Below are 57,671 nucleotides of genomic sequence, written 5' to 3' on the forward strand. Positions count from 1 at the left end.
AGGAGATATCAATGAAATTACGCAGCGCGTTTACCAAGCTGTCATGCGCTTCGGCCTTTGCTTTAGGCACGATGCTGACACTTTCGCCAGCAGCGAATGCAATGAAATTAAAACAACAAAATTTGCAACAGATGACGGTGGAATCACAAAGCATCATTTCAGGACGCGTAGTTAGTGTTACTGACGGTTTTGATAATAACCGCCCTTACACTGAAGTGACCATTGAAGTTTCGTCTGATGCAAAAGGCAAAGTAAAAGAAGACTCAACTTATACATTTCGCCAGTTTGGTTTGATTAAGCCTCGTTCAATGGGTAATGGCAAAGTTTACTTAGGGGCTACACCTGAGGGATTTTCAAAATGGCGCGAAGGCGAGCAAGTGATTGCTTTTATGTATAAACCAGCATCTATTACAGGCTTTCAAACTACGGTAGGTCTGGCACAAGGTAAGTTTGTTGTACGTAACGGTAAGGTAGAAAATATTTTTGCTAATCAAGGCGTTTTTGAAGGGTTAGACACCAGTAAGTTGTCAGCTGAACAACAGAACCTTTTAACCACACCAGGTGCGGTTGATGTAGGTGTTTTTATGGATTTAGTGGGTAAACTATCTGGAGTGCAACAATAATGAAATTTTCAAGAATCGCAGCAGCATTAGCGCTAGCAACAGTATCAACCGGTGCATTAGCTGGCGGCCCTTTGTATATTCATGAACAAACTATGCAGCCTTACAAATGGGATACTTCAAATGGCAGTATTCCTGTTTGGACCGATGGTGGTCAGCTGATCAAAGACAAAGATGGTAATGATGTTGAAACATTTAGTGTGCTTGAAAAAGGTACCGTATTTAACATTGATGTTACCTTACCTGATGGCACTGTGATCCCAGCGAATACAGAGCTAGACCGTGACTATACTTTTTTAACAGTTGAGCAAGCAAATGCAGTGACAGCGAACGCTGTAAAAGAGTGGTCTGATGTTGAAACATCAACATTTGAGATGTCTATTCAAGGCACAATCTTTGAAAAAACCGGCATTGCTGATGTAACAGCTGAAAATGTAGACCAAATTTATGGCGTTGAAAACGGCTATGGTTTTTGGGTTAACTACGACACCGACGGTGGAATTTTAGAAAACTATTTTGGTGTGCCTCGCAATTCAGTGCTTGGTATTGCATTCCCAGAATGGGCTGATGAAGAAACAGGTGAAATATTAGAAGCCACTGCGTTGATGAATGGCTGGTATGTTGATATTAACGATACTGACGGCACGCAAGTAGGTGGGGTATTTACCCATGAGTTCGGTCATGCGATTAATATGTCTCACTCTCAAGCAAATGGTCATTTAGTGTATATGTCGGCAAGCTATAGTCCGCAATACGATGGTGTGCCTGGTTGTGCTGGTGTAACTAAGTTTACCAGCTCAAGTATGCTAGATTTTTCAGCGATTGAAACAATGTTCCCGTTTATTAATGTTCGCTCAAGCGCAGGTTCTAATCAGCATACCATTAATGTAAAAGACGATATTGTAAACATCTCTGATCTTTACCCAACAGCCGAGTACAAATCACAGTTTGGTAGCATTCAAGGCAAGCTTTTTACAAAAGAAGGCGTTGAGTACTCAGGTATTAACTTGATAGCTCGAAATCTTGATAATCCTTATGAAGATGTGATCAGTCAGCAGTCAGGTAATATGACTCAAGGTCGTATTGGACCTGATGGATCATTTACTATTAATGGTTTAACTCCGGGTGCGCGTTATGCACTTTATACCCAAGAGATTAATGCTGGCGGCTACCCAACTCAGCAAACAAATATTCTGTCAGAAGCAGAGTATTGGAATGAAAATGAAAGTGCGGACCCAAGTACTGATAATGCATGTGCTTTAACTGAAATTGTTGTTTCAGCAGGCGAGACAAAGCAAGTTGAGATGATCTTTAACGGTTATCAAGACGGTATCCAATATACACCACTTATTTCAGCATTTGTTATGGACCACGCGAAAAATGGTAAGAAGGCGCTAGGAACAACGTCATCAGGTATCCCATTTTTATATGACAGCGCGACTAAGTCATTTGACACATTAGTTAGCCCTGATGGATACGCATTACTGAGCTCTACAAATACTGCGATGAATAAAACTGCAACTAAAGCAGCAATCACCGCACATTTTAATGACAACGGAATTAAGCAAGGCGGTATCTGGGATATTAACTCAGGCCACGTATCAATGCTTGAAGACTTGACGGGTAATAGCTGTGCGTTATCTAGCCAGCAAGGTTTTAGCTCGCAAAGCGTTTGGGATATGGATGATGCGGGTAAACTTGTCGTAGGTAATACACGCTTCCCTTATGACGGAACTAACCGCTGTGCAGAAGGTGAAGGCGCTCGTTCTGTCGGTATGCCAACAGTATGGGATGTTAAAACAGGTAAGGCAACACTGTTACCAGGTACTAAGATGGTTGACCGTTCGTATGGTTCAGGTAAAGAAATCGCTCTAGTGGATGGTGATACCGAGATCCGTCGTACAGCATGGGCTCGAGCTGACCGTATATCAGGCAATGGTAAGACTATTACAGGTTCTACAAATGGCTTTACCCAAATTGCTTGGGTAAATGGCGAACTTGTTGATACTCATACCGAGTTTGGTGCGATTGATAACTCAGTTATTTCTGTTGATGGTCGCTATGTTGCGTTTGGTGCAATTGAAAATCGTCGCGCTGTTGGTGTTAAAGTTTGGGACACAGTATCAAATACCACAGAGCAAATTGGTAGCCTGCGTTGGTGTGACAACATTCCAGCGGTAAGCTTTTGGACTAATTACTGTGACCTAGGCTACAGCCATGAAGAGTTAGTTGAATTAGGTTTTGGCTTACCTTCAGTCATGGTACTTGATGCAAACGACGACTTGTCAGTAATTACGGGTCGTGCTGGTAGCCCATTAGCGGGCGGTTTTGTTGGCGCTATTTACCTTAAAGGTATTGGTTGGATGTCAACAGAAGAGTTCTTTGGTAAACAAGGCGTAACCGAAGCAAAAGGTATCTTAACCGATAACATGTTTGGTTTAAGTGCGAATGGCTCTGAGATTATGGCTGGTGTGGCTGGACTAACACTGTCAATCGAAATTGATGCCAATAAAGCATTTGTATGTGATAACGGCCGCGACCGTGAGCTTAGCTTCCCTAAGCAAGTGGTTGAGGCAGTTAAACTAGGTGCTGAATTTGGTCGCTGCGCGCACTTAGATGACTAATCGTTTATTTTGTTAAGCGCATAAGACCCACTGAAAAGTGGGTCTTTATTTTAATTTTTACAGTATCAAAGAGTTTTCAATGTTTAAAAGAATCCCACTCTATGCTGCCGCCTTGTTGTTAAGCTTTACTTCTTTTAATGGATGGGCACAATCAAACCCAACATCAGATAACTATCAAGATAAAAGTGAATTTCCCAGCGAATTAATGACTGTATGGGAATTAGATGCGCCGGCATCGATAGAATATGCGAAAAAGTCAGCAAATTGGAATGACAGCTTCGCCAAACTTATGACTAAGTTAATAGCGACAAATAAAAATGTTAGGTATCAATTTGAGAATAATAGCCTAATAAGCTTTTATAATGACTCTCGGCAACAGCTCGCTATTCACTTAAATAAACAAACTACGCGCTTTTATCTATTTGAGTTTCAGCAAGCAGGCAAGCCCGCTGAGTTGAAAATTGAAAAAGCCGCAGGGGGGCGTATTAATATGCAAGCTGACGGTTTACTTGGCTATCAGTTTTTACTTTGGAAAAAGCGCAGAGAGCGTTTATCAGGAGTTTAAGGCGATAACTTTAATGAGAATAGCTCGTCAGTCGACTTTGCTATAAAGGTGACCATCTTACGGTCACTTTTTGCTTTAGACATCATTTATACATATGCATGCTATGTGATACCAATTCGCAATAATACTTAAATATTTTGAAGCATCAAACCTGTCGCTAACAAGGTTTTATTGCTTCAAAAGAGATCACTTAATTAAGCGTATTGGTATAACCGTACTGTTGAGTTTTATTGAATCATGATCTAGATCAATAAAATTACTGGGCAGATTATTATACTCCCGCGCTTCATTATCGTATTAATTCATGCAACCGACTTGTACTCGGTTCGATGTATGGAGCTTTCATGTCGTCACCTATTTTGACCACTCGTCCTTTTACGCCTGAGTTGTTATCACCAGCAGGTAGTTTAAAGAATATGCGTTATGCCTTTGCCTATGGTGCAGATGCTGTTTACGCTGGGCAACCTCGTTATAGTCTTCGTGTTCGAAACAATGAGTTTGACCTAGATAACCTGCAAATCGGTATTAACGAAGCGCACGCGCAAAATAAAAAATTGTATGTGGTGTCGAACATTGCTCCTCACAATGCCAAAGTTAAATCGTACCTACGAGATATTGAGCCAGTCATTGCGATGCAGCCAGATGCACTGATCATGTCTGATCCTGGGCTTATCATGTTGGTGCGTGAAAAGTGGCCAGACATGCCGATTCACTTATCTGTGCAAGCGAATGCAGTCAACTATGCCACGGTGAACTTTTGGGCTCAGCAGGGTATTGAGCGAGTTATTTTATCGCGTGAATTATCGCTTGAAGAAATCGCTGAAATTCGTGAACTATGCCCAAATACAGAACTTGAAGTGTTTGTTCACGGTGCACTATGTATGGCGTACTCTGGCCGTTGTTTGTTATCAGGTTATATTAATAAACGCGATCCAAACCAAGGCACTTGCACTAATGCATGTCGTTGGAATTACGATGTGAAACCCGGCACCGAAAATGAAACTGGCGAAATGGTGCATAAAATCGACCCTAAAGCGGTGATCCCAACACTTGGGGATGGTGCACCAAGTAACGAAGTGTTTATGCTTGAAGAGCAAGGCCGTCCTGGCGAGTACATGCCTGCTTTTGAAGACGAGCATGGTACTTACATTATGAACTCAAAAGACCTACGTGCAGTTCAATATGTTGATCAGCTTACAAAAATGGGCGTGCATAGTTTAAAAATTGAAGGCCGAACTAAGTCTTTCTACTATGTTGCTCGTACTGCGCAAGTATATCGTAAAGCCATAGATGATGCGGTTGCTGGTCGCCCATTTGATGCAAACTTATTTAAAACTCTCGAAAACTTAGCACACCGTGGTTATACCGAAGGGTTTTTAAAGCGCCATGCACATCAAGACTATCAAAACTATGAGTACGGTCATTCGGTATCAGATAAACAGCAGTTTGTGGGTGAGGTATTAGGCCGCAACGATAATGGCTTAGTTGAAATTGATGTAAAAAATAAATTCTGTACTGGTCACTCACTCGAGCTTATGACGCCAAAAGGGAATATCAACTTCAAGCTAGATTTTATGGAAAACAAAAAAGGCGAAGCCATTAGCGATGCAAAAGGCTCAGGCCATATTGTTAAAATTCCTCTGCCAGAAGATATCGATTTAGATCACGCAATTTTGATGCGCAATCTTGATGCTAACCAAGATACGCGTAATCCTTTTAAAACAGCCTAAAGTAAACATGCGCTAAGTGAGTTTAAACTGACTTAGCGCATACATTTAATCTATATTATCAATACATTGTCCTTTTGGGTTTCCCCTCTAATTATTTTAATTCAGGGTATAAGTAAACGTTTCGAGTAGCGCACTAATATTCGTTTAAAATTGACCGTTTGAATTATCAAGCTAATGCTCACTAAGCCAATTCCAAGCCAGCCAATTTGCTGAAATTGCTCATTTAAAATCACAATAGCCAGTATGGTGGCGATGATAGGCTCAAGTAAAGTAATGAGCACGGCTTGGCTGGCCGCGATGGTTTTTAAGCCAATACTAAATAGCCAATAACCTAAAAACATCGGTACTATGGCCATGTAAAGCGCCACGCAGGTGTTGGTAACTGAGGCAAAAAGCGCATCTCCAGTGATCAATAACGAAGGCAAAAGCACACACGCAGCGCCGCCAAATAGGCTTGCCATAGTCGCTCTTGAATGAACGCCGTTGCTAATTAAACGTTTGGCAACCCATGAATAACCTGCATAGGTAAGCCCTGCAATTAAGCCAAGTAAAATGCCGATGTTTTGGCTAAACAGCCCCTTAGCAGCAAGGTTATGCTCTTTACCTAACGCGATAAAGCCAATACCAATAGCACCAAAGCAAAAGCTGACTAGCCAGCGAGTTGCAATGGGCTTTTTCTCAATTAAGTATTCTAATAAGACGGTAAATAAAGGCGCACTGGCAATCGAAACAACAGTACCAATTGCCACACCAGCACTATTCATAGAGGTATAAAATGCCAGCGGATAAATAGCAACACAGGCTGAACCTAGTAGGGTTAGGCTGTAGTGCTTACGTAACGTACTCGCATTGTTTATTAGCTGTTTTAGTGAGGTTAAACAAAGTAATACGCCGCCAACCCCCATCGCAAACGCACCTATTGCAAAAGGGCTAATGTCTGGTGCAAAGCTTGCGGCCGTGCCTGTTGTGCCCCAAAACACACTGGCAACTAAAACGGCAATGGTCGCGATGGTATGGTTCATTGATAATTCGCTTTAAATTTAAGATATCAAAAGCATAATCAAAATTGATGCACAATTTTTGACAAAAAGGACGGTTTTGTTGGCGTTAAAAACTAAAGTTACTTTTTGAATTTACTTGGTGATAAACCAAAGTACTTTGAAAAACTGCGGCTAAAAGATGAAAGCTCATTGTAACCAACTAACTCACTAATACGTTGTAACGGATAGTCGGTATGACTGAGTAAGGCTTGGGCTTTTTCCATTCGCTGTTTAGTTACATAGTGCATGACAGTCAATCCGGTTTGTTGCTTAAACAGCAGTTTAAATTGTGTTGGGCTCAAACAGGCAATGCTGGCAAGGTGTTTGATATGAAGAGGAGTGCTTAGATGACTGTCAATATAAAGCAGTGCCTCACTAATTCGGCTGTCGACCTTAGGCTGCATAATTTGCTCAGTTAGCAGCAAATTGAAGGTGTTAAACATGGCAAGTTCTAATTCACGATTAACCGCTTGCTCAAGTTGCTTTGCCACAAACTGCAAAAATGCCCAAAGTGATTGATTAATTGCGAACACGCAGCGCTCAGCAGTGGCTAGGTTATCTGGTAGCTTTGGCATATCGGCCACCACAAATCGCGCCTCTGGCATTGCGTTAAACAGGTGTGTTTGCGAGGCTTTGACAACCACGCATTCACCGGGGGCGACTTTACCTTGAAAATCACCCACACTAATAGCAATCACACCTTTTAAGGGCAGTACAAGTTGATGATAGTCATGGCTATGACTAACAGGCTTAGTACTGTAAGAGCGGATAGATAGATTGCCTTGCATCATTTTGTGATAACCGTTTGCTGAATAACGCTATTATGCCTGTTTGCGAGGGATGATCAATTTTAGGCCATTAACGGGGTTAGCACATGCTCGTAGGCAATCATTAGTGCGACATAAACCAACAAAATAGCCATCAGCTTATTAAACACATTAAAAACACCCGGCCGTGATACTTGCTTGCCAAGCATTAAGCCCGCTAACGAGTAACTTGTAGGAGCTCCAAAGGCAAGAATGGCTAAAATAAGAGACCAAAATACGATTGCAGCGCCGGTAATATCTGCGCTTGGGAACTGAATCGTAGCAATTGGCAAAGTGGCCACCAAGGCTTTTGGATTTAATAGCTGCATAAACAGGCCATCGAAAAAGCTGAGTGAGGCATCCGCTGAGGTATCATTCACCTGTACTTTTGCTTTTGCAACCTTCCAAGCAATATACAAAATATAGCCGCAACCAATTAAGCTCACATAAGGCAAAAACTGCGGATTGATCACTTGTAAGCCAAGGTAGCCAAGCAGAACAAATAAGATAAACATCGCGCTACCCACGCCAATAAAAAATCCAAGGTGTGAACGAGTTTGTTTATTTAAGCCACTACTTAAGCCGAGTAAATTGATTGGCCCAGGGGTGTACATAATGCCAATTGCATATGCAAAAATATCTGCCATAACAGCTCCAAATCAGTAATTTAGCTCTATCTACGAGCCCATTGCAGTTGAAATTGTTTTGGTGTCATACCGAATACTCGTTTGAAGTTACGATTGAGGTGACTGGCATCTGCAAAGCCAGATTCAACCGCTACGCTGGTGGCATCGCGGCCAACTTGTAACGCTCTACGGGCATAATTAATACGACAGTTCAAAACATATTGATGTGGAGTAATACCGAAGTGCTCGCGAAAGCGGCGGATAAAATGAAATTTCGACATAGTGGCAGCATGGGCAATGTCATCAATAGCAATGTCATTGTCGATATTTGCCAAAATATAGTCTTTTGCGCGCAGAAGTAAGCTATCAACTCGGGTGCTTAAAGCCGGTAAATCAAGGCTGCCGTTGAGCCTGACTAAAGACTGCGCCATTTGCAATACTGCAGCTTCTCGCTCTATTTTGCTGGTGCTATTGGTTTGTAAAAGCATTGATAAGTGAATCACTTGATTACGTAGTAATGGATCAGCATACAAGGTGTTTGCCATACGTAATGTGCAGTCTTGCTTATACCCTAGTGCTTTGAACAAAGGCTGAAATTCATCGGGATGAATGTACAGCATTAGATACTCTAGGTTTTGCTCAGTGCCAGAGTGACCATCGTGAATATCTTCAGGATTAAACAAAATGACATTGCCAGGTACGCTTTTATAAAACGCATTACGACAAAAGAAATCTTGCCGCCCCTGTAGGGTAATACCAATTGAATACTCTTCGTGAGCATGTTTTGCATAGGTAAAATCACTCATAGTCGCAGTCAACATCGAGATGCTCTGATGCTGTTCGTTGTTAATGTACTTGAAGTGATTGTCTTTGCTCACAGATGCTCCTGAAGGTTGTGCGCTTCGTTATTATTCCTACGCCAATATAGCGAAGCAGGCAACCTAAAAACTTGAACAAAATTGCTGATATTGATTTAAAGAGATTTATTTTTAACTAAATAACAGCAAATAGCAGTGATGATTTTATTTATTTTTCAATTTCTTATAAATAGTTCCGGTCTTGCTTTTCTTATATTTGATTTTAGTGTGAATGTTTTTATCCCTAACTTGGGTCTTTTAAATAAGCAGTAAAGTGGGGGTTAAATGAATTTACGTACAGCAAATAATTTAGTGGTTGCACTTATCACTATCAGTTTTTCGTTATTGGGCTTGTCTTTTATCTTAGGGGCAAACCCCAATGCCATTGGCAGTATATTTTCGTTTTATGGTTTAGACGCTCAGGTGCCTGCTCATTTAATGAGTATGATAGCAGGCTTTGCATTTTGTTTTGTTGGCATTACCAGCCTTCATTCACATTTGGGGTTTATTAATAAAGCGCTTCCGACCGTTACCGCACTTGCTATCTCACTGGTATGTTTAATAACTCTGTTTGGCGCTAACCGTTGGCTAGCTAGTGAAGGGGGCTTCCCTGTGATTGGTTCGGGGCAGGGGATCATTAAGTATTTTGCTGTTATTCCACTGTTTATATTTGTGTTTTACAAAGATGCTTTAACTGATAAAGCGCATATTGCTTTGAATTATGCATCGATGGCATTAGTGCTGGTTTGGATTGGCGCCATGAAGTTTTTTGCTTTTGAAGCGAAGGGAATTGTGAGCCTTGTAGAAACATCGCCGTTTATGTCGTGGTTGTATCAGGTTTTTAGTGTGCAGGGTGCATCGAATGTGATTGGCGTGTTTGATATTGTCAGTGTGCTGTTGCTTTTTGTTGGCTTGTTAATTAAGAACAACAAACTAATAGTGTTAGCTGGGCTTGCCTGCTGTGCTGTTTTTATCATGACACAAACATTTTTAATTACCGCACCGAATGCGCTTAGCAGTACAACCGTTTTAGCAGGACTTGGTCAATTTGTCATTAAAGATCTGTGGTTTATTGCGAACTTAGTGATTATCTATCACTTAGCTGTAATTAATAAAACAGCTAATCAAACAGCAGAATAAAATAATAAGGCCTCATTAGAGGCCTTTAAAATGAGAACTAAACAACGACAACGGCTTTTTGCTTTTGAACTTTAGAAAACTCAAGGGCATCGTTGAGATTGTTAAATTCAAAGTCAGTAGGTTCTTCAACATTTAAAGTACCCGACGCAATGTCATTAAGGAGCTTTTCGCCATCACTTACAAGACGTTGCCATTGCTGTGTATCACCATAATCGTGTAATGCGCCAAGGGCAATTTCATGATAAGAAATAGTACGTGTGAATGGCTCATCGACTGGGGTTTCAATACGCCCTAAAATACTGATCACATGACCATTTGCTTGTAGGAGTGGCACTAACTTTTTAGCTTCTTCAGGGCCGTTAGCATCAAAGAGTGCAAAGTAGCCACCCTCAGAAGGCGCGTCGCGTAATACTAACTTAACGCCAAGCTTTTCTGCTTGCTCTGCCGTTAAGCTTTTTGATAATGCATGAACTTCAAAGCCACTGTGGTTCAGCATTTGCGTCAGTAGTTTATTAACAGCCCCCATGCCGGTAACTAATACTTTTTCGCCTTTGCGTAATGGTATTTTGCTAAAGGCTTGCCATGCAGTAAGAAGTGGGCAAGGCAATGCAGCAGCAACATTAGCAGCTAACTCTTTTGGTACCTGCATAACACGTTCAGCATAAAGCACCGAGTGCTTAGCAAAGCTGCCGTTTTCACTTAAGCTATGATGATAAGCGACTGTTTTACCAATTAGTTTGCTATCGACGCCATCGCCTACCTGCTCAACAACCCCAGCACCGTCTACGCCTGGCGTGTGTGCATCTGGCCAATTAATAGGATTTGCTTGAATAAACTTCCAATCAACTGGATTGATACCAATCGCAAGGTTGCGGACTAAAATTTGCCCTGCTTTAAGTGCTGGTACAGCTTTTAATCCCAAAGCGAGTGCTTTATCAGCCCCTTGAAATTGCCAAGCTTGAGTTGTTTTTACTTCATCATGATCCCATTCAGGAGCAAAATCCGGGTTTGCTTGCCTGTCGCCGCAGCTAAGGGCATTAATTTGATTAATCTCGTCTTGGCTTAAGCTAAGCGAAAGGGCTTTTAAGTTGGTAGCCATATTTTCGCGTTTGGTCGATGACGGTATCGTCACCATGTCATGCGCTAATTCCCAAGCAATGACCACTTCAGCGGTGCTCACTTGGTGTTTGTCTGCAATCGCTTTAATGGTTGGATCTTTAAGTACTTTACCTACCGCAAATGGCATATAGCCGGTAACGAGAATGTCGTTTTGCGCACAAAAATCACGTACCTTTTGATTGGTTAGGTATGGATGTACTTCTACTTGATTGGTAAATAACGCGCCTTTTGGCAAAATATTTAAGGCTTCTTCCATTTGTGCAATGGTAAAGTTTGAAACACCAATTTTTTTCGTTAAACCAAGCTCTTTTGCTGATTGTAACTCGGTTAAGTACTCATCCATGCTTTCGCCATTGGCTGGGCTTGGCCAATGAATAAGCAGTAAGTCGATGTAATCTAGTTGGAGCTTAGTCAGGCTTTCTTTTACGCTGCTAATAAAGTCCGTTTTATTTAACTTATCATTCCATACTTTGGTGGTAATAAATAACTCACCACGTGCAACACCACTGTCTTTAATCGCTCGGCCAACAGCTTCTTCGTTACCGTAAATTTGCGCGGTGTCGATGTGTCTAAAGCCCTCTTCAATAGCTGTTAGCACACTTTGATATGCAACTTCGTCTTGTAATCTAAATGTACCAAAACCCAGTTTTGGCATAATTGATTGTGACATCATAACTCCTTAATTATGGAACTTGGGCAAAACATATTCGCCGATGTGCTTTAATGCCCATTCGATGGGTAATTCGTTACGTCTAAAGTGCAGGCCAATGTGATTCACACCGGCATTTTTCATTGCCTTTAGTTATGACATGAGTCCGTTAATGCTTGTTTCAACCCCTAAAGAGGGGCGATTGAATAGCGATATTATTGCTAGGAAAGTCTTTACGAAAAACAGCAGGGATAACAAAACACCTTTGTCGTTTTTGCAAAGGTGTTTTAATCGTTATGAATTAGCTTCTTCTTTTGAAAGGGTAAAGTATGCGCGAGTGACAGGGTAGGCAATTTGTGAAATCAGTGCTGTGCCCCAAAGTAAGTTGCCAATGAGCGAAGGCACATGGGGTAAAATGGGAATGGTAACTAAAGCGAGTATAACGCCAAACATTCTTACTTTAGCTGTTGCAAAACGATGGGCTACACGGTGTTCGATTATTAACTGGATCCACAATAAACTCAATAAGTAGCCTGCTAACCCTACACAGCCAATGACACCATATTTAAGTGGGTAAGGTTGCCAAAACCCAGCTTTCACTTCGCCGGCGAGCGCAACGCCGACCATAACTGCACATAACATTAAAAATAGGTGTGCTAACCACCAACTTACGAGTGTCCATTTATGCTGATTCTTAGGTTTACCATTGCCAACAAAGTCAAAGTAAATCCAGCATTGAACAAATACTGCAATACCGCCAAACATAAAGTTAGCCAGTACAGAGGGGTCGACTTTATAAATTCCTTTTTCTGATAAAGTAATCACCAATTTAAAGAAACCTTCGCCTACGACAATGAGCAGAAAAAGGGCAAAGCGCTCAGACATATGCCCAAGGCGTGGTAAAAAACGTTTATTTTCAAGTACACCAATTTTTGGAGCCATATACAAAACTTGGATAGCGGCAATCGCAGTGCCAAATACCCAATAACGATAGGGTGCAGGCATAAAAGCTGTGGTCGCAAAGATAATGGCAAGTGCAAAGTAGTTACGGCTCACACTGCGTGCTAATTTTGTTGATTCGACCCCCAGTTGATTGGTGCGATGAAATAAATACGCTGTAATAAGTCGGTTAGCTGCATAGGCCAATGCAAAATATGTCCAGCCTTTGTCAAGTACATGGGGAATAGAGGCTGCCATAACCATGGCGGTGACAATTTGGCAGGCCATGATCAGCCGATGTTTTACATCGGTACTGACATAGAGTGAGTTAAAAACGCTGGAGTCAGCCCACGCGAACCATACGGTGATGAATAAACCTGCAAAAGTAAGAAAACCACTTAAATGTAAGTGGTCGCTTAAAAAATTACCTAGCAGAAAAATGATTACCACATGGATAAGATCATAAAATAATTCAACCCAATGAACATGGTCATGTGAACTTTTTAAATCTAGGTGATGCTTAGGTAAGCGCCACATTGGGTGGTTTTCTAATGCCATAATTGATCCTATCTATTTACTTTCGACAATAATTGCAGTGATGGTGGTTTCACCCTCATTTTTGACTTGATGAGTCCATGCGTCATGCCACATCACATAGCCATTGGGGATCTCAAGTGTTGTTTGTGACTCTTTAGTACTGATGGTTGCCTTTCCACCTGTCTCAAAGTAGACAGTTTCAGCATTATGCTTATGCCAATTATCTTGCTCACCTGGTGCTAAAGTCATACGCAAAACAAGTACTTCACTGTTATCTAGCAATACTTCATAGTGATTAGGTGAAGCAATATGTGCATGGGGGAGTTGTGCTGAAAAGGCATGTGGTGAGCACATCATTATGCTCACCAAGCCAATCAGCAAAGTTGTAAATTTGCTCATGGCTACTCTCTACTTATGCATACCGCGAATTGGATAGTTATTTTTTGGGTCGCGTATCCAGCTAAGCCCACTTACCAAGGTTGCTAAATCAGGTCTTACAAATGGGTTATTAGAATAATCAACCACATGTACATTACCTTGCTCGTTAACCACAAACAGAGCAGGCTCTGCGAAAGGGTGATCTGTTTCTTGCGGTGAACGGGGATCAGATATGTAAGTACCTAATGTTTGCATTTGCTCTGTAGTCAAACCGTAAGCAAGTGGAAATGACACAGATAACTGTTCTAAATGCGCTTCTAACTGCTCTTTGCTATCACCTGAAACAGCAATTACATCAACACCCGTTTCTAATAGCGCAGCTTTGTACTGCTCGAGGCTGTTTAAATAGCGAGTACATAAAGGGCAATGCTTACCACGATAAACAACAACAAGCTGCCAGCTTGCACCGTGTTGAGGTTGACCAAGAACAGCCTCTTCACCATTCAAAAGTGCAGCACTAATACTAGGAAATGCACTGCCCGGATGGAGTTTATTGCTATAAACAGATTCGTTACTCATGAGTGCTCCTTAAAAGTTCTCGTTTAAGTGTTTTTCAAAGCGCGCAAAGTCGCTGTCAATGTCTGCATTTTTCATCACGTCAAAACAGGCGAAAGTAGGTAACCCTTGCATACCGAAAAACTTAAAGTTCATATGCATTGGGAAAACAAGGTCATCAACACTTTTACCTTCAAAAAAGTCAGTGGCATCTGCAAATGATTCTGCAGGTGCATTTAAAGTCAGCGACATCATGTATTGAGTGTTATTCAAGGTGCCGCCTTTACCGTAATTGGCTTTTGGATTGTCTTGATGACGACCATCACCATGGCAAAGCGCTCCACCCATGCCCGCGGTGTACACTTCATCCATGTATTTTTTGAATGACCAAGTCATGCCCATCCAATTAATAGGTGATTGCAAAAAGACGATATCTGCCCATTGATGGTTCTCAAGTTCAGTTTCTACATCAAATTCGTCTTGTGTATTAACCACCCGAGTTTGATAGCCTTTTGCTTGAAAAAAAGCGTCGGCTTTTTCGATTAAAGCAGCATTTAACTTACCTTCAGAAAAAGGGTAATAGTGATGTGCGTTAAGAATTAATACGTTTTTCATAGTTGAGTATCCGTTTGCTAGTTACTTTATCGTGTTCAAAATACATTCTGTGGTATATAATAGTAACCTAGATTATTTAATCAACCAGTTACCTTTTTGTAACTAGGCTGAAAAATGCGAGGATGTTTTGGAAAGTTCAGTAGAAACAGATAGTAAGGGTAGAAAAAAAGTTTTAAATGCTTGCATGGAGCCGTGTGCTATTGAAAAAGGCATGCGTTTGATTGGCGGTAAATGGACGGGCTCTATTATCTATCATTTAAAAGATGGCCCTGTGCGCTTTAATGATTTAACGCGCATGCTGGGTGGTGCAAGTAAAAAAATGATCGACCAACGTCTAAAAGAGCTTGAAAGTAGAGCGATGATCACCCGTCATGTTATTAGTACGCGTCCGATAGCGGTGACCTATGAGCTTACTGACTTTGGCCGCTCAGCACTGCATATTCTTGATGAGTTACGGGTTTGGTCTGAATCGAATGAGATTTAACGCCAGTACTTTGCACTGGCGTTCATTATTTACGGAAAAGAGTAGCGTACAATTCGTTTTACTACAGAAAAGTACTGGCGAAAGAAGCCACCGGTATTGTAGTGGATGCCGTGCTCTTTAAAGATAGCTTGCACCTTAGGGGCTATTTCGCGGTAGCGCTTTGCTGGTAAGTCTGGGAATAAGTGGTGCTCTATTTGATAGCTCAAGTGCCCAGTCATTACATGAAACAGGTTACCCCCTTTGATATTTGATGAGCCCAACGCTTGGCGGTAATACCACTGACCTTGCGATTCATTTTCGCAGTCTTGCTGGTTAAATGTTTCAACTTCACCGGTAAAGTGCCCGCAAAAGATAATGGTTGAGGTCCACAGGTTACGTAATAAATTAGCCGCTAGGTTACCTGTGAAAACCCACAAAAATAAAGGCCCAGCAAGCAATGGAAAGAGCAGGTAGTCTTTCACTAACTGGCGTGCTCCTTTACTAAAAAAGCGCTTTTTTAGTTCGCTGTGCGGTACTTTGTAATCGCGGTCATCTTTTTTCTTGCCAAAAAATACTCGCTCGGCTGCCATTTCATGGTACGACACACCCCATTGGAACAGCACACTGAGCAATAGGTAAGTGACAAATTGCCACAGGTTTTTTACTCGCCAACGAAAGTCATTCGATAAGCGCAGTAATCCATAACCGAAGTCGCGATCTTTACCAATAATATTGGTATAGGTGTGGTGCTCGTAGTTGTGAACGCGGTTCCAACTAGCCCCATCGCACGCTATATCCCACTCGTAAGACTTTGAATTTATGTATTTATCATTCATCCAGTCATATTGGCCATGCATCACATTATGGCCAATTTCCATGTTGTCGAGGATTTTTGCTGTGGCTAAACTAAGCACACCCACGAGCCATAAAACAGGCTGAAGAAAGCCTAGCATTAATAGAATTCGGCCACTCCATTCAAACACTCGTTGGCAAACAATAACGCGGCGAATGTATTTTGCATCTTGCTCACCGAGTTTTGATTTTACATCTGCTTTAACGCTATCGAGTTGAGCTGCTAATTTTTCAAAATTGACTGTTTTTGTTGTCTTCATGCTGATAACTCCACGTCACTGACTGGTTGCGATATACAAAGTTGAATTAACTGCTCTGAGCTATCAGAGAGCTCACCGGTACGAATATCACGCACGATGCCTTGCTTTTTAACGCATTGGCATTGATGGCAAATGCCCATACCACAGCCAACTGTCACTGGTTGCTTATTCGCTTGTAAGTGGGTCAGTAAGGTTTGTTGGTTATCAATCGTGAATGTTTTGCCCTGATGAGTGAGTGTTAGTTCGTGCTTATCAGAGGTTGCTAAAACAGCGGGGACTGCACTGAAATGCTCACTGTCGATAGGCGTATCTAATTGCTTAGCTAAAGCGGCTGCTTGGTTATACAAAGCAGCTGGGCCGCACACTAACCAGTGTTTATGCGCATTTGTTGTCAGCCATGTCGTCGCATCGCCATCTTTGTTGCGCTCAAGTAAGTGATAATCAAAATTGCTCAGTGATTGTTTTAGTTGCTCAAGCTCATCTTTAAGCCAGTGGCTGTTTGGTTTTGCATAATAAAGCAAGGTTATGGTTTTTTTGCTATCAGCGGGTATAGATTTAAGCATAGCTATAAATGGCGTAATGCCAGAACCACCGGCAAGCATAATTAAAGAGCGAGCAGTGTTTGGCATAACAAACTGGCCTTTAGGCTCAGAAATATTAAGCCATTGTCCAGACTTCAGACTAGTTAGCTTTGATGTAAACGCGCCTACCTCTTGACTGCGGATCAGTAACCTAATTTGACCTTGCTGTTTTGCCATGTGTGGTTCGCTGGCTATAGTAAATACACGCGTTAGCAATCGCCCATTTGTTTGTATAGTTAACGCAATATGCTGGCCTGCTTGATGAATTGGCCATGCTTTTTCTGGTTCAAGAACCAGCTCAACATTTTGCTCAGCAAACACTTGTACGTGTTTTACTTGTGCACGAAAGTAGCCTTCGCGCCAGCCAGGTTTAAAGCACTGGATCACAGGTTCCCAGTATCCAGCCCATGATTGATGATGTAATAAGTGTTTTGATAATGAATTAAATAACGCGCTCATTTTTTGCCTTTAACTTACAGGTGTACGCTCACTTAGCGAACAAGTGTAAGCTGAAAAGTGATAATTGCAAGTCTAATTTGAGTATTAGCTCTAAATTGACGGAGCTATATGCAACTTTTAAGAATTTAAATGTGATAAGGAGAGCTTTAGGAATAGCTGCTTTTTTTAATTCATGGGGATATGCTTGATAGGTTCAGCTCATGCAGGTAATTATTTAGTGAAGTGAGAGTGTAGAGCTCATTTACAGGACGTGTTTGAATTTGGCTATAAAGCTTAACAACAATAGCCAGTTTAGTTTGCAGCTTTGCCACCGGCCCTATTGGCAAAGCTAAATTGACAGTTTGAGATGTAAGATGAGGTATTCGTTGTTTTGCGAGTCAATTCAACCTAATTATTATGCAAACATTATCCCATCTGGGTTTTGTTTGAAGCTATCCTTACTCTCTAGATTGCGCCACACCTTTTCGTGAAAGTAAAACGCAACCGTATTGACCGCAGGCTCAACAATGGCAACCAAGCCACCAATTAAAAAACTACCTGTTAAAAAGTAGGTCACTGTAAACGCGATTGTGAAGTGCATTATTGCAAAAGTAACTGTTTTAATCATTTTGAATACCCTAACTCTCATAATTTGATGAGTTTAGTATTGCTCATTATTTTTAATCTTTAAAATGGAATAAAAAGATTGTTGTAATCGGAAAAGTGGATTGTGAATTTCACGGTAATGCTCAGGAAGTTTTATTTCAAATTCTACGAACTCAAATAGAAGTAGATGGTGAGAGTTGTTCGGAAATATGCTTGTCAGTTGGGGCAATAAACTGCGTATTGCTCACGACAATTTAAGGCGGATCTTGAGGGCTATAAAGAGTAGTAAGCTTATATAATTAAATGACTTAAGTTTATTTTAAGTTTAAACAAGTACAGTAGAGTTTCGCTAATAAGTAAACAAGATAATTTTAGATAGCTCATTTTTTGTTTTAGATCATTACAGCAAGAGCGCTCAAAGGATAGCTTAATTGTGAGTCTATATTACGTATAAATTGGGCACTTATCTAAAGGCGTTTTTACTAAAGAGGCATTATGAATATTAAAAATACAACGACTCATTACAATACTTTTTCTATTGTATTGCACTGGCTTATGTTTATTTTAATCGTCACTGTTTTTGGCAGTATTGAATTGCGCGAGTTATTTGATAAAGGTACAGAAACCCGCGACGCTTTTAAGATGTGGCATTTTATGTTGGGTTTAGCTGTTTTAGCCCTAGTAAGTATAAGGTTAGTGGTGCGTGTACTGGCAGGCTCAACGCCTGCGATAAAACCTGAGCCTGCAAAGTGGCAAAATACATTGGCTAAACTAGTGCACCTTGTGCTCTATGTCTTCATGATTGCAATGCCAATAGCTGGTTGGCTGATATTGAGTATGGCTGGTAAACCAGTGCCATTTTTTGGCTTAGAGCTTCCTCCACTAGCAAGTGAAAATAAAGACCTTGCTAAAACGATTAAAGAATTACACGAGACAGTGGGTGAAGTTGGCTACTACTTAATAGGTATACATGCCGCTGCTGCATTAGTTCATCATTACTTTTTGGCAGATAATACCTTAAAACGTATGTTACCTCTAAAAAGTGAACATTTAGATAAGTCTGAGTAGTTAAACCTTGATGCCACATACCATGATTTATCGTGTTATGTTTATGGCGCAAAGAGCCACTATTGCCACTTTCTTCAATCACACTGAAGAGAATTAGTTAGCGAACATCGTAAAAGCTATAACTGACTAATTCTCATACTCGCTTTCTATTTCACTAAAAAATAGTGCTACTTCTTATAGACTTACAAATAAATAGTGCTTCATAATTATATTCCTACCTATTGGTAGTTTTTATTATAATTTATTTTTTTGGGTCTTAATTTAAGGATATATAGAGCGATGATGAAATTTAGGATGCTAGGTTATTTTGTTTTTTTTCTTTTAATATGTAGTTTTCATGGTGCAGCGCAAGATAGCAAGCCTAATCAAGTCACTATCACTGCGCTAGATGAAGGGGTGTGGCTGCATACATCTTATTATACTTACCCAAATGGTACACGATTTCCTTCAAATGGTTTAATTGTTAAAGAAGGAGATAGTTTGACACTTATCGACACTGCGTGGGGAGAGTTACTCACTTTAGATCTTCTCGAAGCAATACACTCTGAAATTAAACTACCAGTAAGCAAAGCATTCGTTACACATGCCCACGGCGACCGAGCTGCAGGAGTTGATGTACTTGAATCTAAGGGGGTCGATGTTTTTGCCCATCCATTAACTGTTCAGCTAACGACAGAGCAAGGAGCGGCAGTGCCAAACAATACCATTAAAGAGCTTAAAGAAGCAGGCTCAGTTGTTAAATTTGGCTCACTTGAGTTGTTTTATCCAGGGGCTGGGCATGCAATGGACAATGTTATGGCATGGTTACCTGAAAAAAGAATTTTATTTGGTGGTTGTGCGGTTCGATCACTTCAGTCATCATCTGTTGGTAACTTAGTTCATGGCGACATTCATTCTTGGCTAAATATTACAAAGCAATTAAATAAACAATTTAAAAGCGCAGTGATGGTTGTTCCTGGGCATGGTGATGTAGGCGGATATGAGTTGCTCTCTCATACAGAAAAATTAATATCCGATCATCTTAAATAGACGTTGATGATGGTGGCTTTAAACTAAATCTGAACAGTTTAAAGCCCCTTTATTTCCTTGTGGTCTGCGCTCAAAAAGTACGTAAAATCCAACGTGAAAGTAACTTTAAATTCGCTTTGTATTATTTCAAACTCGTCTTGCCGAATTTGACTGGTAATGAAAAATGAACCTGCAGATACTGTTAATTAAAAGTAAATACTTTTAAATTTGAACACACATCTAAAGGTTGAATATGCACACAATAAATAAAAAGGCATTAGCAGTTGCTGTCGCTTTAGCTTGCTCATTACCTGTACATGCACAAAACGAAAATCAGCAGGATATTGACAATAAAGTATCAAAAGAGCCGCAAAGTGGCTTAGAAATCATTTCTGTTACGGCAACAAAACGCAAAACGAAGTTGATGGAAACACCGGTAGCAATTACGGCGTTAACAGAAGCTGAGCTTAAAAAAAATGGTGTTAATAATATTAAGGATATTGCGAACCTTGTTCCTAGTCTTGATATTTCAACAGCAACCGACCAATCAGCACCCGTTATTTCAATGCGCGGGGTACGCTCAACCAACCTAACAGAGCTAGGTGATCCTGCGGTTGGTGTGCACTTAGATGGGGTGTATTCACCGAGAATGCAAGGTGCGCTTGCATTGATGTACGATATTGACCGTGTTGAAGCATTACGTGGTCCTCAAGGCACCTTATTCGGCCGAAATTCTACGGTTGGTAGTATTAATGTTATATCTGCAAAGCCACAATTTGAAAATTTCTTTGGCAATGTGAATGTTGAGGCAGGTAAGTACAACAGCAAAAACATTGATGGCGTTGTTAATATTCCAATTAACGAGGAATTTGCAGTTCGTTTCGCAGCAAAAGGTTTGAAGCGAGATTCTTATTTAGAAGGCTACTATGATCCTAACCAATACGATACTCGCAGGCTTTCTGATGATGTATTAAATGCACCTGTAATATCAGAAGACTCTTATCAAGGTGTTGGTCAAACTGTTACTCAAAGAGAAAACTGGTGGATTGATGGTGCTGGTACCGATCCAGAAGCACAAAAAGTTCGCGCATTAACACCTGCAGATAAAAGTGATTTTTATAACAATGCAGATGAATATTCATTCCGTGTGAGCACACTTTGGGAGCCATTAAATGGTAATTTCTCAAACCATACGGTTTTCCAAAAGTACGTAAATAACAGCAACAATAATCTTGATTTAGTTAACTGTGATAAGTTAAGAGGACGTCCAGCTGAAATGGGGGGCGATTGCTCAAATTTCTTGCCAAGTGACAACACTTATCAAGCGGTTGTGAATGTTCCTGGACAATTAGATTTAGACATCACTTATCTTCGCAACACATTAAATTATAACCTAAATGATGAATACAATATCGTTTGGTTGATGGGTTATGAAGACATGAAAAGAGAGTCAGCACAAGACAGTGAAGTAGGTCTTGACCCATGGGATGGTGCAACCTACTTTTTAAACGGCACTGGGGCTGAATCATTTTCAACAGAATTACAACTTCAATCTGATGAATATGGTGACTTCATATGGATTGTAGGGGCAAACTACTTCCACGAAAAAACCACAACCGTGGGTTATTATGATAATCCAATGGATGATAAAGCGTTTTGGGATCAACCTGATCGCTCAACAGATGCATTTGCCATTTTTGGTCAAGGAACATACAAACTAACCGAGAAGTTACATGCAACTTTAGGCTATCGTTTTAGTGATGAAACTAAGCAAGACAAAGGCGGCAGAACGTATCGATGCTCAAATGCCGATGGGTGTGCTGTAGGTTGGTTAAATAGAACAGACCTAAACAATCTGCCAGTCGACTATTACGAAGACCCATCTATATATGCGTCCTACTTTGAAAATGACAACAAAGGAAGCTGGCAACATCATGACTTCCGTGTTGGCTTAGATTATGACATTTCATCAGAAACCATGCTGTATGCATATTTAGCGAGTGGCTTTAAAGCGGGTGGTATTGGTGATGTATACGAAGTAGTTAACGATAGAACCGGTGATGTTACCCGGTTTGAAACGAAGTTTGATCCAGAAGAAGTATTAACGTGGGAGCTAGGGGCTAAATCAAGCTTTTTTGATAACTCACTGAATTTAAAAGCTGCTTTTTTCTATACAGACTATACAGATATGCAATACGCATCGGTTGGTTCGATCGGTAATGTTGAACGCTTATCAGTGGTGGAAGATGATAACGGAACACCGATTTTAGGTGATGATGGCGAGCCTCTTCTTGATTATCAAAATCAACCTGTGATTGCTTATTACACTCAGAATGTTCCAGCATCAACAATTAAAGGTATTGAATTTGAATTTGACTGGAAGCCATATCCAAATGGTCGCATTACAGGTTATGTAACTTGGACTGATGCTAAAATTACGGAAGATTGGAATACTAAGTGGGATTATGATTCAGAGTATCTATTTGATATCTCTTATGAAGAATCAAAAGATCCAGAAAACACATTGTTAGCGACAAACCTCAAAGGTAACAACCTAGCAATGACACCTAAATACACAGCGAATATTAGTTATACGCATACGTTCAATTTAGGTGAGTATGGCTTTATTCATGGTTGGTTTAACGCAAGTTGGAAAGATAAATCGTATTCAACGGTGTGGAATCTTGATAAACATTTAGATGATATGGATTTTGCAGTTTCAGACGAAGCGACAAAATATATTGATGATAGCCGAGATGCATTCGCCGTTTATAACGCATCTTTGAAGTATGAGCCTCAAAGCCAAAAATGGTATGCGGAGTTATTCATTAACAACGCTTCTGATGAGACCATTCAATATTGGAACAACACGAGTAAAGGTGTACCAAAAGGTAGTTTTGGCATGCCGAGATACTATGGTGTTAGAGCCGGTTTCTCATTTTAACCTTATGATTAAGCGCTCTCATATTGCTCAGCAATATGAGAGCTAACCAGATTAAGAGGCAAAAAAAATGAAAAAATTATGGCTACCTCTAGCAACTTTATGTGTTGCTTTTTTATCCCCTAGTTTAAGTGCAAACTACTTCAAAGATAACTTTTCTTGGGGATACAACACGAGTATTTGGACTGCACGACAAGGTGACAATGGCACGCCATTTGGGTGCTCCTTTGAGCCGAATATGCAAAGCCCCAGCGAGCATGGCTTAACACTAACCTTATCGCAAGGCACATGCTCAGAATTACAGAGCAATCAGTTTTATAGTTATGGCAAGGTACAAGGTCGATTAAAGTCAGGCAATGTTGCTGGTACGGTTTCATCGATATTCACTTATACCTCATGGTGGGATAGTCCAGGTCGAGCATGGCAAGAAATAGACATTGAATTGCTGCCCTCACTTGGTAATGTTGTACATACAAATATTATCTATCAACCGCAAGGTGGTTTATATCAAAGCTGGGAACAAGACATCGATTTAAGCCAATTTGGGCTTGATTACCGTGAAAATCTGCTCATGATAGGCTTTGATTGGTCTAGCAGTGTTATTCGTTGGTATCTGTATGATGCCAATGGCCAAGAGCAAACTATTCGTACCGTTTATAAAGATAATGGTGATGGTGTGCTGGCAAATAATGAGATACCTGCATACGCTTGGCCTGTTGATAACACCAAAATTATGATTAATCACTGGCACGGCGATAACTCACAAGAAGCCAATTACTTTCCTGGGCAATATTATGGTGCTTCATCTTGGGTATATTATGATTTTATTGAATACATACCTAACTAACTATTTATTTTTCAACGTGTTGTATTATAGGTTTTAAATGTCTAGATTTAAATTTTCACCATTATTATTAAGCCCATTGGTTCTTATTGGGCTTGTTTATAGTCATCTTTCACATGCCATCGACAGCGAACAGGTAAACTGGCCTGATGTAAACACTAAACTCAAACAAGACCCTGCTGTTGAGAAGCAAATTGATGAGCTCATTGAAGGAATGACAATTGAGCAAAAAGTAGCACAAATGGTTCAACCTGAAATAGGCTATTTAAGTGTCGAACAGATGCGCAAGTATGGCTTTGGATCTTACTTAAATGGAGGTAACACCGCGCCTTATGGTAATAAACGTGCCTCGATGAAACAGTGGCTTCAATATGCCGATGAGATGTATCAGGCATCAGTAGATGCATCGATAGATGGAAGCGCAATTCCGACGGTTTGGGGCACAGATGCAATGCATGGGCATAGCAATGTTTATGGAGCTACGTTATTTCCACATAACATAGGTTTAGGTGCAACTAGAGATAAAGAGCTAATTAAACGCATCGGTCAAGCGACAGCAAAAGAAGTTGCTGCAACCGGAATAGAATGGAGTTTTGCGCCTACTGTCGCAGTGGTCAGAGACGATCGGTGGGGCAGAACATATGAGAGTTATTCTGAGAACCCTGATTTAGTTAAAGATTACGCAGGCGAAATGGTTGTAGGTATTCAGGGAAGCATCAACAATGATTTCTTAACAGGAACAAATCGTATTGCAACAGCAAAGCACTTTGTTGGTGATGGTGGAACTGAGCGTGGTATAGACCGTGGCAACACTATTATTGATGAAAAAGGTTTGAGAGATATTCATAGTCCTGGCTATTTTTCAGCAATAAATGAAGGTGTTCAGTCTGTTATGGCATCTTTTAATAGCTGGAACGGTCAACGTGTGCACGGTGATAAATACTTGCTAACAGAAGTACTTAAAAAGCAAATGGGCTTTGATGGCTTTGTTGTCAGTGACTGGAATGCTCACAAATTTGTTGAGGGTTGTGATTTAGAGCAATGTGCTGCAGCTATCAATGCAGGTGTTGATGTTATTATGGTTCCAGAGCACTTTGAAGCCTTTTATCACAACACGGTTGCGCAAGTGAAAGAGGGTACTATTTCTGAAGAAAGAATTAATGATGCTGTTCGACGTTTTTTAAGAGCAAAGATCAGATGGGGCTTATTCTCAAGAGGTAAACCATCAAGCCGATCTGAATCTCAGCATCCTGAATGGTTAGGTGCTGCCGAGCACCGTGAGCTTGCTAGAGAAGCTGTTCGTAAGTCATTAGTACTATTGAAAAATAATGACCAAATACTGCCAATTAAAGCAACAAGCAAGATACTGGTTGCTGGTGATGGTGCCGATAGTATTGCAAAGCAAGCAGGTGGATGGAGTGTTTCGTGGCAAGGCACAGACAACACCAATGACGACTTTCCAAATGCGACGTCAATTTTTGCTGGTTTAAAGAAGCAAGTTGAAAATGCCGGTGGGCAAATTGAACTAAACGAAGCCGGAAACTACTCGGTCAAACCTGATGTAGCAATTGTTGTTATTGGCGAAGAACCTTATGCAGAGTGGTTTGGTGATATCGAATATCTTGAATATCAGCATAAAACAAAAGCAGATCTAGCATTATTGAAAAAGTTAAAAGCAGACGGCATTGCGGTTGTTACTGTATTTTTGAGCGGTAGACCACTTTGGATAAATAAAGAACTCAATGCATCTGATGCATTTGTTGCTGCATGGTTACCTGGCTCAGAAGGCGAGGGCATAGCAGATGTTTTATTGACCGATAAGAAAGGCAACATTCAACATGATTTTTCAGGTAAGTTGAGCTTTTCATGGCCAAAGTATGACACGCAATACACATTAAACTTAGGTGATGAAAACTATGATCCATTGTTTGCTTACGACTACGGATTAACCTACCAAGACACGGTTAATGTGCCTTTACTGAGTGAAAAAACATCACCTAAAAAGCAAGCTAATGAAGACGCAAAGCCACTGTTTGTTAGAGGCTTAGCAGAGAACTTAGTTTGGCGCTTAAAAGACGCAAATACCGCTGCCATCGAAACAACAGGTTCATCTGCAACTAGTGGTGATGGTGCTAGTTTGTTAATGCAATCAGTTAACTTGTCTTATCAGGAAGATGCAAGACAATTCATTTGGCGAGCAGGCGCAAAGAAAGCTACTTTGAGCTTAAGCTATCAGCAGCCTGAAGTGCTCAGTGATGCAAGTAAGTCAGCTATTCTTGAACTTAAAATGAGAGTTAACACAGCGCCAAGTAAAGCGACTCAAATACAATTAATGTGTAACAATAACCATTGCATGCGTAACATTAAGTTTGAATCAATAGAAGCCTTGATGAATGATAAGAAATGGCATACGTTAGCGATACCGTTAAATTGTCCATCTGCGTTAAATACTATGACCAAGGTGACAGAGGTGCTAAACGTTTCAGCAAATGCTGCCAGCTTAGCTGTTGCGGATATAGCACTGACTAGTAAACCAAATGCAGATGCTTATTTACTCTCATGCTCTGACTAAATCTTAGTAAAGCTGATGAGCAAGTAATGCCCATCAGCTTTACCTTATGGATTGAATAATTTGAATACTAGTAACCCCCGCAGCCACTTATTTTGGCTGTTTCAGATATGTGGTTGGGTTGTTTACGCAATGCTAACCGAATTAATGATTAAAGTACCAAGTGATGAGCCTTGGACTATCCATATCCCGCATCTGATTATTGATACAATCTGCGGCTTTTTAATTACCCTGTTCCTGCGAAAAGTATTCTCCTATATCAATTTTATTGAGCTAAAACTGAAGATTGCGCTTCATGTTGTCGTTGTTATAACTGCGACGTTAATTTGGACACAAATAAAGTGGATTACGCTGCAGTGGTTTTATGGAAACTTTTGGCAACCAATGACGTGGTTTGACTTTGGTACATGGACGTCGGCGTCATTAACAGTGCTTTCAACATGGGCCGCGTTTTATTATGGGATCAAGATTTATTTAGATAACTTAGAGCAAACGCAAAAAGCAGCTGAAGCCACACACCTAGCAAAAGAGTCACAATTAAAAATGCTGCGTTATCAGCTTAATCCCCACTTTATGTTCAATAGTATAAATGCGATTTGTACATTGATTTTGAAGAAAGAAAGTTTAGAAGCTGTCAAAATGCTCGAAAAACTGTGTGATCTATTGCGCCACAGTTTATATACAGATCCACTTGAGAAGGTAACAATTAAGGAAGAAATTGGCATTCTTAGCAATTATTTGGATATAGAAAAGTGTCGATTTACTGATAAGCTTGTTGTTGATATTTCTGTTGCCGATGGTTGCAACGAGTTGTTGATCCCCTCTATGTTGATTCAACCCCTTGTCGAAAATGCTTTAAAGCATGGCATGTGTTCAAACCAGAAAATGTGTATCACCATTGCAATAGAAAAAACGAAGAGTTATTTAAATATAAAAGTGTCTGATACTGGCAAGGGATTTGGTGAGGAAAGTACCAACAAAAGAGGTATCGGATTAGCCAATTGTGAGCAGCGTTTAAAGCTAATGTACGGAAAGTCACACCGTATAGAAAAGGGTAACTTAAGCGAAGGTGGCGCTTGGGTATGTATAACATTACCTATGAGTGGTCATAATAAATGATAAAACTAAACACGATACTGGTTGATGATGAATACAGCGCCGTCGAAGGTTTACGTATTCGACTCGAACATTTTCCTGAAATTAATATTGTTGGTAGTGCATGCAGTGTTGACGATGCAATTGAGCTGATAAATAACAAAGAAATAGATTTAATTTTCTTAGACATCGAAATGCCCTCTAAATCAGGTTTTGAATTGATAAAGCATTTTCAACCAGAAGCATGTCCTGCGGTCATCTTTGTCACAGCATTTCATCAACATGCGGTCCAAGCTTTTGAAGTTAGAGCCATCGATTATTTATTAAAACCGGTAAAACTAGATAGACTTGCTGAAGCTATTGAAAGAGTTATAAGTAAAGTAAAGCTATTTCAAAAAAGTGAGTTGATAGCGCTACAACAAGAAGTGAGTAGCAAGTCAGAGCAAAACAAACACTCTGCTAATCAGTCAGACTATAATTTTGACAGTGATCACTTGGTTATCCGGGATGCTAAAAACCCGATTCAAATAATTTCATTCACCGATATTCTTTGGATTGATGCGGCTGGCGATTATATGTGTGTGCACACCGCGACCGATACCCATGTTATGCGAGCAAGATTAAAGGAACTCGAAAGTAATATGCTGCCAGAGGCATTCTTGCGGATCCATAAGTCGACAATTGTTAACTTAGCCTATGTAAGACAGCTTGAGCCATTGCGCAACTCAGAGTACATGGCAACCTTAACTACAGGTAAAACCTTAAAAGTAAGTCGAACCTACAGTAAGCAATTAAAAAAGCTGATTTAAATAAATCGGTGCTGTTTTACAACACCGCGTTATAAACAGCACCTTACTATGCAGTAGTATTTATGGCTGTTTTGACCAAACTGATTTTAGAATGTTAAACCCTATCGCACCGAGAACGACACCTGTTACTTTATCAATATAAAATGCGGCTCTAATGAATTTTTGTCTGATAGTCGTTTTTGACAACATATAAATAATTGCCACATCCCAAAAAAAGACGACTAATGTCATCCATACTCCTAAAAGCACTTTAAAGCTAATGCTGACCTCAGGGGTTAGTGCAACAGTAAACAAGCTTAAATAAAATAATAAGTTTTTAGGGTTTAAAATACCTGAGAGAAACCCAGTTACAAACTCTTTGCAAAAGCATGATAATGAAAATTCAGTGGATGCCTTGGTATTTGTGGAGAAATTAGCATAGGCATTTTTAGGGGCTTTTAAGGCGTGATAGGCTATATACATCAAAAATAAGCCACCAATAACTTTGAGCGTTACCATCAAACCAATTGAGGTGGATAATATGGCGCCAACTCCAATTAAGCATAAGGTAATATACACTGCATTAGCTGTTGCAATCCCAAGTGCTACACCAATCGCATTCTTTTGATTGCCTTTTAATGCACTTTTAACAACCAAAACAAAATCGGGCCCAGGACTTAGCAATGCAAGAAAGTGTGCAGCTGCAACCGAAACAAATATACTGATTAAATTAATATCCATAAATTCCTCAAAAAATAATAATACCAATCTGCAATTCTTAATTATTTTAAGGGATAAAACGTGTCGCTAGCTGCGTTAAAGTTTCTTATTTAGAACCACTAAATAACGAAATTATTGCCGTGTTATTAGCGAGGTTTTATTGCCTCAGAGTAGTTTGCTTAATTAAGTGAATTGCCATATTCAAAAATTAAATGGGTCAAATTAACATCCTTTTCTTGCTTTAATCGAAAACACTAAAGGAACTTGATGTCCTTTGTGAAGTAATTGGTAGCCTTTATCATGAACATACTCTAAGCCTTCAAAGCAGTCATAAGGGCTATATGGGTATTCGTCGAATGACTCAATCGTCAAACCAGCCTGAATGAGTGAGTTTATAATGTCACTAATTGAGTGACTCCAGGTTACTGTTTTTGACTTTGTACCATCACAATTTTCGGTGTATGTTCCTTCTTCTTCAATGGTAGGTTCAGAGTCATGAAAATAAGAGTAGCCATTTAATAACTCATTAAAAGAGTGAAATTCAACCAGACATAAAGTGCCGCCAGCTTGTAAAGAGTTAGCAATTACTTTAGCCCATCGATTTAAATCTGGTAACCAATTTAGAACACCATAAGAAGTGTAAACAATATCAAAAAGTTGCTGGTTGATAGCGTCAAAATCGTAAACATTACTTTCGATAAAAGTGGCTTCTAAATTTAAGTTTTGTTTGAGCTCATTGGCATACTCAATTGCAGTAGGCGACAAATCAACACCTGTTACACACGCGCCAAGCCTTGCCCAAGAGAGCGTGTCTTGACCAAAATGACACTGTAAGTGCAATAGCGATTTATCTTTCACATCTGGGAGTAGGGCGAGCTCGATGGGATTGAGTGAGTTTCTCCCATTTTTAAACATTGGTATATTGTAAAAACTAGACTGGGTATGAAGATCAGTTCTTTTATTCCATGTATCTCTATTTACTTTAATATAATCCATATGCGTCCTATCCAGCTAACTTCTAATTAGGCACTGCTCAATCATTGCAGCAATGCCTAATAGAAATAATAATATATTATATTTTACACAACAAACATAAGCCTTTAGTCACATTGAGAACCCAGTTCTCTCACAGTAGTCTGCCAGTCCGATCTTTGCCTGTCGCTTGATAAGATAACTGAGCCAAATAAGTTAACTTTTGGCGGTGCAAAACCGCAAAACTCAAGCGTGTGTCGACCCAACTGCTCTAAAATAGGCTGTGCTAATTGATCTATTAGCTCCTTTGGGGTGTCCATGGTTAGGATAAGTCTTGCTGTTTTGCCGGTTAAAAGTGGTGTTGGAAGTAAACTATTTTGTTCAAACGTAAAGGTAACCCCAGGCAAAAAAACGCGATCAAACAGCCCTTTTAATTTAGCGGGTAGGCTACCCCACCAAACTGGCGAAATAAGCACGAGATGATCGGCCCAAAGGAGTGCATTTGTAAATGCTTCTAAGCATGACTCTAACGGCTGTACCTGATCATAACCAAAGCTGAGATCTGGGTTAAAGTCCATTTCAGACAGTCTAAAAGTACGTATATTTGCCGTTTCTTTAGCAGTGCATTCATATGCATCCACTAAAGAGTCAGCAAAGCTATTGGGTTTTGGGTTTCCGTTTAAAATGAGTATGTTTTTCACAATCAAGACCTTTGTGTTAGGAAATAATTGCTACTCTAAAGCCTCCCCTTAACGGTAGAGTCAATCACTATCTGAAAAAACTTTGAAATTTTGTTCAGTCAACGTTCCGACGAAATTTCCGTAAGTGCAGTTACTAAACTGATATAAACGCTTTTATAAAGTGGTCAACAGGTGCAATATAGTTAGATTTTATTAAGCCAACTAAACGACTCACGTAAAAACCCCATGGCGTGGTGTTTTATTAATTCTCCATGAGCCATAATGATAACTTCCGGCTCCCAAGCCAATATTTTTTCAAAATGCTGTCTAGCTTGAGGCTTTTTAAACATAAAGCTGAGGCGCCAATCTATCGGTGTTTTTCCGTTAGGAGCTAAGATCCCCGCACCTTTTGCGAGCCATTTTTGCCAAGCCTTAAAGTTGTCACCAGAAAAGTTCTCAATCAGATCAGTCACAATCAATGTTTTTGAGTTGTTATGGAAAAACACACACTCTTCCATAAAGGGTGAGCCTGTAAATAACTCTTGGGAAATATCTGCCTGCCACTGCCAGTCCAAGTCGTCATTAAGGGATGCATCAAAAGAGATATCATTGCGCTTTTTGATGACCTCACTAGTGCCATAAGTTTTAGCATCGGGATACGCTGCAATCCATTGTGGTAAAAACAAGTGATGTAAGTGATTAGGAGCTATAAGGTATTTAACCGGGCCTAACTGGTCTATTTGGCTCTTTAAGGCATCACTTAGGTGGATAGGACTGTGCACCCATAGATCGCCATTCGCGAGTTTAATAACAGTCATGCGGGTTGTAAAAGGTAAAAAAAGAACGTTACTGCTTCACCATCAAAAATCCAAATGTCGGTTGCTAACTTTTCCATGATCTTCCTTAATTAATTCGTAAGAACGCTTAATTATTTTCAGGGATTAAGCCTGTCGCTACCTGCATTAATGATTTCTTATTTAGAACAACTAAATCAGTAATCTTTGCCCCGTTATCAACGAGATTTAATTTGTCTAAATTGCTACCTAATAGAGCGAATTGGTATGAAATCGAAGTTATTAAAGGCCCAATTTTTGAAAATATAAAAACGACTTTATTGAAAGCACACTGTGTATGCTATCTAGCTTGATTAAATCAATAACCTACAGCGATTATAAACTCTCCACTTAAGGGGAGAGTCAACTAACTATTTGATGTTAATAAGGCCAACACATGAATCAATATGGGCGATTTTTTGTTTTGTCTGCTCAATTTGTGTTTGCAAACGACTCTTAAGATGCAACAAAAATTCTCTAATCTCGGCCCAGTTTGCTTGCCCGTTTTCATACTTTATAAAACCCTTCAACTCAGCGAGTGTAACCCCCAGTAATTTTGCTTCTGAGATTAGCTTTAATACCTCTATGTGTTCATTTGTATAAACACGGTACTTTCCTTGACGTTGAGGGGTTGTTATGAGGCCTTTTTCTTCGTAAAAGCGAATTGTTTTAACGGATAAATTGGTTTTTTTGGCTACTTCACCGATAAACACCTGCTTCTCCATTTCTATAGCAATTTTGTTCGTTACTTTTTAACAAGCGATATCGTATTCGCTATCAGGTTAAACGTGTTGTTGAATCGCGGATCAACAAGTTTGGCGTAAATATATGCTCTATATTAGCGCGATTTTGTTTATACACCTGTTTTAACACTAAGTTCGCGGCCATAATACCCATTTTTTCGACAGGGTTGTCAACGGTCGTCAAAGTTGGATATAAATAATTTGTGAAATGAACATTATCAAAGCCAATGATTGCCAGATCTTTGGGAAGATCAAGCTTGTGCTCTCTTGCACATTTCATTACGCCCGAGGCCATTTCATCATTTGCACATACAACAGCTGTAAATTCTTTATTGATGTTGAAGAAATGCTGTAAGCCTTTGTATCCGCCAGTTTCTTTAAAGTCACCCACGAAAAGAGACTGCTCGTCAAATGCAATACCATATTCTTTTAGCGCTTTTTTGTGGCCTTCAAGTCGGTTATAAGCATCTGGCTTGAATAAAGGGCCTGCTATGTAATTAATCTGTTTATGGCCTTGCTCAAGTAAGTGCTTAGTCGCTAAATAGCCACCCATTACGTTATCAAGGCTAATGCAGTTTTCTTTCATTTGGTCTACATAGCGACTGATTAGATAGATTGGGGTTTTACCTTTATTTAATTTTACTAAATATTCATCACTTACGGCTTCAACGTGGGCGATGATCGCATCACAGTTACGAGAAATTAAAAATTCTAAGCCACTTTTTTCTTTGTCTTCTTCACTGTGTCCTGGCGTAATAATGACATGTTTACCAGCTGCCCTTAATTGGGCTTCAATAGCAGACATCATTTCACCAAAAAATGCACCGTCTAGCTCAGAGACTAAAATCCCCACACTATTGGTGCAATTTGAAGCAAGAGAGCGCGCTATCGAATTTGGTTTGTAACCTAGCTGCTCCATCGCATCGAGGACTTTTTGTTTGGTTTTTTTGCTGACGTAATCATTTTCATTTAACACCCGAGATACGGTTGATAAAGAAACGCCAGCGAGCTCTGATACCTGATAAATAGTTGCCATAATTACTGTTTGATATAAACCTTAACTGTTTAATTTACAGACTTGCACGCCTAATTGCCAAGTCTTCTGTTATTTTTTCTGTCATTTCAGATGTTAATGGATAAAAGGCCATCAGTGCTGCGGCTATTAGAGCAAACGCTGCTGGTAGCCAACTCATTAGTAGTATCATGCCATCGAGTGAGTGTGCAATGGTGGTTTCGTCCATTCCGTCATAGCCATAACTTGCAAGTACAACAAGCACTAAGGCTCCGGCAAATCCACCCCCCGTTTTTTGCACGAAAGTTCCTGCTGAGTATATGAGGCCAGTGGCGCGGCGTTTATTTTTCCACTCAGAATAGTCAGCACTATCCCCAAGCATCGTAAAAAACAGGGTAGGCATCATGGCTGCGAAGAATTCAGACAGACAACCCATAACAAAGATCAGGCTGAGGTTATCATTTGGCAGCCAAAAGAAACAAATGGTAAAGAAGGCACTTAGTAATAATGAAGCGATAAACAAAGTACGTTTACCCAGAATCTCAGCTAATTTTCCTGTACTTAACGCGCCGAAAATTGAGACGATTAATAAAGCAATAAAATATTGGCCAGTTAAAAGCTCATTACCTACGTAATATTTAAAATAATAAGCAATGACACCATATTTAATGCCATTAAACATCATTGTTAAAAAGCCCATACCTAATAAGATTAGCCATGGTTTATTTGTAAGTAAATCAACCATATCTCGTTGAGTGCCACTAAGCTTAGTATGATCGCTTGCAAGTAAGCGACGAATTACGACAGTCATAAAAATCATTGTTGCCGCAAAAAACAAACCGGAGTAGAGCTCGCGATAATAGAAAAATAATGTGATCGCCAATAAAGGAAGAATGATAAAAGGTAAGCTTTTACTTAAATCAGTTAGCTCAGTTTTTAGTGAAACTTGCGTTTTTGTTGCAGGTTGAACGCGCTCCTTTGTACTTACAAACGTGATTAACATGAGTACAGTGAGTAAGGCCGCAAATACATACATAGTGTATTGGTAACCTTGTGCGCTATTTCCTTGTCCAAAGTATGCAACTAAATCAGGTAAAAAGCCCATAACTAATAAGCCACCTGCAAATGCTCCGGCAAAGCGAAAGCCAGACAGTTTAGTTCGCTCTAGGTCATCACCAGTCATAACCCCCATTAAAGCAGAGTAGGGTACGTTACTTACCGTATAAGCTAGAGTGAGCCCTATATAAGTGAAATAAGCATAAAATAGCTTAGCTGCTGGGCTTATGTCAGGTGTTGTGAAGCACAACACCATAAACAAGGCGAGAAAAGGAGTTGACCACAATATCCAAGGACGAAATTTACCGAAACGTGTTTGCGTTCTATCTGCAATCATCCCCATTATTATATCTGTCACGCCATCTGATAAGCGCACAACTAAAAAAAGTAACGCAGCAGCGGCGGCAGAAATACCAAATGTGTCTGTATAAAAAACGGCTAAATAGGCCAAGGCACCACGCCAAACTAAATTAGCGCCGGCATCGCCCATCGCGTAGCCTATTTTTTCGTAGATAGGAAGAGTGTGTTTTATCATTATTGTTGTCTTATTATCGGCGCGTGATTAACTGACTATATGCTTTACCGCTTAGCTTTACTGTTCGTACTTGTGTATCGTAATCAACATGAACAATTCCGAAGCGTTTTGAATAACCTTCTGCCCACTCGAAATTATCCATTAAGCTCCATGCAAAGTAGCCAGCCATGTTTACGCCTTGTAATATTGCGTCATTCACAGCATTTAGGTGTGCATTATAATAGTCAACACGGTCTTGATCGTTTACCTCTCCATCTACCATTTTGTCAGCCATCGCAGCGCCATTTTCAGTGATATAGATTGGCGGTAACTCATATTTTTCATGTAAAGAGACTAATAACTCAGTCAATGCTGGTGGATATATCTCCCAGCCGATATCTGTCATTGGCGCTTGATGAGGCAGTTCATGATAATAATCAGTGTCACTTGCTTCATAACGTAATCGGGTATAAAAGTTAACGCCCAAGAAGTCTAATGGTTGGCAAATAATCTCCATATCGCCAGCTAGAATGTCAGGTCTATGAGCGGCTGGCAACTGTTCGATAATGTCAGGGTAAGCTCCTTGCATTACAGGTTTCATATACCATTGGTTTATGTAGTCATCAGCAAAAGCTGTTGCAGCTAAATCGGCTTCGCTAGACGATACAGGATAACAAGGAGTAAAGTTAAGTACGATACCGTTAAGTGACTCTGGGCTATTTTTATTTAGTACTTTCATAGCTAAGCCATGTGCAAGCAGCAAGTGGTGGGCAGCTTTACGTCCAAATTCTCGGCCTTTGATCCCTGGCGCATGAACACCAATTTCATAGCCTAAATAAGAGCTGCAGAAAGGTTCATTCAAGGTCGCGTATGAATAGACTTTTCCTGATAAGGCCTGACTAACTAGGTCTACATAATGCGCAAATTCATAAGCAGTTTCGCGATTTAACCAGCCGCCTTTATCCTCTAAATGCTGTGGTAAATCCCAGTGGTATAAAGTGACGAATGCTTTAATATTTCGACGCATTAACTCGTCTAAAATATTAATGTAAAAGTTAATACCTTCTTGATTTAAAGTGCCATCTAATTTTATGACTCTTGGCCATGAAATAGAAAGACGGTAAGCATCTACACCCAAAGAGTCGATTAGTTCAATATCATCTTTCCATTTTTTAACATGCTCGCAAGCGAAATTACCATTTGAGTTATCAGCGATTTTTCCTGGAGTCGCGCAAAAGGTGTCCCAAATACATGGAAGGCGCTTATCGGCAGCTCCCTCTATTTGAAACGAAGCTGTCGCAACGCCATAGATAAAGTCTTTGCTAAGCATTGTTGAGTTTTTTGGTAACGTGAGCTGAGTCATGAAATGAAACCTTTGGTAAACAAGAGCAAGTAAATCTTGCGGCTAAATTTAAAATTTTATGGTAGCGCTTCCATAAAATTGCCGTAATAACCCATAGGGAGTTTGGTGTTTTGTGGTAGCGCTTCCATATTTAGGTTAGAGGCTAATCTGCAAACGGTCAACCGTTTATTTTATTTAGCCCGAAATATACAGTGAAAATCTGCTTTATCTTTTAATAATTAATAGGTTAATGGTTTGTTGGTTTTATAACTTTAGCGCTAATTTAAGAGCTAATAACGACGTAACTAAGCTAGGTGCTGTATTATGTTGCTAGCTTTAACTTTTTACAGCCAGCACGCTCAGCTCTTCAATTGTTAGGAAAGTTTAACGCTTATAAGTATCGTCAAAAGAGACATCATTTAGCTTGCAATTAAGGTAAAGCCGACATTTTTGATGCGGCTTTACAGTTTGTTTAATTATAAATATTTTGGCAATAGTAATGCTTTTTTTAGACTTAAGTATCAACAGGGCAGTATTGTTCAATAAACGCTCTATGTGTCGGTAATTGTTGTAAGCGTTGCGCTATTTGCTGTTTGATCCCCTGCATAAATCGGCTTAACTCTTGATCATTCATCAAAGAAGCTACGTGATGGTATTGCTCTGGCATTATGCCTTGCCCAAGCATGACTTGCACCCAAGAGTCGACGCGGAAAATATCACCATCATCTAAGAAAACTCGTCCAGTCTCTTTAAACAATGCGACTTTATGGGCAAGTGACTTAGGTATTTCCATTGTTTTACAATGCTGCCAAAATTCACTGTCATCCCTATCGGTGACTTTGTAATGCAAAACAATAAAGTCACGAATACTTTCAAGCTCTGACTGTAATTGTTTATTGTATTCATCAATAGCGTGCTGGGTTATGCCTGTAAAAGGAAATAATCGCATAAAGCGAATAATCCCAGTCATGATGAGGTGGATACTGGTTGATTCAAGAGGCTCTAAAAAACCACTGGCAAGGCCCAGCGCTAAACAGTTTTTGTTCCAACCCTTGCGTCTTCGGCCTGTTTTAAATTTGATAATTTTTGGTTCGGTGAGAGTTTCACTGCTTAGATTATTTAATAATAACTGAGTTGCATCATGGTCTGATAAATAACGGCTACAATAGACTAAGCCATTGCCAACTCTATTTTGTAAAGGAATTTGCCATTGCCAACCTGATTGATGAGCAATGGAACGCGTGTAAGGAGCGATTTCGGGTGTCCCTTTCGTTTGAACTGCTACTGCTCTATCGCAAGGTAATAGATGTGACCAGTCTTCATAACCAGTATGTAAGGCTTGCTCTATCAGTAAACCTTTAAAACCAGTGCAATCAATAAAGAAGTCACCCGTTATCTCTGTGCCGTCATCGAGCAATAAACTCTTTATAAAGCCATTATCAGCATGTTTATTTACTCGTTCAATTTTGCCCTCAAAGCGTTTTACACCTAGATTTTCTGCGAACTCTCGTAAGAATGCCGCATAACGGCTAGCATCCATATGAAATGCATAATTAATTGGGTTATGAGGGCTAATACCAAATTTCCCCTGTTTAGCTGCTTGTAATTCATAGCAGTAATCTCCAAAGTCGTCTTTATTCCCCATTTTTTTTGCATGTAACCAAAAATGATGAAACTCGCCAGCCCAACATTCTTTACCTGTCATACCAAATGAGTGAATATAGTCACTTTGTGGCTTGTGCCAGTTCTCGAAGCTGATCCCCAATTTAAAGGTTGCTTGGGTAGCTTTCATAAAAAGTTTTTCATCAATACCTAGTAATTTATGAAAGGTACGAATAGGTGGAATGGTTGCTTCGCCAACACCTACGGTGCCAATGTCGTCCGATTCAACTAAGCTGACTTTAATATCTTTATTTAGTAATTTGGCTAACGCAGCTGCGGTCATCCAACCGGCAGTTCCGCCGCCAGCTATGATCACCTGTTTAATTGATTGTTGTCTCATGTTGCCACCTTACTCCCTTGTAATTGTTCTAATAACAGTCGATTAGTGGGTAATTTTTGTAAGTATTGTGCAATCTTGTTGCGGTTGAGTTGGTATAGTTGTTCTGCTTTGTGGCACTTTTGGCCATCAAGTTTTGTGGTTAGACTGGTTTCAAACCCCATACCGTACAGCACATATTGATAACTTGCAGAAGAAAAGATTTCTTCATTTTCGAACAAATCAAATCGGCTGGGTGCTTGATACTGCCACAGTGTTAACAAGTTCTGTAATTCAAGTGGGATACTATTAGGGTTGCGGTTAGCATGCCAATAACCATTATCATCACGATTACTCAATACATAATGAACTTTTAGGAAGTTAATGACTTGCTCCCAGCGGTATTTAAAACGTTTATTAAACCGGGTACTCAATAACTGCATGTGATCTTGGTCTACAGGCATTTGCTCACTTAGCATACTGATACTAAGTTCAACCATGGCTAACGCAGATGCCTCTAATGGTTCTATAAACCCTTGTGACATGCCAATCGCGACACAGTTTTTATGCCAAAATATTTCTCTGTAACCCGGGGTAAAACGAAGTGTTCGTGTTTCAATCGTGTTTGCTTGTTGAGTGCCTATCGTTTGTGCCGCGTAACTTTTTAGTGTTTCTATTGCGCTTGCTTCGTCACAATATTTATCGCTAAATGTATAGCCAATTCCGCGTCTGGTTGGTAAACCTATATCCCAAATCCAACCTGCGGATTGTGCAGTTGATAATGTCGCAGAGGCAATATTTTGAGATTGGCTTTCGTATGGTATTTGGGCTGCTACAGCTATGTTATTAAATAGAATGTGGCTTTGATCTAAAAACGGGATTTGATAATGCTTGGCGATTAATAGCCCTTGACTACCTGAACAGTCAATAAATAAGTCACCTGTTATCGCTCCATTATGCTGTGTGCTGACACTTTTAATGTAGTCTTGCTCATCGTTATTTGCACAAATCACATTATCAACAATATGCTTTACGTTAAGCGTACTTACACAATGCTGTGTTAAAAAGCGTGCAAATTTATGAGCGTCTAAATGATAGCCGTAATTTGTAACACCAGCATACTGTGGTGTATTAATCTGTTTTGGCGCTAGTGCTGCTTGGCAAATAAAGCTTTGCATATTCATAGCATCAGCAAATTTTTGCTGAGAAAATAATTGCTTCCAAGCAGCATGAACATCATATTCATAGTAGCCTTCAGGAATCATAAAAGGGTGATAATAGTTATCTCTTTGCTGTTCCCCTCGCCAATTGATGAACTTTGAACCTTGTTTAAAGGACGCATCACATTGATGTAAAAAGTCAGTTTCTTTGATCCCAATTCGTTGTAATGTATTTCGCATTGACGGCCATGTGCCTTCACCAACACCAGAAATACCAATATCAGTAGATTCAATGAGAGTGATAGGAAGATGTGGATGTTCTTTGGCTAGTAATCCGGCTGTAAGCCACCCCGCAGCGCCACCGCCAATGATCACAATATTATTAATTATTTTGCTCATATGCTTACTTTAAATATAAAGCCGCTTCAATAGGAGCGGCTTTTTATCAATCCACGCTAATCGTGAACTTTTAGGGATCTAAATTGACGCTATTAGCGTTAAAAATATCTAATTAAGAATAACTAAATAATAACGCCTTTCTATCCCCAAGAGCCCACATATTAAGTAAATTGCTATTAGACCGTATGCTCTTGCTTCAGCAATAGCTTAGAAGTTATAACGTACACCTAAATTGTAGCGAGCACCATTTTTGTCTAAATTCCATAACTGCGCTTTGTATCGTCCATGTTGGCGGTTGTCTTGCTCTGTAATGTTAATTCCCTCTAAAAAGAAAGAGAGTTTCTCACTATAGTTATAAGCTACATTAAAATCGACCTGGTAATACTCTTCAGTAAATGCAGGTTCATTTACATAGCGAGCTGCATTGTTTAAGAATTTATCACGCCAGTTATAGGCTATACGAGCTTGAAACTTATCATTTTCGTACATTGCAATTAAGTTAGCTGTGTCACTTAGACCTACTAATGCAAACTGCGTTGTCGTAGGATCTGCTGCGACATTAAAGTCAACATCGCCATTTACAATCGTGTAGTTTGCTTGAATACCAAAGCCCGAATCACCAAAGAAATGTTGGATAGCAAATTCATATCCGTCAATTTTTGCGTCTTTATTGTTAGTAGGAACTTGAGCTGTAAATTCCATTAGTGGATCATCGCTGTTAGGCAAGATATCGTAGGCTGCTTCAAATTCTTCATAAGTCATTGAATCAAAAGCAACTCCATTTTCCATAGCCGCAACCATTTGGAATAGGTTTGAGTCAGTAACGGCAAGACCTCTAGCCTCTAGTTCAGCTTTTGCTGCTTGAGCGCGGGGACCTGCTGAAACATCTCGTAAGTCATAGTAATTTTGAGTCATTGGTGTTAAACCAATAAAATTATCAACTTTTTTATTGTAATAACCGACAGAAACATAACTAACATCGCTGTAGTACCACTCAGCTGAAATATCGATATTATCCGATTCAAGCGGTACTAAGCCTGGGTTACCGGTTGAAGCTGGTGCATTAGTGGTACCTGGAATTAAACTTGGCCCCGTTGGTACTCCAACCGTTGCTGCAGAGCTTAAATTATCATAAGTAGGTCGTGCGATTGTGGTGCTATATGAAGCACGAATTTTTACATCATCAACCACGTTAATATCAAAATCGATACTAGGTAGAAAGTGATTATAATCAGAGCTTAGAGAGTAATCTTGTTTGTCAGTGCCATATCGCACATTAAAATCGTTATTACCTTCCCAAGCGACTGCATTTGGTAAGTCAATATTTGCTGTTGATGTGATATCTGTGGTTTCGTAACGAGCACCAACTAAGAGGTTAAATGGCATATCACCAATTTCACCTTGATGCTTATATTGTACAAATGCAGCTTGAATATCTTCTTTAATAGTACGATTTGTTGCAAATGCGCCATCTGCAGCAAAATTAAACCCGTATTGGCTTGCTGCCCAATAACCAATTTCTGACGCACTGCCAGTGAAACCTTGATCAAATGAACCTGAGGTATTGTAGCCATCTAATTCACTTAAGAAATTTGTCGGGTCAAGGTAGCCATCAGGTAACTCACCAGGGTTTTCGATACCCCAGTTACCCATCGTATTACGAGTAAGTGACTGCAATGAGTGACTTTCCATTGAGCGTGACTCAATACCAAAGTCTATTACCCCTGACTCAATTTCATATTTACCAAGTAATCGGAATTCATCAACCGTTGATTCTTGGCGTGCAAAGTTAGAATCAAGTATAGAAGTACCAACGTCATCTTGGTCTAACACTCCATTACAGTTTAAATTAGTACGACTACAATCATCAAAATCAATCACCATAGAGGGTAAATCACGACTAAAATCGACTTCTTGAGAAGCGACAATATTCGCTCCTAACCCTGCATTTACCCAGCTGCCATAAGGCGCATCGGGCTCACTCGTTGCTTTTGAACTATGCGCATCAAATACAAAACTGAGTTGGTCATTTACAAAGTAATCAAGATTAAGACCAATAGAGTCATTTTTATTAAGTTGATTGAGCTCTTGTAACGCTAAGCCTAGATCACGCGTTGATAGATCGCGGCGTTCTTCTTTATAGTAGATTGGTGTTTTAACCGCATTGTCATCAAAGATTAAGTGCGTTTTATAGTTATCCATCCAGATTGACTGCTCAGCACGTGACTCGAATAACTCTTGTTGAGAGTAGGTGTAATCAAGAGTTGCGGTAAGTGACTCTACAGGACTATATTGCAGTGTTAGCTGCGCGTTTGTTCGAGTGCGTTCACGATCGGCGATTGTGTAACGAAGATCGGAAGGCATTGAATAATATTGCCCCATTGCAGGTGCATTTTCGATGATGATGTCATCTGCAGATTGAGGAATTGTGCCGTCGTATGCAGTCGTTCTCCATTCGTTAACAAAAGCACCTGCTGCCGAACTATCACGTTTTTGAACGCTTGCAGTAAGTGATACACCAAACTTCGCTTCTTCGTCAGTCCAACTAAAGATACCTGAGATTTCTGGTGTAATATCATCGCCGACACGATTAGTTGTATCGTGCATAGCTTTTACACCAACATTGGTAATTAAACCTGGATTGTCTAGAGGGCGGGCAGTATTAATGTTTATTGTGGCCCCAATACCACCTGATGCAATATTTGCTTTTCCGGTTTTATAGACTTCAACTGACTTAACACTTTCTGATGCCAAATTAGCAAAATCATATGCACGAGAATTTGGAGAGCCACCGCCAGCAGGAAGTGAGGCTGCTGGCATAGTACGCCCATTTAAAGTCACCATATTATAGTCTGGACCAAAACCACGTACTGTTACTTTTGAGCCTTCACCATTACTACGGTCTATCGATACACCTGTAATACGTTGCAAAGATTCTGCTAGGTTAGTATCTGGGAATTTACCTATATCTTCTGATGAAATAGCATCAACAACACCTGAAGAGTAGCGCTTTAATTGGGTTGATTCTTTAATACTTCCTTTAAATCCTGTTACTTGAATGACTTCAATGTCATCGTTGTGTTCAGACTGCTCTGCATAGGCAGAAAAGCAGGTGCTAGCACCTAAAAGCAAAGATAAGCTAGAAGCTAACTTTGTTCTTTTGAAGTTATGGCTTGGCATCAGGTTTCCCTCATTTTTATCATTGTTATTCATGCAATTAGGGCATGATATTGTTGTCGAAAATAGATTATTAAATGCATCTGGAAGCGCTACCATAAAGAGGTTAAAAATCGCCCTTATGAAAGCGCTTCCAGAAAAGGGTAGTGTGATTTGCAGTTTACGTCAACAGCTATATCAATAAATTGTTAAAAAAGTTGTGTGAAAATTAAACGAGGAATGGGTCGGTTTTGACAGCTTCTATCGCAACGAAATATTTAAAAACTGTTTTTATTTCAGGAGCTTAAAAAGTGAAGTCAAGATGGTAACTATATGAAATACAGTGTTTTTAAATAACGGATAGTAAAAATGAGTTGGCTCTTTTTAGGGTTTTAAATAAGCAAACTTGCTTCTGTTAAAGTGTACTTAAGGAGTTTGCAATTGTTTATGGTTAAGTGAATTGTCGGCCAAAGTAATTACTTTTCCAGAGTGGCTTGTCGTTTGATCTAGATCAAAGAAACTTCATTCGCAGCCATCTATATTACGCGGCTGCAATTTTCGCTGCTTTTTGAATTCTAGATTAGCTTTTAAAGGCAATACTCCATCATCGTGCTTAAAGGTGTGTCATGGCATTACTCATCAATAACAAATGTATTAACTGCGACATGTGTGATCCTGAGTGCCCGAATGAGGCTATTTATATGGGGGCGAAGATATATCAAATTGACCCTAACAAATGCACTGAATGTGTTGGGCATTATGATAATCCTACCTGTGTGAGTGTGTGTCCAATTGACTGCATTAAGCCAGATCCAAATCACCGAGAGTCACTAGATGAATTAGCCGACAAGTATGTCAAATTAACTTCACAGGCTTGCTAATCCTTATCGATATAAGTGCCCAAAACTAGCATCTCATACTGAATGTTCTACAATCACATTAACAACAATATGTTAGTGATTTAATCTAGGGCGTTATATGTGGTTCAACAAAGCTTTACAAAATGAAATAGCAGCATTAAATGCTGAGCTCCATCCACTCAAGGGCCTTATTTCAGGCATTGATGAAGAAATGCTGGTATTGAAACTTCGTAAAGATCGTACGATTTCTTATATGAATCAAAACTTTTTAAATGAGTTTGGTTATCCACATGAAAAGTTAATTGATGCTCCTTTTCAAACAATTATAACCCCTCAATCACGCAATAGTTATCAGTTTTCAGACTTAAACAATGCACTTGCAAATCAACGACACTGGGTAGGGCAAATGCAGGTTGCTCGTTATGATGGGCAGGTTGAGTGGCTGTGTATTATTGTTCAACCAGTTTTAAATGAGCATGGTGAATTTAATTATTATGCTATTTATGGTTCTGTATGTACGGATGTAATTGCCACATCTCGTGAAAATAGTGATGTTATTAATGCGATAAACCGCTCAATGGCTGTTATTGAATTTGATCTTGAAGGAAATGTCATTAATGCAAACCAGCTGTTCTTAGATTCTATGGGTTATAAGAAAGAAGAGATTGTTGGCAAGCATCACCGTATTTTTTGTGAATCAGAGGTTGTGGAGTCACCTGAATATGCGCAGTTTTGGCAGCAATTAAGGCGAGGAGAATTTATTGCTGATCGTTTCAAGCGTGTTGACCGGTACGGTAATACCGTGTGGCTTGAAGCGTCATACAATCCTATTTTTAATGATTTTGGTGAGCAATATAAAGTTATGAAGTTTGCAACGGTTATTACTGAACAAGTAAACCGTGAACTGGCAACCACGCAAGCTGCAGAAATAGCTTACAGCACATCGGTTGAGACGGACAAACTGGCTCAGCAAGGAGCTGATGTTTTGCGTAACACGATGAAGGTGATGGCAGATCTTGCTCAGCAAATGGAGCAAGCTGCAGAGGAAATAACGGCGCTCGATAAGCAGTCACAGCAAATTTCAAATATCGTAGAAAGTATTAGTAGTATTGCTGAACAAACCAATTTACTAGCGCTTAATGCTGCAATTGAAGCGGCTAGAGCAGGTGACCAAGGGCGAGGATTTGCTGTGGTTGCTGATGAAGTAAGGCAGTTAGCTTCAAGAACCTCAAAAGCGACTGAAGAAATTGTTGATGTAGTACAACACAACCAGTCACTAACCAAAAACACCGTAAAAGTGATAGAAGAAGGTAAGATACAAGCTGAGCAAGGGCTCTCGTTGTCAAATGACTCGGGTAAAGTGATGGAAGATATTCAGCATGGCGCTCAACAGGTGGTTGATACAATTGGTCAGTTTGTAAACAAACTTAAATAGTCTTATATGCTTAGCCTAGTTTTACTAGGTTTTTTATTATTTCAAAAAATTAAATTATTTCTTATTTTCACCCAAGAAACTTCTTATTGTCGTAAAAGCTGAGTTTTTATTCATTCAATTCGGCTAAAATCATTAAAAGTTACAGCTCATGTAGTTCTTAGAGTACTGCTCTGTGTTGTTTTCATATGATTTTAAGGTGAGAAGAGCCATGTTTTTTACTCAGCCATTGAAGAATAGAATTGCCGATTTAGAGAATGAATTATTTAGTGTTATGCAAGTAAAAGATACTTTAGACCAGAGTATGTTTACTTTAGAGCTTGATGAAGATGGCTATATCCTCTCGGTTAATGAGCACGTATTAACTGAGCTTGGGTATTCTGAAAAACAATTGCTTGGCAAATCTTTACTTGATTTTGTCCCTGATGCTGCCCGAAAAACACCCCACTTTGAACTTTTTAAGCAAGCGCTATATGAACAAACCGTTTGGGTGGGAGCTGTACAGCTTATAAACGCAAAAAATAGCCCAGTATGGTTGCGTGTATTTTTACACCGTGTTGTTAACAAAGATAAGCAATTTCAAAAAATTACTCTGCATGCAAGCGTATTGACGCGGACCATTGAAACCTCCCGTGAAAATCAGGATTTAGTGAAGGCAATCCATCGCTCAATGGCTGTGATTGAATTTGATTTAAATGGTTATGTGCTTAAAGCAAATGAGCAATTTTTAGCGGGGGTTGGTTACACAGCACAAGAAATTATTGGTAAGCATCATAGTATGTTTTGTGAATCTGATGAAGTTGGCTCTAATCAATATGCCGACTTTTGGCAAAAGCTACAACAAGGTGAATTTATTGCTTCACGCTTTAAACGTGTCGATAAGCAAGGTGATCCTGTATGGCTTGAGGCAACTTATAATCCGATCTTTAATGAGCAAGGTGAACTTTATAAGGTTGTAAAGTTTGCCACTGTCATTACAGAACAAGTAAAGCTTGAAATGGCTATTTCTCAGGCCGCAGATATAGCCTATAGCACTTCCACAGAAACCGACAAGATTGCTCAGCAAGGTGCTGAAGTATTGCATAACATGGTGCAAGTTATGGATGCGCTAGCAAAACAAATGGAACAAGCAGCGCAAGAAATGGCTGCCCTTGATAAGCAATCGCAACAAATAGCTTCACTTGTGCAAAGCATAGGGAGTATAGCCGACCAAACCAATCTATTAGCATTAAATGCTGCAATTGAGGCTGCTCGTGCAGGCGAACAAGGCAGAGGGTTTGCTGTGGTTGCTGATGAAGTAAGACAACTTGCCCGCAGAACTTCAAGCGCAACCATTGAGATTGTAGATGTGGTGCAACAAAACCGTGTGCTTACACAAAATACAGTTGGAGTCATTCAATTAGGTAAAAGCAAGGCAGAACAAAGTTTCAGCCTTGCTACTGAGTCAGGAAAAGTGATGGCCGATATACAAAATGGCGCTCAAAAAGTTGTCGATGCTGTTGGGCAGTTTGCTGAACAACTCAAGTAGCGTTATCGATGTTTGTACTGGGTTTTACAGTAGCCGCGAGTGATATCAGGGTTTCGTAGTTTTAAGTGTTTGGTTTGCCTACCTGCTGCGCGTTTTCGCCAAAGTTTAAAGCTCGAGCTTGTTAATTGTTCACGCATTAACGCGATAACGCTTTTTTCATTTAAACCAAATTGCTGGTTTATTGCTTCAAACGGGGTTCTGTCTTCCCACGCCATCTCTATGATGCGTGATATTTCATGATCTAAGTGCTGCATTACGACTCCTTTTTGTTTGCTTATACGTACATGCAGCAGATTTGGATTATAAGATATCGTGTTGCCAGTGCTCAGCTAAAAAGTCGATGAACGCTCTGACCACATTTTGTTGGAAGTTACGCGATAAGTACACCGCCCATAAATGAGAGCCTATAGTTGTATGCTCTGGTAGCACTTTAGTAAGCTCACCTGATGCTAAATAGTTATTGGCGAGATCGCAGGGTAAATGAGCCACCCCCATTCCTTGTTTTGCTGCTTTTAAAAGCACACCCATATCATTGGCAACAATGTTGCCCTTAACAGTCACTTTTTGAGTGTTGTCGTCGCGTTGAAATTGCCAAATAGTGTGTCTGTTATGAATAAGGCAATTATGTGCAGTTAAGTCATTTGGCTCATTAATCGGTGGGCTCGCAGCTAAATAGTCGTTTGATGCACACACTGCGGTTGCGATATACATTAGCTTACGGGCAATAAGTCCTTCATCGGGCTGGTGGATATAACGCAAAGCGATATCAACGCGGTCATCAACCAGCTGCGATAAACTATCTGAGAGTAACAGTTCAAATCGCGTCTGTGGATGGCGCTTGGTGAACTGTTCAATGGCATCAAACAGTTTATGTTGGCCAAGCCCAATCGGAGAGGCAACTCGAATGGTACCCACCAATTCGTTGTTGTGGCTATGTGCTCGGCTTTGTAAGTCAGACACTTGATTGAGTATTTGCTGGCAATAGCTAAGGGCCTCTTCGCCTTGAAGAGTTAAACTGACTTTTCGTGTTGTGCGATGAAACAACCTTAAATTTAGCCACTTTTCAATATCTTGAATATGCCTAGAAACTTGTAATCTGCTTAAACCTAAGTGCTTAGCGGCCTGAGTAAAGCTGCCTGTGCGGGCAACTTCGACAAAGCTAGTAATTGAGTTGAGTTTATCCATTGGTATCTTAAAGTGAAGCAATGTGTATCTATATAGTGTATTTATCAGTAAATAGTGAACAAGTAAACTGCCATCATTGAAACAAACAACGGAGAATTCCTCATGAAATTAGCAGTTATTGGCGCAACAGGTTGGATTGGCAGCCACATTACATCAGAAGCATTAGCACGTGGTCATCAAGTAAATGCATTAGTTAGAGACGCAAGTAAAGTAACCCAAGATAACGTTACTGTAACTGAATTTGATTTAACAAAAGACGATATTGCAAGTGCTGCTGCAGGTAGTGATGTTGTTATTGCGGCAATTGGTGGTCGCGCATTAGGTAACCATGAAATTGTAGCAAACACAGCACAGCAATTGCTGAATGCATTTGCCGGTACTGGCACGCGTATTTTATGGGTGGGTGGTGCAGGTAGCTTAGAAGTTGCACCGGGTGTAACGCTTGTATCAAGCCCTGATTTTCCTGCTGAATACAAAGCAGAAGCAATCGCTCAAGGCGAAGCACTTGAAGTATTTAAAGCGTCAACAACAGATACGCCATGGACGTTTGTATCACCAGCTGCGGTTATTTATCCTGGTGAGTCAGAGCGCCCATACCGTGTTGGTGGTGATAGCTTCTTTACTGATGCCAACGGCGAAAGCAAAATATCAGTAACCGACTATGCGAAAGCAATGCTTGATGAAGCGCAGTCTGCAGCGCATTTAAATCAACGTATAAGTATCGCTTATTGATACTTTTCTCAGGCTCATAAAATGGTATTCTTATGCGATGTTTTTTAGCTGATTTTATCATGATATGAGCCTATTATTTTCTGTTGCGCTTGCAACAATTCCTGCCTTACCCGAAGCAGTTGCAAATAATGCTGTCGCTAAAGTTGTTGTAAATGAACAAGCTTATTTCCTAAGTTTTATGGGAATAGGAAAAGGGAAAGCACACCATGATATTCACAATAAAGTATGGGTACTCAAAGTTGGTGAGTCGGCATGGCGAACAGCAAAAGCGGTACCGAGTAGCCAGCCTCTTGTTGGACGTTTAGCGAGCACCGCAGTGGGTGTTGGTAAACACGCCTATATATTTGGTGGCTATACTGTAAGTGCGGATCATCAAGAAATTTCTACCCCTGATGTATATCGCTACGATGTACTTACGAATTCTTACACGCAACTCGCCAATATGCCCGTGCCTGTTGATGACAGTGTGGCGCTTTCATACCAACAACGTTACATCTATTTAGTCAGTGGTTGGCATAACGATGGTAATGTTAACTTAGTACAGGTTTATGACACCAAAACAGATACTTGGCAACAGGCTTCGCCATTTTTAGGCCAGCCAGTATTTGGCCAAGCAGCGGCAATTAGTGGCAACACAATTTTAGTGTGTGATGGTGTAAAAACGCAGGCCAATGCAGATAAACGTCGTTCTTTTGCTGCGGTTGCACAGTGTTTAAAAGGCACTATTGATGCTAATAATCCATTAAAAATAGATTGGCGTACCCTGCCACATCCAACAGGTGTTGCCCACTATCGTATGGCTGCAACCAGTTTTAATGGTGATATCTATATGTTGGGCGGTTCTGCAAACCCATATAATTACAATGGCATCGGATACAACGGGAAGCCAGCACCGGCGAGTAATCATGTTTGGCGTTTTGATGTTGATAAAAACAATTGGCAAATGATGCCAAAAGCTAAAACTGCAAGTATGGATCATCGTGGTTTATTAGAGCATCAAGGTAGTTTGTACCGTATTGGTGGTATGGACAATAATCAACAAGTGACTGCCGATGCACTTGGCTATAAGGTTGAATTATCACTATGAATACACTTTATATCACAGGTGCCGGAGTCAGTGCCGCAAGCGGTATACCGACCTTTCGTGGCGAAGATGGATTTTGGACCATAGGCAGTGAAAATTATACGCCAATGGAAATGGCAACCCGCGCCATGTACGAAAACAATCCGCGAGAATTTTTAGCTTGGTATTATCATCGTTTTGCAACGTATCGACACCATGGGCCCAATGAGGTGCATCATTGGTTGAGCGATAAAAACCTTATTACACAAAATATTGATGGCCTCGATGGCAAAGCCGGTAACACGGATTATATTGCTATTCATGGTCGTTTGGATCAAATGACACTGTTTCACCATCAAGGTGATGATGTGATGGCCTTCAATGCGCCGTGGGATAAAGTTAACGAAGACAACCTACACAACTCATTGCTTGAGGTGTTCAATATCAATAATGAAAGCCCCAAGCTCAACGAGTCGTTTAAGCCTTACGTGTTGTTATTTGATGAGTACTACACTGAACTTTATCGAATTTCTGAGGCGCAACAGCGTATGCTCGATGCCGATAAAATTGTGTTTATAGGCACCTCTTTTAGCGTCAATATTACCCAAATGGCACTCGATATAGCACGCAGCCAGGGCATACCCATTGAAGTAGTTGACCCCGAACCTACCCATGTATTTCATCCTAATGTGACATACCAAAAAATGACTGCGCTTGAATATATCCAGCAGCAGGGATAAAAATAAGGCGCTTAATTTAGCGCCTTATTTCATTATTGTTGTTCAGCTTTTATTGCTGTGATGTTTAACCGCGCTTGTAAGGGATCTGGTAAAAATTCTGCAGTCCCTGATTTACTCATTTGCAGAATAAAAGACTCATCATTTTTATAAGCTTGCCATGTTGGTAGGCCTGGGCCATTGGGGGTGCCTAATTTAATAAAATTAGTCACATAACGGTGCATTATTTTAGCAGCTTGCTTATCCTGCTCAGTGGTAACATGGCCATATTTCGCTGCCACAGTATTAAAAAAATACGGAATCTCGCTGGCGTGTTCAGCACCGGGTTTATCTAAGGTTTGCGCTACATAACCAAAACGATACAAGAAGGCATCATTACCCATATCTGTCACACGCTTTGCAACGAACCTTGCTGGCTCTTGCATTAAAGCATCCTGTCCGACTTGGTAATTAATTATTGGCAGTGGGGTGTCGCCTTGTGCATCGTAAGCCATTTTGGCTTGTATCGAGTGAGGAGCAAAACTTTCAAATAGCGCCTCTTTTGAAGAATAGTTTGCAAAGCCTAAATCCATATCAGTTGTGCCGACCATGGTAGCAACATGGCTGAATGTGCCTTTACTCAAGCGTGCTTCAGTTGAAGCATTTATGATGATGCCATCAATGATTGGCCCACCTACGTAAGTAGACTCATTAGTACTTTGTTTGTTTAATGTACTTAGGTTGAGGTTTCCAACGACTTCTTCAGCAGATAATTCACGTAGTGCCGCCAGCGCATTCTTATCACTACCTAAGATAGTGTGTTGCTTGGCAAAGTTTTCACCAATTTTTTCGGCGCTTAATACTGAGTCGTCATTGCTATAAAGTGGCAACTCGTTAAATAACTCGCGCCCGCCAGCAGACATAATAATCGCTTGTTGAAATAAGTTATTTGCTGCAGGAGTTTGCATCATCGCGTGTACCGATGCACCGCCAGCAGATTCTCCCATCAGTGTCACTTTTGAAGCATCACCACCAAATTGAGCAATATTCTGTTTCACCCACTCAAGAGCCGCAATTTGATCCATTAATGCGTAGTTACCCAATGCATCGTTTTCAAAACGAGCAAGTGCAGGGTGAGCAAAAAAGCCAAATCGGCCTAATCGATAATTAAAGCTAACAAAAATAATCCCTTGTTTAGCAAAGCTTTCACCTGAGTAAACAGCGGGTGATGCGCCGCCATTTACAAAGCCACCGCCGTGTATCCAGACGACTACAGGGTAAGGTGTATCGCTGTGTTTAGTCGGTTTAAATACATTTAGATAAAGGCAGTCTTCCGAAGGAGTTGTTGTAAGCGGTGCAGCATCTGCTGCAAACGGCTTTTGCATGCAGTCTGGGGCGTAATCGCTCAGTACCTTTACATCTTGCCACTTTGGCACAGGTTGCGGTGCTCGCCAGCGTAACTCTCCCACTGGAGCTGCTGCATAGGGAATGCCTTTATACGCAATAAATCGCCCTTGATGCTGCCCTTGAATAAGCCCACCAGTGACGGCGATATGATCAGATTGAGGTTGTTCTTGGCAGCCTTGCAAAAATACGGCAGAACCTAATAGAAAAGATGAGTAAAAAATCGATTTTAGAATACGCGATGTCATAACAAAGCCTAGGCTGTTTAGGTAAGGCTTATAATATTAACATATTCATATAGTAACAACGAGAAAACCAGCATAGCTTCAAGGGGAGGCTATGCTGGTAAGAAAGTTATAATAACTTTATTCAGAAACAGTAAAAGATACGTCTAAATCTTCACCTGCTGTGACTGTAATTGGTTTAACTTGATAAAGATTAAATGCTTCGTCTTGAGTTTCGGCATCATCAATATGTGCTGCACAGGTGTAAGCTAGTTGGTAGTCACCTGGTTTTACAAACGCAAGTTCAAATTCGTATTGGTTATCTTCGTTATCGAAAACAACGTTAGCGGTTGCAAGTGGTGCATCAGCGGGCGTGTCGTCTTCGCTTACTTCGTAGTTGTCCATTGGCATTTCTATATCGCTGTTGTATAGATAAACAGCGTGACCAAACGAGCCATCAGTCATTGCAATGTCTATGTTATCTGTTTCACAAAATGCGATTAGCTCTTCGCTTACCGTGCCTTCAATGTCTTGCGATTCAGCTAAGTTTTCTAATCTCACACCGCGAGGTTTTAAGAAGATCTCGTCGCTATTTTGTGGGTCAACTAATGACTTTTTAAGGTCAAACTCAAGAACAAAATCATTACCAGCTTGGTTAAGTGTGAAGCCATCAAGTTGGATTTCACCAATACCATCGTTGCCTTTACGTTTAACAACAAGTGGTGCAATGCTGTCATCTTCATACACAACATGCGATGTCATAGTTAAATCGTTTGTGTCGCCATTAATAACATCGGCACGGATCCATTGATAATCACCTGCTGGCACTTCTTCATCTTCTAATAATGAGAAAATGTCATCACCTGTATAATCTAGTAAGTTAACCATTTCAGGCATGGTTTCATCATCTTGCTCACGAGTTTCGAAAGTGAACTCTTCACCACCTTGGCTTTTAAGCGTGATTGAATTGAACACAACATTCACAGCTTTTAAACCTGTTACTGGTGCGTCAGAAACTCCAAGCGTGAATTGCGCAGTTTGTGGCTGCGGATCTACAGTTTCTTTTTTGTCGTTGTCTGAGCCACAACCAACAAGTGCAAATAAAACGGCGCTGCTAAGTAATGTAGTTTTGAAGTTCATTGTTTCTTCCCTTGTGTTCTAAAAATTTATTAATAGTCTAGTCACCAAAACTTAATGTAAGTTGAATTGCTTTAACTGAGTTAAGATCCGCGCGTTTGTACCTTTTTAAAAGCTAGTGAAAGGCGGTTTAATAAAAACTGGCAAATAAAATCTCAATAATGAACAAATCCATTTTTCTTCCACATTTTGTTGTCAACATGGCAAAAAATAAAATCTTAGGAACAAGAATGACAGTCATCGATTTAGAGAAACGCTATGAATCTAGGAGCTTTGCACTGTTAAGTGCACTTAACATGCTTTTATTGGTGGGTTTTATTAATAGCAAAGCAGAAGTGAGTAGTTTTATTTTTAGTTTTTTAGTTTGCGGCATTTCGCTGTTATTAGGTTTGTTAGTTGTTAACTCTAAACGTAATTTTACTGTGTGCCGCCATGGTGTGCATTACCGTAATTTACTAGGACAATGCCGTCAAATGGATGCAAAAAAAGTACAGTCGATTCATCACTATTCAGTGTTAGGCATTCGTACTGTGATAGTTATGGCTGAGAAGCGTATATGTATAGCACCTTTTTATAGTCTAAATGATAAGCACCAACAGCGACTAAAACGTTATGATAACGACTTGTTTGACTGGCTAAAAACGTTACAAAAAACCAATGATTTTTGTTAAGCAGGCTATTTTTACCTGCTTAACAATCGTTAAATATTTAAGTTTTATATCGACTTACATTCTGTTCTAACTGCGTTGCGGTGTTATTTAATTCATCCATATATGAGGTCGCAATATCGGTATCATTAGCAGTCTTGTTGGCAATATCAACAATAGTGGTCATGTTTTGATTAATCGCTTCTGAAACTGAAGTTTGCTCTTCAGCGGCAGTGGCAATTTGTGCATTCTGCGAGGTGATAGTATTAACCGAAAGCAGTACTTCATTGAGCGCTTTTTCGACTTCGCTTGCTTCGTTCACACTGGTTGCACTTCCTGATTTTATTGATTGCATAATGCTGTTTACAGTTGTTGTTCCTTGTTGAACCTGCTCAATCATTGCCTCTATTTCGTGGGTACTATCTTGAGTTCGCTTGGCAAGGGTACGCACTTCATCAGCGACCACCGCAAAGCCTCGGCCAGCTTCGCCAGCACGTGCCGATTCAATTGCTGCATTAAGTGCCAGTAAATTAGTTTGCTCTGCAATATTTCGGATCACATCGAGTACACTGCCAATTTGGCTAGATTGCTGATTTAGCTGATCAACCGCATTGGCACCTTCATCAACTTGCTTAGCAAGGCCGTTAATTACTTTGATAGCGATAAGTAACTGGTTATTAGCCTGTTTTACTAGGTGATCGGCATGTTCTGCTGCAGTTGATGCTTCTTGGGCGCTTCGTGCGACTTCCATTGACGCTGCCGACATTTCGTTTATTGCCGTTGCAACTTGCTCACTTTCTTCATGTTGACGATTAATACCAGCATGCATATTGGCAAGAAGCTCGTTGAGTTTATGTGACGCTTGATTCATCGATTGCGATGATTGGCGAATATCAATAACCATTTTACCCACGTCATCAGCAAAGCGGTTAAATGAACTGCCAAGTTTGCCGAGCTCATCGTCTCGTTTAACCATTAATCGTTGGGTTAAATCACCATCACCTTGTGATATATCGTTCATTGCTAGCACGGTTGTGTGAAGAGGGTTGGTAATACTGCGCGATACCACCACTGCAATAGCTGCGGTAATTGCTACTGCGAATACAGAAGCGATAACTGTGTTTATAAAGGCATTATCGATACCTTGATTAACTCGTTGTTCTGTCATTGCAACTTGTTGTTCAAGGCCACTGATCCAAAAACCCGTTCCTAGTACCCAATTCCATTTAGGTACTAAAGCGGCATAACCGAGTTTAGGATTCACACTACCATTGGTATTTTTCCAAGAATACTGCACATAGCCACCGCCTCTTTTAGCGGCATCAATGAGCTCTCGTATCAAATAAACCCCATTAGGATCTTTAAAATCATAAAGGTTTTTGCCCTCAAGTGAGGCGTTAACGCCATGAGCAATGCTGACGCCTTCAACGTCATAGACAAATACATAACCTGTATCACCAGCATCATCAAAGCGTAAGTTACGTAAAATGCTTTTTGCCTTATCTTGTAGCTCCTCAGTATTAGAGCCATTATCTTGAGCTATTAGATGAGCAATTGAACTCATGGCAATTTTTTGGTAGTTGCTGACTTCAGATTTACGATCGCTTTCCATTTGTGTAGCAAAACTTTCTACTGTTTGTGCGCCACTTTGTTTTGATTGCACATAGTTGTAGAGTGTCAGCATAATCGCAATGAGCAAAGGGGGAAGTAAGGCTAAAAAAAGTACCCGTTCCTTTATTGATAGCGCCATTTATCGCTCCTAATAGAAATTCGCAATACTATTTTAGTGGTATTAAAAAATTTTATTAGTCGACTTTATGGTTATATGAAAAGGTCTATTAAGCGATTTACGTAAGCTGTTTATAAAAGTACACGGTAGCATCAAGCTCGCCTGTTGAGCTTTTCGCAAAGTCTGGGATTGTGCCTGCCTCTAAATAATTAAGTTTACGATAGAGATAAGAGGCGGTATCACCTTGGCGAGTATCAAGTACCAGTAACTTAATGCCTAGAGTATAGGCATCGCTTTCTAGATTGGACATTAGCTGCTTTGCGATGCCTTTACCTTGATGTTCGCTATGTACCATTAGCTTTTCTACTTCGCCACGATGAGCACCATTGGCTTTGGCGCACAAAGAAAGCTGCACTGAACCAATCACCGTATCACCATCAAGGGCAAGGTAAAGCCGACGGTAAGGGGTCGTTAAATCGGCATCGACCCCTTGCCAATAGTCTTGGGCTGACTTTAATGATAAAGGGGCAAGAAAGCCAATTGATGCGCCACTGGCAACGCTATCAATCAGTAAACTATTGAGTGATTTAGACACTCCTTTAATGGAAGGAACTGCTTTAATTTTCATTAATTATTCTTGTTGGAATGGATACACAGAGCCTAAGTTAAGTAAGCTGGTTAACTCATCAAGTGCCTGATAGCTTTCGGTTAAAAGCAGTGGATCAGCAAAGTCATCACTACTTAAAGAGTCGCGGTAATGCTTATTAGCCCAACTCACTAATTGGGTATATTTTTCTTCGCTAAAACGCACTCCAGGATTGACCGCTGCTAATTCATCACTGTTGAGTGCAACGCGTAAGCGCAAACAAGCAGGACCGCCACCATTTTGCATACTTTGGCGTAAATCAAAAAAGCGTACTTGTTGAACTGGATTATCCGCTAAAACCATTTCTTGAATATAGTCGTGTACCGCCTGATTACGCTGACATTCTTTTGGGGCAACAAGTAACATATTGCCATCAGCCAAAGTGATCAACTGACTATTAAACAAATAGCTGCTCACGGCATCTGTGATACTTACTTTATTGGTTGGCACCTCAATAATATGCAGTGGTTTATTGCCAAGGTAAGCTTGTTTAATTTGCTTAAGCGCGCTGGGCTGGTTCAAAAATGCTTGTTCATGACACAAAAGTACATTGCCATTAGCCACCGCAATTACATCGTTATGGAATACACCTTGGTCTATTACATCAGGGTTTTGTTGAATAAATAACTGATTTTCTGGTTTTAGTTGATGTAAGCGGGCAATTGCTTGCGAAGCTTCAAGTGTTTGTCTTGCAGGAAATTTAACGGGTTTTGGTAAGGCACTATTAAAACTACTTGCACCATATATAAAAAGCTCAAGCCCTGTATCTGCATGACTGTCGCATAGGCGATTATGGTTTGCTGCGCCTTCATCACCAAAAAAGCCTTGATCTGGTAAGTGAGTATGATGGCTAAAATAACGCTCGTCGTTAAACATGGCTTTTAACAATGCCGTAGTTGTCACGGGCTCTAGTGAGCGGTGAAATTTGTTATTTAAGTTAGCAGCTGTAAAGTGCACTTTGCCATCAAGGGTATCGGCAGAAGGTGAAATTGTTCCTGCATTGGCTGTCCACATTGCTGATGCACTGTAACATGCTCTTAATAGTACCGGATCTGCCTTAAATGCTTTTTCGATAATTTGCTTATCGCTGCCTGTAAAGCCTAGGCGTTTTAGCACGTTAATGTCGGGGCGAGCATGAGGAGCAAAAATACCTTGCTCTAGACCTAATTCGTGCATCGCCTTCATTTTTTCAAGGCCTTGTAGCACGGCCTCTTTGGGGTTTGAATGCGAAGAGGCGTGACTTAGTGAAGCGACATTGCCATACGATAATCCCGCGTAATTGTGAGTAGGCCCCACTAAGCCATCAAAGTTTACTTCTACTGCGTGCATACTTATTCCATCATTGTTGTGCGTAAATTTTAACCATACAGAAATTATTTAGCTGAAGCTAGCTAACTCCATTTCTACATTGCGTAAGCTTTGCTGCAAACGCTTCTGGGTAGCAATTAAATACGCCTTTTGCTTGTTCTGTTTAACTTGTTGCTGTCGTG

The 57,671-nt window shown here is 40.2% G+C and carries 50 protein-coding genes and 2 pseudogenes (1 of these 52 running past the window's edge); 20 read left to right on the forward strand and 32 right to left on the reverse strand.

Going from position 1 to position 57,671, the window contains the following annotated elements:
* The 4 genes from L1264_RS12295 to trhP all read left to right on the forward strand — a co-directional run.
* On the forward strand, positions 1 to 623 hold a 623-nt coding region (locus L1264_RS12295; RefSeq protein WP_328256091.1), incomplete at its 5' end, for a hypothetical protein.
* A complete protein-coding gene (locus L1264_RS12300; RefSeq protein WP_199527500.1) occupies positions 623 to 3,244 on the forward strand; it encodes a hypothetical protein in 2,622 nt (873 codons plus the stop codon). The genes L1264_RS12295 and L1264_RS12300, both read left to right, overlap by 1 nt.
* Positions 3,245 to 3,323: 79 nt before the next feature.
* Positions 3,324 to 3,809, forward strand: coding sequence for a hypothetical protein (locus L1264_RS12305; RefSeq protein ID WP_199527501.1), 486 nt, complete (start codon positions 3,324 to 3,326; stop codon positions 3,807 to 3,809).
* A gap of 344 nt (positions 3,810 to 4,153) precedes the next feature.
* Positions 4,154 to 5,539 (forward strand): prephenate-dependent tRNA uridine(34) hydroxylase TrhP, encoded by a 1,386-nt coding sequence (gene trhP, locus L1264_RS12310; RefSeq protein ID WP_199527502.1) that lies wholly within the window; start codon positions 4,154 to 4,156, stop codon positions 5,537 to 5,539.
* 101 nt (positions 5,540 to 5,640) lie between these two features.
* On the opposite strand, the gene L1264_RS12315 is transcribed toward trhP, so the two are convergent.
* The 4 genes from L1264_RS12315 to L1264_RS12330 form a co-directional block, all read right to left on the reverse strand.
* A complete protein-coding gene (locus L1264_RS12315) occupies positions 5,641 to 6,561 on the reverse strand; it encodes a DMT family transporter (RefSeq protein WP_199527503.1) in 921 nt (306 codons plus the stop codon).
* 98 nt (positions 6,562 to 6,659) lie between these two features.
* The gene (locus L1264_RS12320; RefSeq protein WP_328256092.1) at positions 6,660 to 7,370 is read right to left on the reverse strand and encodes an AraC family transcriptional regulator; all 711 of its coding nucleotides are present in this window, start codon (positions 7,368 to 7,370) and stop codon (positions 6,660 to 6,662) included.
* 59 nt (positions 7,371 to 7,429) lie between these two features.
* Positions 7,430 to 8,032, reverse strand: coding sequence for a LysE family translocator (locus tag L1264_RS12325; RefSeq protein WP_199527504.1), 603 nt, complete (start codon positions 8,030 to 8,032; stop codon positions 7,430 to 7,432).
* A gap of 26 nt (positions 8,033 to 8,058) precedes the next feature.
* Positions 8,059 to 8,889, reverse strand: a complete 831-nt coding sequence (locus L1264_RS12330) for an AraC family transcriptional regulator (protein ID WP_199527505.1) — start codon at positions 8,887 to 8,889, stop codon at positions 8,059 to 8,061.
* Between the two features lie 264 nt (positions 8,890 to 9,153).
* Here L1264_RS12330 and L1264_RS12335 point away from each other — a divergent pair, with 264 nt between their 5' ends.
* Positions 9,154 to 10,008: a DUF417 family protein gene (locus L1264_RS12335; protein WP_199527506.1), complete on the forward strand. Its 855-nt coding sequence runs from the start codon at positions 9,154 to 9,156 to the stop codon at positions 10,006 to 10,008.
* A gap of 37 nt (positions 10,009 to 10,045) precedes the next feature.
* On the opposite strand, the gene L1264_RS12340 is transcribed toward L1264_RS12335, so the two are convergent.
* The 6 genes and pseudogenes from L1264_RS12340 to L1264_RS12365 all read right to left on the reverse strand — a co-directional run bounded on the left by L1264_RS12340 (position 10,046) and on the right by L1264_RS12365 (position 14,800).
* Complete coding sequence (locus L1264_RS12340; RefSeq protein ID WP_235404060.1) at positions 10,046 to 10,930, reverse strand: alcohol dehydrogenase catalytic domain-containing protein; 885 nt, start codon at positions 10,928 to 10,930, stop codon at positions 10,046 to 10,048.
* A gap of 60 nt (positions 10,931 to 10,990) precedes the next feature.
* Positions 10,991 to 11,797: pseudogene (gene dkgB / locus L1264_RS12345) on the reverse strand (2,5-didehydrogluconate reductase DkgB); the annotation flags it as partial.
* 273 nt (positions 11,798 to 12,070) lie between these two features.
* Entirely contained in the window at positions 12,071 to 13,273 is a 1,203-nt protein-coding gene (locus tag L1264_RS12350; RefSeq protein WP_199527507.1) for a low temperature requirement protein A, read from the reverse strand.
* Positions 13,274 to 13,285: 12 nt separating this feature from the next.
* Positions 13,286 to 13,651, reverse strand: a complete 366-nt coding sequence (locus L1264_RS12355; RefSeq protein WP_062565843.1) for a hypothetical protein — start codon at positions 13,649 to 13,651, stop codon at positions 13,286 to 13,288.
* Between the two features lie 9 nt (positions 13,652 to 13,660).
* Positions 13,661 to 14,209 carry a redoxin domain-containing protein gene (locus L1264_RS12360; RefSeq protein ID WP_135926799.1) on the reverse strand — a complete coding sequence of 183 codons (549 nt, stop codon included), beginning with the start codon at positions 14,207 to 14,209 and terminating at the stop codon, positions 13,661 to 13,663.
* A gap of 9 nt (positions 14,210 to 14,218) precedes the next feature.
* Complete coding sequence (locus L1264_RS12365; protein ID WP_063530087.1) at positions 14,219 to 14,800, reverse strand: NAD(P)H-dependent oxidoreductase; 582 nt, start codon at positions 14,798 to 14,800, stop codon at positions 14,219 to 14,221.
* A 127-nt stretch (positions 14,801 to 14,927) separates the two neighbouring features.
* Between L1264_RS12365 and L1264_RS12370 the strand changes: the two genes are divergently transcribed.
* Positions 14,928 to 15,284 (forward strand): winged helix-turn-helix transcriptional regulator, encoded by a 357-nt coding sequence (locus L1264_RS12370; RefSeq protein ID WP_054553546.1) that lies wholly within the window; start codon positions 14,928 to 14,930, stop codon positions 15,282 to 15,284.
* Positions 15,285 to 15,313: 29 nt separating this feature from the next.
* Here the strand turns inward: L1264_RS12370 and L1264_RS12375 are convergent, their stop codons facing one another.
* The 3 genes from L1264_RS12375 to L1264_RS12385 all read right to left on the reverse strand — a co-directional run bounded on the left by L1264_RS12375 (position 15,314) and on the right by L1264_RS12385 (position 18,022).
* The gene (locus tag L1264_RS12375; RefSeq protein ID WP_199527508.1) at positions 15,314 to 16,375 is read right to left on the reverse strand and encodes a fatty acid desaturase family protein; all 1,062 of its coding nucleotides are present in this window, start codon (positions 16,373 to 16,375) and stop codon (positions 15,314 to 15,316) included.
* Positions 16,372 to 17,415, reverse strand: a complete 1,044-nt coding sequence (locus tag L1264_RS12380) for a flavin reductase family protein (RefSeq protein WP_206769192.1) — start codon at positions 17,413 to 17,415, stop codon at positions 16,372 to 16,374. The genes L1264_RS12375 and L1264_RS12380 overlap by 4 nt, the downstream gene beginning before the upstream one ends.
* Positions 17,416 to 17,809: 394 nt before the next feature.
* Positions 17,810 to 18,022: a DUF2061 domain-containing protein gene (locus L1264_RS12385; RefSeq protein WP_063527308.1), complete on the reverse strand. Its 213-nt coding sequence runs from the start codon at positions 18,020 to 18,022 to the stop codon at positions 17,810 to 17,812.
* Between the two features lie 473 nt (positions 18,023 to 18,495).
* Between L1264_RS12385 and L1264_RS12390 the strand changes: the two genes are divergently transcribed.
* The 7 genes from L1264_RS12390 (at position 18,496) to L1264_RS12420 (ending at position 28,334) form a co-directional block, all read left to right on the forward strand.
* Positions 18,496 to 19,068, forward strand: coding sequence for a cytochrome b (locus L1264_RS12390; RefSeq protein WP_199527509.1), 573 nt, complete (start codon positions 18,496 to 18,498; stop codon positions 19,066 to 19,068).
* Between the two features lie 279 nt (positions 19,069 to 19,347).
* Entirely contained in the window at positions 19,348 to 20,097 is a 750-nt protein-coding gene (gene bla, locus L1264_RS12395; RefSeq protein ID WP_199527510.1) for a subclass B1 metallo-beta-lactamase, read from the forward strand.
* Between the two features lie 232 nt (positions 20,098 to 20,329).
* Positions 20,330 to 23,020, forward strand: a complete 2,691-nt coding sequence (locus tag L1264_RS12400; protein ID WP_138558243.1) for a TonB-dependent receptor — start codon at positions 20,330 to 20,332, stop codon at positions 23,018 to 23,020.
* A 67-nt stretch (positions 23,021 to 23,087) separates the two neighbouring features.
* Positions 23,088 to 23,864, forward strand: a complete 777-nt coding sequence (locus tag L1264_RS12405; protein ID WP_138558242.1) for a family 16 glycosylhydrolase — start codon at positions 23,088 to 23,090, stop codon at positions 23,862 to 23,864.
* A 37-nt stretch (positions 23,865 to 23,901) separates the two neighbouring features.
* Positions 23,902 to 26,433, forward strand: coding sequence for a glycoside hydrolase family 3 protein (locus tag L1264_RS12410; protein ID WP_199527511.1), 2,532 nt, complete (start codon positions 23,902 to 23,904; stop codon positions 26,431 to 26,433).
* A gap of 129 nt (positions 26,434 to 26,562) precedes the next feature.
* Positions 26,563 to 27,549: a sensor histidine kinase gene (locus tag L1264_RS12415; protein WP_135926806.1), complete on the forward strand. Its 987-nt coding sequence runs from the start codon at positions 26,563 to 26,565 to the stop codon at positions 27,547 to 27,549.
* Positions 27,546 to 28,334, forward strand: a complete 789-nt coding sequence (locus L1264_RS12420; protein ID WP_135926807.1) for a LytR/AlgR family response regulator transcription factor — start codon at positions 27,546 to 27,548, stop codon at positions 28,332 to 28,334. Before L1264_RS12415 ends, L1264_RS12420 begins: the two co-directional genes overlap by 4 nt.
* A 60-nt stretch (positions 28,335 to 28,394) precedes the next feature.
* Here the strand turns inward: L1264_RS12420 and L1264_RS12425 are convergent, their stop codons facing one another.
* The 11 genes and pseudogenes from L1264_RS12425 to L1264_RS12475 all read right to left on the reverse strand — a co-directional run bounded on the left by L1264_RS12425 (position 28,395) and on the right by L1264_RS12475 (position 42,902).
* The gene (locus L1264_RS12425) at positions 28,395 to 29,054 is read right to left on the reverse strand and encodes a LysE family translocator (protein WP_135926808.1); all 660 of its coding nucleotides are present in this window, start codon (positions 29,052 to 29,054) and stop codon (positions 28,395 to 28,397) included.
* A gap of 201 nt (positions 29,055 to 29,255) precedes the next feature.
* A complete protein-coding gene (locus L1264_RS12430) occupies positions 29,256 to 30,029 on the reverse strand; it encodes a class I SAM-dependent methyltransferase (protein ID WP_063530194.1) in 774 nt (257 codons plus the stop codon).
* A 104-nt stretch (positions 30,030 to 30,133) separates the two neighbouring features.
* A complete protein-coding gene (locus L1264_RS12435) occupies positions 30,134 to 30,706 on the reverse strand; it encodes an NAD(P)H-dependent oxidoreductase (RefSeq protein WP_199527512.1) in 573 nt (190 codons plus the stop codon).
* Between the two features lie 182 nt (positions 30,707 to 30,888).
* Positions 30,889 to 31,580 (reverse strand): annotated as a pseudogene (locus L1264_RS12440) (DUF4336 domain-containing protein).
* A 309-nt stretch (positions 31,581 to 31,889) separates the two neighbouring features.
* On the reverse strand, positions 31,890 to 32,231 hold the full coding sequence (locus L1264_RS12445; protein ID WP_063527686.1) for a MerR family transcriptional regulator: 342 nt from the start codon (positions 32,229 to 32,231) through the stop codon (positions 31,890 to 31,892).
* A gap of 64 nt (positions 32,232 to 32,295) precedes the next feature.
* Entirely contained in the window at positions 32,296 to 33,297 is a 1,002-nt protein-coding gene (locus L1264_RS12450) for a LacI family DNA-binding transcriptional regulator (RefSeq protein WP_063527687.1), read from the reverse strand.
* A 34-nt stretch (positions 33,298 to 33,331) separates the two neighbouring features.
* A complete protein-coding gene (locus L1264_RS12455) occupies positions 33,332 to 34,864 on the reverse strand; it encodes an MFS transporter (protein WP_199527514.1) in 1,533 nt (510 codons plus the stop codon).
* A 13-nt stretch (positions 34,865 to 34,877) separates the two neighbouring features.
* On the reverse strand, positions 34,878 to 36,206 hold the full coding sequence (locus L1264_RS12460) for a GH1 family beta-glucosidase (protein WP_063527689.1): 1,329 nt from the start codon (positions 36,204 to 36,206) through the stop codon (positions 34,878 to 34,880).
* A 493-nt stretch (positions 36,207 to 36,699) separates the two neighbouring features.
* Positions 36,700 to 38,187, reverse strand: a complete 1,488-nt coding sequence (locus L1264_RS12465) for a tryptophan halogenase family protein (RefSeq protein WP_235404052.1) — start codon at positions 38,185 to 38,187, stop codon at positions 36,700 to 36,702.
* The gene (locus L1264_RS12470; RefSeq protein ID WP_235404054.1) at positions 38,184 to 39,722 is read right to left on the reverse strand and encodes a tryptophan halogenase family protein; all 1,539 of its coding nucleotides are present in this window, start codon (positions 39,720 to 39,722) and stop codon (positions 38,184 to 38,186) included. Before L1264_RS12470 ends, L1264_RS12465 begins: the two co-directional genes overlap by 4 nt.
* A 207-nt stretch (positions 39,723 to 39,929) precedes the next feature.
* Positions 39,930 to 42,902 carry a TonB-dependent receptor gene (locus L1264_RS12475; protein ID WP_235404056.1) on the reverse strand — a complete coding sequence of 991 codons (2,973 nt, stop codon included), beginning with the start codon at positions 42,900 to 42,902 and terminating at the stop codon, positions 39,930 to 39,932.
* Between the two features lie 602 nt (positions 42,903 to 43,504).
* Here L1264_RS12475 and L1264_RS12480 point away from each other — a divergent pair.
* The 3 genes from L1264_RS12480 (at position 43,505) to L1264_RS12495 (ending at position 46,698) form a co-directional block, all read left to right on the forward strand.
* Positions 43,505 to 43,759, forward strand: a complete 255-nt coding sequence (locus L1264_RS12480; RefSeq protein ID WP_135926816.1) for a YfhL family 4Fe-4S dicluster ferredoxin — start codon at positions 43,505 to 43,507, stop codon at positions 43,757 to 43,759.
* Positions 43,760 to 43,856: 97 nt separating this feature from the next.
* On the forward strand, positions 43,857 to 45,173 hold the full coding sequence (locus L1264_RS21505) for a methyl-accepting chemotaxis protein (RefSeq protein WP_328256099.1): 1,317 nt from the start codon (positions 43,857 to 43,859) through the stop codon (positions 45,171 to 45,173).
* A 208-nt stretch (positions 45,174 to 45,381) separates the two neighbouring features.
* On the forward strand, positions 45,382 to 46,698 hold the full coding sequence (locus L1264_RS12495; RefSeq protein WP_199527518.1) for a methyl-accepting chemotaxis protein: 1,317 nt from the start codon (positions 45,382 to 45,384) through the stop codon (positions 46,696 to 46,698).
* A gap of 2 nt (positions 46,699 to 46,700) precedes the next feature.
* Here L1264_RS12495 and L1264_RS12500 read toward each other — a convergent pair whose 3' ends face one another.
* Complete coding sequence (locus tag L1264_RS12500; RefSeq protein ID WP_135926818.1) at positions 46,701 to 46,952, reverse strand: TIGR03643 family protein; 252 nt, start codon at positions 46,950 to 46,952, stop codon at positions 46,701 to 46,703.
* A gap of 46 nt (positions 46,953 to 46,998) precedes the next feature.
* Positions 46,999 to 47,883 (reverse strand): LysR family transcriptional regulator, encoded by an 885-nt coding sequence (locus L1264_RS12505; protein ID WP_199527519.1) that lies wholly within the window; start codon positions 47,881 to 47,883, stop codon positions 46,999 to 47,001.
* A gap of 102 nt (positions 47,884 to 47,985) precedes the next feature.
* On the opposite strand from L1264_RS12505, the gene L1264_RS12510 reads away from it, so the two are divergent.
* The 3 genes from L1264_RS12510 (at position 47,986) to L1264_RS12520 (ending at position 50,418) form a co-directional block, all read left to right on the forward strand.
* A complete protein-coding gene (locus L1264_RS12510; protein WP_199527520.1) occupies positions 47,986 to 48,615 on the forward strand; it encodes an NAD(P)-dependent oxidoreductase in 630 nt (209 codons plus the stop codon).
* 64 nt (positions 48,616 to 48,679) lie between these two features.
* Positions 48,680 to 49,702 carry a Kelch repeat-containing protein gene (locus tag L1264_RS12515; protein WP_199527521.1) on the forward strand — a complete coding sequence of 341 codons (1,023 nt, stop codon included), beginning with the start codon at positions 48,680 to 48,682 and terminating at the stop codon, positions 49,700 to 49,702.
* Complete coding sequence (locus tag L1264_RS12520) at positions 49,699 to 50,418, forward strand: SIR2 family NAD-dependent protein deacylase (protein ID WP_199527522.1); 720 nt, start codon at positions 49,699 to 49,701, stop codon at positions 50,416 to 50,418. Before L1264_RS12515 ends, L1264_RS12520 begins: the two co-directional genes overlap by 4 nt.
* Before the next feature lie 32 nt (positions 50,419 to 50,450).
* Here the strand turns inward: L1264_RS12520 and L1264_RS12525 are convergent, their stop codons facing one another.
* Both L1264_RS12525 and L1264_RS12530 read right to left on the reverse strand, forming a co-directional pair.
* Entirely contained in the window at positions 50,451 to 52,046 is a 1,596-nt protein-coding gene (locus tag L1264_RS12525; protein ID WP_199527523.1) for a carboxylesterase/lipase family protein, read from the reverse strand.
* 117 nt (positions 52,047 to 52,163) lie between these two features.
* Entirely contained in the window at positions 52,164 to 53,162 is a 999-nt protein-coding gene (locus L1264_RS12530) for a DUF4382 domain-containing protein (RefSeq protein ID WP_199527524.1), read from the reverse strand.
* Between the two features lie 227 nt (positions 53,163 to 53,389).
* Between L1264_RS12530 and L1264_RS12535 the strand changes: the two genes are divergently transcribed.
* A complete protein-coding gene (locus L1264_RS12535) occupies positions 53,390 to 53,830 on the forward strand; it encodes a hypothetical protein (protein WP_138558229.1) in 441 nt (146 codons plus the stop codon).
* Positions 53,831 to 53,867: 37 nt separating this feature from the next.
* Here the strand turns inward: L1264_RS12535 and L1264_RS12540 are convergent, their stop codons facing one another.
* The 4 genes from L1264_RS12540 to L1264_RS12555 form a co-directional block, all read right to left on the reverse strand.
* Positions 53,868 to 55,556 (reverse strand): methyl-accepting chemotaxis protein, encoded by a 1,689-nt coding sequence (locus L1264_RS12540; protein ID WP_199527525.1) that lies wholly within the window; start codon positions 55,554 to 55,556, stop codon positions 53,868 to 53,870.
* Positions 55,557 to 55,653: 97 nt separating this feature from the next.
* The gene (locus tag L1264_RS12545) at positions 55,654 to 56,163 is read right to left on the reverse strand and encodes a GNAT family N-acetyltransferase (RefSeq protein ID WP_199527526.1); all 510 of its coding nucleotides are present in this window, start codon (positions 56,161 to 56,163) and stop codon (positions 55,654 to 55,656) included.
* A 3-nt stretch (positions 56,164 to 56,166) separates the two neighbouring features.
* Positions 56,167 to 57,510 carry an N-succinylarginine dihydrolase gene (gene astB, locus L1264_RS12550; RefSeq protein WP_199527527.1) on the reverse strand — a complete coding sequence of 448 codons (1,344 nt, stop codon included), beginning with the start codon at positions 57,508 to 57,510 and terminating at the stop codon, positions 56,167 to 56,169.
* A 48-nt stretch (positions 57,511 to 57,558) separates the two neighbouring features.
* Positions 57,559 to 57,671, reverse strand: the 3' end of a protein-coding gene (locus L1264_RS12555; protein WP_168246765.1) for a helix-turn-helix domain-containing protein. The gene runs 118 nt beyond the window's last position; the window shows 113 of its 231 coding nt (coding positions 119-231); its start codon lies off the right edge, out of view; its stop codon occupies positions 57,559 to 57,561.

Origin of the sequence: Pseudoalteromonas sp. APAL1 (assembly GCF_021532475.1) — a bacterium.
In the GTDB taxonomy this organism is placed as follows: domain Bacteria; phylum Pseudomonadota; class Gammaproteobacteria; order Enterobacterales; family Alteromonadaceae; genus Pseudoalteromonas; species Pseudoalteromonas lipolytica_C.

Bases quoted from the DNA above. Each gene is read 5' to 3' on its own strand.
- L1264_RS12480 (WP_135926816.1), top strand. From the start codon at position 43,505: ATGGCATTACTCATCAATAACAAATGTATTAACTGCGACATGTGTGAT.
- L1264_RS12350 (WP_199527507.1), bottom strand. From the start codon at position 13,273: ATGGCATTAGAAAACCACCCAATGTGGCGCTTACCTAAGCATCACCTA.
- L1264_RS12450 (WP_063527687.1), bottom strand. From the start codon at position 33,297: ATGGCAACTATTTATCAGGTATCAGAGCTCGCTGGCGTTTCTTTATCA.
- L1264_RS12420 (WP_135926807.1), top strand. From the start codon at position 27,546: ATGATAAAACTAAACACGATACTGGTTGATGATGAATACAGCGCCGTC.
- L1264_RS12515 (WP_199527521.1), top strand. From the start codon at position 48,680: ATGAGCCTATTATTTTCTGTTGCGCTTGCAACAATTCCTGCCTTACCC.
- L1264_RS12325 (WP_199527504.1), bottom strand. From the start codon at position 8,032: ATGGCAGATATTTTTGCATATGCAATTGGCATTATGTACACCCCTGGG.
- L1264_RS12405 (WP_138558242.1), top strand. From the start codon at position 23,088: ATGAAAAAATTATGGCTACCTCTAGCAACTTTATGTGTTGCTTTTTTA.
- L1264_RS12390 (WP_199527509.1), top strand. From the start codon at position 18,496: ATGAATATTAAAAATACAACGACTCATTACAATACTTTTTCTATTGTA.
- L1264_RS12460 (WP_063527689.1), bottom strand. From the start codon at position 36,206: ATGACTCAGCTCACGTTACCAAAAAACTCAACAATGCTTAGCAAAGAC.
- L1264_RS12495 (WP_199527518.1), top strand. From the start codon at position 45,382: ATGTTTTTTACTCAGCCATTGAAGAATAGAATTGCCGATTTAGAGAAT.
- L1264_RS12300 (WP_199527500.1), top strand. From the start codon at position 623: ATGAAATTTTCAAGAATCGCAGCAGCATTAGCGCTAGCAACAGTATCA.
- L1264_RS12385 (WP_063527308.1), bottom strand. From the start codon at position 18,022: ATGATTAAAACAGTTACTTTTGCAATAATGCACTTCACAATCGCGTTT.
- L1264_RS12410 (WP_199527511.1), top strand. From the start codon at position 23,902: ATGTCTAGATTTAAATTTTCACCATTATTATTAAGCCCATTGGTTCTT.
- L1264_RS12500 (WP_135926818.1), bottom strand. From the start codon at position 46,952: ATGCAGCACTTAGATCATGAAATATCACGCATCATAGAGATGGCGTGG.
- trhP (WP_199527502.1), top strand. From the start codon at position 4,154: ATGTCGTCACCTATTTTGACCACTCGTCCTTTTACGCCTGAGTTGTTA.
- L1264_RS12305 (WP_199527501.1), top strand. From the start codon at position 3,324: ATGTTTAAAAGAATCCCACTCTATGCTGCCGCCTTGTTGTTAAGCTTT.
- L1264_RS12535 (WP_138558229.1), top strand. From the start codon at position 53,390: ATGACAGTCATCGATTTAGAGAAACGCTATGAATCTAGGAGCTTTGCA.
- L1264_RS21505 (WP_328256099.1), top strand. From the start codon at position 43,857: ATGTGGTTCAACAAAGCTTTACAAAATGAAATAGCAGCATTAAATGCT.
- L1264_RS12335 (WP_199527506.1), top strand. From the start codon at position 9,154: ATGAATTTACGTACAGCAAATAATTTAGTGGTTGCACTTATCACTATC.
- L1264_RS12475 (WP_235404056.1), bottom strand. From the start codon at position 42,902: ATGCCAAGCCATAACTTCAAAAGAACAAAGTTAGCTTCTAGCTTATCT.
- L1264_RS12415 (WP_135926806.1), top strand. From the start codon at position 26,563: ATGCTAACCGAATTAATGATTAAAGTACCAAGTGATGAGCCTTGGACT.
- L1264_RS12455 (WP_199527514.1), bottom strand. From the start codon at position 34,864: ATGATAAAACACACTCTTCCTATCTACGAAAAAATAGGCTACGCGATG.
- L1264_RS12505 (WP_199527519.1), bottom strand. From the start codon at position 47,883: ATGGATAAACTCAACTCAATTACTAGCTTTGTCGAAGTTGCCCGCACA.
- L1264_RS12315 (WP_199527503.1), bottom strand. From the start codon at position 6,561: ATGAACCATACCATCGCGACCATTGCCGTTTTAGTTGCCAGTGTGTTT.
- L1264_RS12470 (WP_235404054.1), bottom strand. From the start codon at position 39,722: ATGAGCAAAATAATTAATAATATTGTGATCATTGGCGGTGGCGCTGCG.
- L1264_RS12365 (WP_063530087.1), bottom strand. From the start codon at position 14,800: ATGAAAAACGTATTAATTCTTAACGCACATCACTATTACCCTTTTTCT.
- L1264_RS12380 (WP_206769192.1), bottom strand. From the start codon at position 17,415: ATGAGCGCGTTATTTAATTCATTATCAAAACACTTATTACATCATCAA.
- L1264_RS12425 (WP_135926808.1), bottom strand. From the start codon at position 29,054: ATGGATATTAATTTAATCAGTATATTTGTTTCGGTTGCAGCTGCACAC.
- L1264_RS12520 (WP_199527522.1), top strand. From the start codon at position 49,699: ATGAATACACTTTATATCACAGGTGCCGGAGTCAGTGCCGCAAGCGGT.
- L1264_RS12530 (WP_199527524.1), bottom strand. From the start codon at position 53,162: ATGAACTTCAAAACTACATTACTTAGCAGCGCCGTTTTATTTGCACTT.
- L1264_RS12545 (WP_199527526.1), bottom strand. From the start codon at position 56,163: ATGAAAATTAAAGCAGTTCCTTCCATTAAAGGAGTGTCTAAATCACTC.
- L1264_RS12400 (WP_138558243.1), top strand. From the start codon at position 20,330: ATGCACACAATAAATAAAAAGGCATTAGCAGTTGCTGTCGCTTTAGCT.
- L1264_RS12320 (WP_328256092.1), bottom strand. From the start codon at position 7,370: ATGATGCAAGGCAATCTATCTATCCGCTCTTACAGTACTAAGCCTGTT.
- L1264_RS12430 (WP_063530194.1), bottom strand. From the start codon at position 30,029: ATGGATTATATTAAAGTAAATAGAGATACATGGAATAAAAGAACTGAT.
- L1264_RS12375 (WP_199527508.1), bottom strand. From the start codon at position 16,375: ATGAAGACAACAAAAACAGTCAATTTTGAAAAATTAGCAGCTCAACTC.
- L1264_RS12525 (WP_199527523.1), bottom strand. From the start codon at position 52,046: ATGACATCGCGTATTCTAAAATCGATTTTTTACTCATCTTTTCTATTA.
- L1264_RS12355 (WP_062565843.1), bottom strand. From the start codon at position 13,651: ATGAGCAAATTTACAACTTTGCTGATTGGCTTGGTGAGCATAATGATG.
- astB (WP_199527527.1), bottom strand. From the start codon at position 57,510: ATGCACGCAGTAGAAGTAAACTTTGATGGCTTAGTGGGGCCTACTCAC.
- bla (WP_199527510.1), top strand. From the start codon at position 19,348: ATGATGAAATTTAGGATGCTAGGTTATTTTGTTTTTTTTCTTTTAATA.
- L1264_RS12510 (WP_199527520.1), top strand. From the start codon at position 47,986: ATGAAATTAGCAGTTATTGGCGCAACAGGTTGGATTGGCAGCCACATT.
- L1264_RS12360 (WP_135926799.1), bottom strand. From the start codon at position 14,209: ATGAGTAACGAATCTGTTTATAGCAATAAACTCCATCCGGGCAGTGCA.
- L1264_RS12465 (WP_235404052.1), bottom strand. From the start codon at position 38,187: ATGAGACAACAATCAATTAAACAGGTGATCATAGCTGGCGGCGGAACT.
- L1264_RS12540 (WP_199527525.1), bottom strand. From the start codon at position 55,556: ATGGCGCTATCAATAAAGGAACGGGTACTTTTTTTAGCCTTACTTCCC.